We start from the raw sequence: 57671 nt of genomic DNA, 5'->3' as shown, positions 1-57671 counted from the left end.
CAAGCGCGGTGACCGGGGACTAGGCTGAAACCCATGACTTCGCCTACCGAGCCGGCACGATCCACCGAGAATTCCACGGGCGAGGGTGGCTCCGCCGCATCGGGGCTGGTACGAGCGGACGGGCGCGCCGTCGACGAACTGCGGCCCATCACCATCACCCGCGGTTGGTCCGAGCAGGCCGAGGGTTCCGCCCTGATCGAATTCGGCGGCACCCGTGTGCTGTGCACGGCGTCCCTCACGGAAGGCGTTCCCCGCTGGCTCAAGGGTGAGGGCCGGGGTTGGGTCACCGCGGAGTACGCCATGCTCCCGCGCGCCACCTCCACGCGTTCGGCCCGCGAATCGGTGAAGGGCAAGGTCGGTGGCCGCACCCATGAGATCTCGCGTCTGATCGGCCGCTCCCTGCGTTCGATCATCGACCTCAAGGCCCTCGGGGAGAACACCGTGGTCCTCGACTGCGACGTCCTGCAGGCCGACGGCGGTACGCGCACCGCGTCCATCACCGGCGCGTACGTCGCGCTCGCCGAGGCCATCCGCTGGGCCCACGACAACGGCATCCTCAAGCCGCGGGTCAACCCCCTCATCGACACGGTCTCGGCCGTATCCGTGGGGATCATCGACGGTGTTCCCATGCTGGACCTGCCGTACGTGGAGGACGTGCGCGCGGAAACCGACATGAACGTCGTCGTGACCGGCTCGGGGGACTTCGTGGAGGTCCAGGGCACGGCCGAGGGCGCACCGTTCAAGCGCGCCGAACTGGACGTGCTGCTCGGCCTCGCCGTGGCTGGGTGCGCCCAGCTGGCCGAGATCCAGCGGGAGACCCTGGAGGCCACCCGTGGCCGATGACGCACGCGGTGCCCGCGTGGTGCTCGCGACACAGAACGCGGGCAAGGTGCGCGAGCTGCAGGCCATGCTCCGCGACGCGGGGCTGACCGATCCAGGGATTGTGGTGGACGCGCGCACGGCCGGGCTGAGCGACGTCGTCGAGACGGGCGTCACGTTCCAGGAAAACGCGCTGCTCAAGGCGCGTACTGCCGCCGCGGAGACGGGACTCATCGCGCTCGCGGACGACTCGGGACTCAGCGTGGACGTCATGGGCGGCGCCCCGGGCATCTTCTCCGCGCGGTGGAGCGGGGTCCACGGCGACGACGCCGCCAACCTCCAGCTGCTGCTCGCCCAGCTCGGGGACATCGCCCCCGAAAACCGCCGCGGCTCCTTCCTGTGCGCCGCCGCGGTCGTCGCACCGGACGGCGCCGAGCACGTGGTCACGGGTGAGCTGCCCGGGAACATTCTGCGCGAACCCGCGGGGGAGAACGGGTTCGGCTACGACCCGATCTTCGCCCCGGACGGCCAGGACGGCCTCAGCTGCGCGCAGTTGAGCCCAGAGCACAAAAACAGGATCAGCCATCGTGCGCAGGCCATGGCCGCCGTGTTGCCGCACTTGTTGCAGCTGCTCACGGGTTCGAGTGGGACCGCGCGGCAGGACGGGCCGGAAGCCACAGTGGCGTCCCCCCTGGAACCGGAGCCAGAGGACTGACCCATGACTTTCGCGTGCGGACACCTACCTTTTGCTCCGGCTGTCGAGGCTGTGTTGGCGGAGGCCAGGGTGCGCGTGGATCGCTCCGAGTGGGAGCTGCACGCCGGCGGGTCCGCGCACATCGTGGTCAACGCGGGGCACGTGATGAGCGTGCGGATCGCCAAGAACCCGACCTCGGGGGAGAACGTGCGCAGGCGTACCCGTGCGCTGTCGCGGCTACCGGAGTTCGACTTCGCCGTGCCGCGCCCCCTGACCCCCGTGCTGCAGGACGGGCGGTACACCGCGGTGGGGATGACCTGGATCCCGGGCAGCCCCCGCCCGCCGGGGCACGCGGACCCGCGGGAGCTGCGCAGGGTCCTCGAGCAGGTACATAATGCGGACGCGCGCGCGGCGGAACCGTGGCTGGACCGGCCCGGTCAGCACTGGGGCGGTCACCGCCGTCGCCACGTCCTGCTGGACCAGGTGCTGCCGCTGCTGCTCCCGCGGAACCGGGACCGCGCCATGAATGCGATCGAGGACCTCGTGGCCCTGGACAACGTCCCGCCGCGGCTCGTGCACGGGGACCTCATGGGCTCCAACATGCTGTGGCAGGACGATCACCTGGTGGGCGTGATCGACTGGGACCACGCGAGCATGAGCGATCCCGCGTACGACGTCGCGTCCCTGGGACTCTGGTTCGGTTGGTCCAGCGTGCGCCAGGCCACGGACGAGGAGAACTATCTGCGCGCGCGGTTGCACTCCCGGATCTTCCCGCTGCAGGCCGTGGCATACGCGCTGCACCATGAGCTCGACACCGCCCAGATCCGCCAGGCCGTGGAGAAGGCCGACGCGTGGTACGAGACCCGCGCCATGGCCTCCGTGTGAGCGACATGCCATGTCGGAGGCGTTGCCTACCCTGATCGGGTGCCCGTCAGTTTCACCGCCATAGATTTCGAGACCGCCAATCGCAGCCCTGCGTCCGCGTGCGCCCTGGGGGTGGTACGGGTCCGGGACGGCCAGGTGGTGGACACCCGGTACTCACTCATCCGTCCGCCGCTCGGTCACGACGGGTTCGAGCCCGGCAACGTCCGGATCCACGGCATCCGGCCCGCGGACGTCGCCCACGCGCCCACGTTCGACCTGCTGTGGGACTGGATGTGCGAGAACATCAGCCCGGAGGATCCGGATTCGGTTCTGGTGGCACACAATGCCGTCTTCGACACCGGCGTGATCAAGGCGGCGAACCGGGCGTGCGGCGGAACCGCTCGGAACTGGGACTACGCGTGCACTCTCCGCTTGGCCCGTGCGGCCTACACGCTGCGTTCCTACGCTTTGCCGTCGGCGTCCCGCGCGGCGGGGGCGGAGGTCGTGGAGCACCACAATGCGCTCAGTGACTCCCTCGCGTGCGCCGGGATCGTGCTCGATCTCGCGCGCCGCAGTGGGGCGCGCAGCATGGCCGAACTCACGGCGCACTACGGGGTCAGGCTGCAGCGCGCGACCCTGTGACGCGACGCGCCTCCGATCGGGGTGATTCTCAGGCGTGCGGCCGCCACAGGGTGAGCCAGCGATCGGCCAGGGCGAGCAGTTCACGGCGGGTCGCCCCGCGGGTTCCGGAGGGATCCGTGCCGGATGTGTCCGTGCCGCTGTCCGTTTTTGTGGTGCGGCTGTTGTCGTCGGCCACGGCGTCCTGCCGGGCCATGCGGTTGTCGCCGGCGGCGCCGTTGCCGCTCTCCCCGATGTCCTCGCCGTGTGCGGCGTCGCCGAGCCCCCAGCGCGCGGCAGCAACACTGACCGCGACGGTACGTGCCGCGTCGTTCGCCGCCGGGTGACCGGACAGCAGCGAGAGAGCCCGCTGAGCGACGTCGTCCCCCGAGCTGTCCGCGTGCGGCGCATCCTCGGCGCACAGCACCGCCGCGAGCCCCAGCGCCAGGGCCGACGACGCCGCGGTTCCGTCCCCCACGGCCCGCGTGAACGCTCCCGCGGGTTCCGTCATCCCATCGAACAGGGAGTCCCGGGCGGATCGGTCCGCGCACAGGTCGAGCAGCTCCCGGGTGAGGGGCGCGGGCCGGGTCATGAGTGCGACCACTCGGCCGGTTTCCTCGACTACGTCCTGAAGTGAGGCCCCACTGCCCCGCGCACGGCCCGCCGCGTGAACGGTCAGGGCCGCACCAACAGCCGCGGTCTGTGCCTCGGCGCTGCCGTGGGTGATCGCGGCCGAGTCCACGGCGAGGGCCACGAGCGACTTCCACCCGATGTGGGGCACCAGTCCATAGGGCAGCGTGCGGGCCAGGATCTCGGCACTGTCCGCGAGTGGCAGGACCGGACGAGTGACCTCGCCCAGGCGGCCCATGGACAAGGCGGTGAAACCGTCCCCGGCGTGCTCACCCGGTGCGGTGAGGAGGGGGTAGTCGTGGTCCAGGTCGTCGTCGGGCGGGTGCGGTGCGTCGCCGGGGAGCTTCGCGCCGTTGCGCACGGCCCAGCGCAAGTACGCGAGCCACGCGCACGCCGTGGGATCCGCGGCCTGACCGTCATTCGCCCAGTGGGCCACCTCGTTCAGCGCCCCCGCGGTGCGCGCGAGGAGCTGGGTTCCCTCGCCGGGTCGTTCGGCCGCGGTCGCGCGCCACGGCGCGAGGAACACGCTCCTCACGAGCGACGGATACCACGAGGACGCCGCGTCCAGACCGCGGTCTTGTTCCAACAGTTCGGGCGTGCGCGGTGAGGTCATGGGATCAGTCTATGAGGGTGGCAATGGATCGTGCGGGGTGATGCAGCTCGGGCATGGGGCCGTTCAAGAGGTCCGGGCGGCATAGGAGCCTGCCCGGGCTGGGGGCGCCTCGGGTACGGGATGGATCAAGTCGGCCGGGTGTCTCAGGAGCGTGTGCGGTCGTACGGGCATGTCCGGCCTCGAGAGCGTGGGGGCGCGACCCTCCCTGGGCTCGGCTATTTGTCGGTGCCGGGGCAGCCGATGCCGGTGGGGTTGGTGTGGCAGTCATCGGCGACGTTGTGCACGGTGGCCCGCCACACACTCAACGCGACCGGGGGTGAGGTGACTTGGTTGTAGCCGGCGACCGGTTGCCACCCGGTGTCGGCGATGTTGTATTCCCCGTAGAACGAGGTTGTCAGGGTCACGGTGAAGTCCCCGGTGGTGGTGTACACATGGGAGGTGTCGGTGGGCTCATCCCACGCACCGTCCGGTAGCGGTGCACCGGTCAGGGGTGTGGGGCCCAGGGTGGTGCCGTCCCCGTAATACCAGGTGTATTGGACGGGGTAGGCCCTCACCTGGACAGTGTAGCCACCCAGGGTCGTGGTGAAGGTCTGGGGTTGGGCCTGCGCATAAACATTGGTGTGCATGTTCTTCAAGGTGTCCGGGGCGGGTTGGACGTGACTGGCGGCGGGGGCGACGGCCAGTTGTTGGAAGTCCTGGAGGGTGAACACCGGCAGCGGCACGTACCCGTCGTCGCTGGCTTGATCGGCTTGGGTGTTGCTGACGCACAGTTGGGTACCGCGCGCGGCGCGGGTCCTGTCATTGGCCCCGCCAATGACGATGTCCATGTTCACACCGGCGGCCCCGGTGTCGTCGGTGCATTCCTGGGTGGTACGGCACCGTGTGAGTGCTGCCCCACGTTGGTCGGTGCAGGGGTCTTGGAGGCCGTAGACGGTTTTGTTCTTAGCGGTGTCCATCAGGCGGGCGTTGAAGAAGATTGAATCCTCGTTGGACATGAGCCGATCACGCAGCGCCTTCTGGAACGTGGGATCGGTATCCGGATCCCACGCCGCAGCCTGGCGGGTCGCGTTCGAGGTAGTGCCTCCGTTGTGCTCATTGACCTGAGCCCTCGACATGGCAGATGAATTGCTTCGACTTTTCAGAATGACATCGATTGTTGCCCCGTGCGCATGGGCATTCGTTGACATCTGACTTTCCTTGGAAGAGATTCCGAAATCCGGAACGCCACCGTCATCGGCGGAAGCGGACTGAGGTAGTAAACCTGCGAATCCAAGAATCACCAGGGGCATGACAAACACCCTCAGGGACGATGACCATTTCACAGGGAGCCTCGTGGTGATCCGGTGAGGTACATCCAGCGATCCCCGTCGCGGTAGATGTAGCAATCGAACGCATCTTTTTCTGCGAACGGTAGTTGTCGTCTCGGGATGGCTTGGTCGACGAAGGCCACGGACCCCGAGCTCTTGACGTCGACGGGAAGGTTGTAGCCTCCGTCAGGCCGCTGACTGAAGGAGCCGGGTACGATCGTGGGCACTTCGAATCCACCCGCTGCCCAATTCCCCTTGGCGTACATGGCCTCATACGCGTCGTATTGCTCGGTGCACTTCTCGCAATCCGTCGAGGTGACTTCCCGAATCAGCGAGGTGTCCCCGGTCTGGATCGAGTACCACTGGGCATCGGCGCGGTAGTTCAGGAACGCCTGCGCGCCGGCCTCGGTTTCGTCCCTGGCCTCCGCGGGCATCACGGGCTTGGGAACATTGCGGGCCGGATGCTCCAGGGTGGCGGGTTCGTAGTCCTCCGGGACCTTCTGGCCCGTGGCCAGCACCGTGGGTTCCTCCGGACGCCAGTCATCGGGCAATGCGCTGTCGGACCCGCTCGGGGACCCGCTCTGCGGCGTCGTCGGGGATGCGGGGGAGGCGTCCGGCGCGGGGGACGTGGGCTGCGCCGTCGTCCCCGTGGAAGTGGCTCCCGTGGGCGCGGCGCTGTAACCCCCACCCGCTCCGGGCGAGCCGTTACCGCACCCGGTGAGTAGCAGCGCTGCGAGCAGGGCGAGGGTCGTTCCCCGGCCGGCCGTGGCGATCAGTCGTGGTGAATGCATCCCGGTGAACCCCCTCGTGCCACACCGTTGTGTGACGTACCAGACATCCCCCAGAGCATAGAGGCGCAAGACGGCGCGGGCCATGCCCGGGCCGTAGCTTGTGGACGACGAAGAACATGCGCATGCATGACCCCTGGTCACGGCGTGGAAGAGGGAACTAGCGAGTAGAAACAATCCGCCACGTGGCGCGCCGCCGGCCTAGCGAAGCGGTGGCGGCCGCGGTGGATCACACCGTCAGGGGGCCTGCGCCGTGTGACCTGCACATGTGCGGGAGGTCGCTGTGGGTGTCCGAGACCGCGGTTACATTGACCCCATGCTGATCTTGCACACCTCCGACTGGCACCTGGGGCGTACCTTCCACGGCGTCGACATCCTGGACATCCAGGCGCAGGCCATGGCCGAGATCGTCGAGTGGGTGCGGCACCACGGTGTCTCCGCGGTCCTGGTCTCGGGGGACGTGTACGACCGCGCCCAGCCCCGCACGGAGGTGGTGGAGCTGCTCAGCACCACCCTGGCGCAGATCCGCGAGGCGGGCGCGCACGTGATACTCACGAGCGGCAACCACGACTCCCCGGCGCGGTTGGGTTTCGGCTCCGGCATCATGTCCCACGGTGGCGTCCACCTGTTGACCCGCGTGGCGGAGGCCCACGTCCCGGTCCTGCTCTCGCAGTCGGAGGACTCCTCGGTCACGGTCGCCCGGGCGACGGCGCCGCCCGCCCCCGACCCGCGCGGTGCCACCCTGTCGGGGGCGTTCACGGTGGCCGTGTACGGCATCCCGTACATCGAACCGCGCGCGGCCGCGCCGTCGCTCGACTGTGCACCCACGCACCAGGCCGTGCTGGGCACCGTGATGGAGCGCATCGATGTGGACAGGAAAAAACGAGGCGACATCCCGTCCGTCGTCATGGCGCACGCGTTCGTGACGGGGGCGCAACCCACGGATTCGGAGCGCGTCGTCGATTCCGGGGGCCTCGGCACCGTCCCGGCGGAGGTCTTCGCCCGTCATGACTACACGGCGCTCGGCCACATCCACCGCCGGCAGCGAGTCGCGGACGCCGTGCGCTACAGCGGCTCGCCCGTGGCCTATTCCTTCTCCGAGGCCGGACACCCCAAGGGAGCGTGGCTCGTGGACGTCCAGGAGACCGGGGTCCATGAGGTCACCGGCTTGGACCACGCCGCGCGCATGGATCTGGCGTGCCTGCGGGGGACACTCGACGAGTTGCTACGGGATCCGGCGCACACCTCGGCGGAGGGTGCCTGGTGTCAGGTGGTCCTCACGGATCGTGACCGCCCGGCATCCGCGATGGATCGGATCAGGACGCGGTTCCCCCGCACGGTGGAACTGCGCTGGGAACCCGAGGGCGGCCGGACTCTGACCCAGCAGGCGTACAGCGCGCGGGTGGCGGAAGCCGCCGGTGCCGAGGAGCTGTGCGCCCAGTTCTACGACCACGTGCGGCACCGGGGGCTGTCCGGGCCGGAACAGGACGAGATCGCGGACGCGGTGGCCGCCGCGCGCAGCAGGGGAGTGGAGCAGTGAAGCTGCATCGGATGGAGATCACCGCCTTCGGGCCGTTCGCCAAGCGGGAGACGGTGGATTTCGACGTCCTGAACGAGGCAGGGGTCTTCCTGCTCAACGGCGAAACCGGGTCGGGTAAGACCAGCGTGTTGGATGCCATTTGCTTCGCGCTCTACGGATCCGGGCCCACGACTGCCGCCAAGGGCGGGCGCAAGGCCCAGCACAGTGATCACGCGGATCCCCGCACCGGGCCGCGCGTCGAGTTGGAGTTCACGGCGGGTGGCCGGCGGTGGCACGTGAGCAGGACGCCCGCGTGGCGCGAACCGTCCTCCCGGGCTGCGTCCGGGTGGAGCGACCGTCACGCCACGGTGTCATTGCGGGAACACGTGGCGGGGGAATGGGTGGACCGCGGTTACCGCCCGGACGACGTGGGGCAGACCATCCACCATGTCGTGGGCCTGGACCGTGAGCAGTTCACCCAGGTGATGATGCTTCCCCAGGGCCAGTTCGCCAGGTTCCTGCAAGCCGGTTCCAAGGAGCGGGAAGACCTCCTGGAAACGCTGTTCGGCACGGACGTCTACGCGGACATCCAGGATGAGCTGAAAACGCGCTCGGATCGAGCCAAGAGCGTCCTGTACGAGGCGGAACGCGAGGCGGAACGAGCGGACGAGGTCCTCGCCCGGCTCAGGGAACGCGTGGCCCACACGGTCGCCCGGTTACCGGAGGACGTCTTATCGGACCTCCCCGGGGCGCTCCGGACCCGATTGGATCTCCCGTCGGACGAGGGGTCGGTCGGCGACGTCGCCGTGGGCACCGCGGCGGACGCCAACGGTGGAAAAACTGACGCGGGTTCGTCTGACCAGGGCCGAGCCTCGAGCAGTGCTGCGTCGGCCGCTTCGGAGGAGGGGCCCGCGGACGGGATATCGGGGGACGCCGACTACGAAGGGGGCCCGGATCGATGGCGTGAGCTGGTCGACGACTGCGACACCCTCGTAGACACGGTGGGCCGGGCACGGGACGGCGCGGCGTCGTCGTACACAGGGGCCCAGCAGCGCTACGCACAATTGGAGACCCTGCATTCGCTGGTCAGGAGGCGCGGCGAACTCACGCGGCGCCGGGATGAACTCGCGGAGCACGCGGAGCAGTCGGAGGGTGCGGCCCGACAACTGCGCGAGCACGAGGCGGCACAGGAATTGCAAGCGCCGCTCGTGGAACTGCGTGACGCCCGACGGCGCGTCGCGACCCTTGACGCCGCCGTCACCGACCTGCGTGCCACTGTCACGGGGGACGCGCCGTCGGCCCGCGTGGCTCAGCACATTCTGGGTCCGGACGCGAGCCTCATGGACGCCGTGGACGAGTCCGGGCAGGTGCCCGCGGGTCTGCGCGATGCAGTCGTGACCGCGCGCGAATCCGCCAGGGGCGCCGTGGCCCAGGAGGAGTCGCTCACGAGGGACGAGGAGGAGGCGGCTCGCGAACGCAAGGCCCTTTCGGCGCTCGAAGAGCGGGCGACGCACCTCACCCGGGATCTCGCCTCAGCGCGGGACGCCTTGACCCGCAGCGAGGAATCGCATCGCGAACTCCTGGGGGAGGTCAAGGACGAGGCCCTCGTGCGCGAACGGGCCCGCACCGCGCGGGAGGCCGTGGCCGCGAGTCGGGAATACGCACGGGCCCGGGCGGAGGAGCAGGAACGGGCGCGCCGGTACCGGGAGGATGAAACCGCACGGCGGGCTGCCGCCCAGCACGTGGAAGCGCTCGAAGCGCAGCGCTACGCGAGCGCGGCCGCGACCCTCGCCACCGGGCTGGAGCCGGGGGATCCGTGCCCCGTGTGCGGAGCCACGGAGCACCCGCACCTCGCCGGCTCCGGAACCGAGGACGAGGTCACCGATGACGCACTCGATCGCGCACGCGCCGCCCGGGACACCGCACAGGACACCGTGGATGCATCCCACGCAGCGTGGCAGCGGGCGCAGACCGGTGCGGCCGAGGCGCTCGCGGGCGGCGCGGACATGGACGTCGACGCCGCCGTGGACCGGTGCCGCCACGCCGATGAGGAACTGGCCCGACTCGAGCAGAGCCTGACCCAGGTGCGCCGGGGTGAGGCCGAGATCGCGGCTGCTCGGCGGGAGGTCCAAGATCTCGAGGGGGAGGGGACGCGGATCAACGGTGACATCGCGGGGACCCGTGCGCGCCTCGAGGGACTCCTGACACGGTGCGACCGGGCGCGTGAGGAGTTGGCCCGGCGCATCAAGGGTTTCGATTCGGCCACCGAGTTCCTCGAACGGTCCGAGCACCTCGTGCGCACGGTGAGCGAGTGGGAATCGCAACAGCGGGCGCTGGAGGCCGCGCAACACGAGGTCCGCACCGCGCAGGGTGCCGTGGAACGTGCCCTTGACGCGTCCCCGTTCGAGACCGAGAGCGCCGCGGACGAGGCTCTCATGGACCCGGCGGACGCGGCCGAACTCTCCGAGCGGCTCACCGCCCTACAGGAGGAGCGGGACTCAGTCTCGGCGGAACTCGCGACCCAGGACATGCAACGCGCCGAGGGGCTCAGCGCCGAGGAACGCGCGGGCTTGTCCGAGGAAGCACTGGCTCGCACCGCCGCCGAACGGGACGGGTACGAACAGTTGCGGGATGCATTGAACCAGAAGCTGGGCGGACTGCAGACCCTCGCGGCCGACGCCGCATCCCACGCCGAGCACATGCCCGCCCGACACGCCGAACTCGAGCGTGCTCGAGAGGACGCCCAGCGCCTGAGCGGACTCGCGGACGTGGCCACGGCGAACTCCCCCGAGAACGCCCTGCGGATGACCCTGACCTCGTTCGTGCTCGCCGCGAAGCTCGAGCACGTGGCCGCGGTGGCCTCCGAACACCTGGCACGGATGTCCTCCGGCCGCTTCACACTGGTGCATACGGATCGCACCCGAGGGGGTGGCAAGTCCGGGCTCGGACTCGAGATCGACGACTCGTGGACCGGTGTCCGCCGCGGCACGGAGACACTGTCGGGCGGGGAATCCTTCTTCACCTCGCTCGCGCTCGCCCTGGCTCTTGCGGATGTCGTCCGGTCCGAGGCCGGGGGACAGGAGATCGACACGCTCTTCGTGGACGAGGGGTTCGGCTCCCTTGACGAACAAACTCTCGAGCAGGTCCTCGAGACCCTGGACGGGTTGCGCCGCACGGGGCGGGTCATCGGTGTGGTGTCCCACGTGAGCGAGATGAAACAACGCATCGACACCCAGCTCGTGGTCACCAAGACCCCCGGCGGCTCGCATCTGTCGGTCGTCGCGGGGCCGTGGGATGCCGCGTAGGCTGAGGTCGTGAGTACCGCGATCCGCCGCCCCGCGCCCGAGAAGCCCGGCAAGGTGCTCACCCCGCGTGAACGCACCGTGCGCAGTGATCGCAGGCTGGGCGCGATCACCATGTTGCTCCGCCTGCCCCAGGTCATGGCCCCGTTGGGCCTGCTCACGCTCGTGGCGGTCTCGTCCTCCTCGGCGTGGACGGCCGCGTTGAGCTCGGCGTCCCTATGTCTCGGCATAGCCGTGAGCGGCGTGGGTGTGGCCGCGCTGGCCAACGCCCGCTGGCGATTGTGGGCCCTGGTCGCGTTCTCCCTGATCCAGGGGATCATCCTCTGGGTGCTGTCACGAGCCCAGGTCACCGAGATCCCGGTCTCGTGGGATGCCGTGTCCGCGCTCGCGCCGTTCTTCGTGGCCGGCGTGGTCATGACACCCATGGGACTGGCCGCGCGGCTCCGCTGGGCCTCCGTGTTGCGAGCACAGGACCGGTCACAAGCGTTCCCGGCGGCCATGCGCCGCGAATCCGTGAACGAGGGGCTGGCCACGGTGCTGGGTGCCGCGCTCACGGGACTGCTCGCTGTGACCATGGGCCCGGCGGTGGTGCTGCGTTTCGCCGCCGTGTGGACCGTGCTGATCACGGCGGCATTCGTCCTGCATTCCTCCGCCCGCTGTCCCCGCGCGGATATGCCCCTCTGGTCCTGGCGACGCCCCCGCGGCGCGCCCGGGCGCAGCCGTGCCGTGTTCCGGCTGAGCCATGGATTGATCTACGGTGTGGCGGCGCTGAACGCCCTCATGGGCGCGGTACTCGGGTGCCTCGTGGTGTACTCAGTGTCCCTGGACAGCGTGGAGACCATGGGGGTCATCTATGCGTTGCTGGGGTTCGGGGCCGCCGTGGGGTCGAGCCTGGCCGTGCGTTTCCGCCGCCGGTTGAGCGCTGAGAACATGTGGATTCTCGCCGCCACGGGTGCACTGCTGGCATCCATGCTCATGTCCGGGCCGTCCGGTTTCGTGGGGTATTCCCTCGTGCTCCTCGCGCTCGGGTTGTTCTCAGGCCCGTGCCTGCTGTGCCTCCACAGCAGTGCCGGTTACGTCACTGCGGGCAGCGACTTCCTGGGACTCGTGGCACGCATGACTGTGACGTCGAGCATCGCCACGGCGCTGGGACTCACGCTCAGCGCGTACCTGGGCGTACACTTCGACGACATGACCGCGGCCATGGTCCCCATGGCGGCCGCTATGGTGCTGTTGGCCACCGCCCTCATCTTCAACTACACGCAACGCCGCAGCCCCGGGCCCAGGCCCCGCATCTGACGCTGCTCACACGACGACGCCGCCCGGGCCGGTTCGCAGGGGACCGGGCCGAGCGGCGTGGTACCGCGAGCGCGATCACTCAGTGGCCGCGGGCGATCCATTCGCTCAGGTGTGGCTTCTCCTGGCCGATGGTCGTGGAGTCGCCGTGACCCGTGAGCACGAGGGTGTCCTCGGGCAGCGTGAGCAGCCGTTTCTCGATGGAGTCGATGATCGTGGGGAAGTCCGAATAGGACCGCCCCGTGGCACCCGGGCCGCCCTGGAATAACGTGTCCCCGGTGAAGACCACCCCGTTCTCACCCAGGTGCGGGGCGTGGAACACCACGGACCCGGGAGAGTGGCCGGGCGTGGCCAACACGGTGAACATCACGGTGCCAGCGAGGATCTCCTGTCCGCCTCGCAGCGGCTCGGGCTCGGGCCCCTCCGGGTAGACGGCGCGCCACAGCATGAGGTCCTCGTGGTTCATCATGATCGGGGCGTCCGTGCCCGCGCGGTCGGTGAACTCGCGCACCGCCGCGATGTGGTCATCGTGACCGTGGGTCAGCAGCACGTGCGTGATGGTGCGGTCCGCGACGGCGGCGAGCACGGCGTCGGGGTCGTGCGCGGGATCGATCACCACGCACTCGGCCTGGTTACCTACGACCCACACGTTGTTCTCCACGTCGAAGGTCTCGCCGTCCAGGCTGAACGTACCCTCCGTGACGCAGTTCGTGACGGTGACGCCGCCGCGCGGGTCGGTCAGGACGGTCTGCGGTGTGCGCGTCATCGGGCCAGTTCCACGACGGAACGCAGGACCTTGCCGGACTTCATGGTCCCGAACGCGGCGTCCACGTCTTCGAGGGCGATGCGCTCGGAGACGAAGGCATCCAGGTCCAACCGGCCCAGGAGGTATTGGTCCACGAGCATCGGGAAGTCGCGCGAGGGCAGGGTGTCCCCGTACCACGCGGACTTGATGGACCCGCCGTGGGAGAACACCTGGTCCAGCGGGATCTCCGCCACGGTCCCGGGATTGGGAACGCCCACCAGGACCATGCGACCCGCGAGGTCACGCGCCTGGAAGGCCTGCATGAAGGTGTCGGCCACGCCCACGGCGTCGATCACGAGATCCGCGCCGTGACCGCCCGTGAGCTCGCGGATGGTCTCCACGGGATCCACGGAACGAGAATTGACCGTGTGGGTCGCGCCGAGCCGCTGCGCGGTGCTCAGCTTGTCGTCGTCCACGTCCACCGCGATGATCGTCGTCGCACCCGCGAGCGCCGCACCCGCGACCGCGGCGGTGCCCACGCCGCCGCAGCCGATGATCGCTACGGACTCTCCGCGCTTGACCGCACCGGTGTTGATCGCCGCGCCGATCCCGGCGGTGAGGCCGCAGCCCAGCAGACCCACCGCGGCGTACTGTTCGCCCTCGAGCGGGGATTCGATGAGGGTGCACTGCCCGGCCGCGACCAACGTCTTCTCCGCGAATGCACCGATCCCCAGGGCGGGCTCGAGTTCCGTGCCGTCCTCGAGGGTCATCTTCTGCTCGGCATTGTGGGTATTGAAGCAGTACCACGGTTCACCGCGGCGGCACGCCCGGCATTCGCCGCACACCGCGCGCCAGTTGAGGATCACGTGATCGCCCACGGCGACCTCCGTGACACCCTCGCCCACGGCGCTGACCACGCCTGCGGCCTCGTGCCCCAGGAGATAGGGGAAAGCGTCCCCCACGCCGCCCACCTTGTAGTGCAGGTCCGTCTGACACACCCCGCACGTGAGCACGTCCACGAGTGCCTCGCCCGGCCCCGGATCGGGGACCAGGATGGTTTCAACGGTGGCGGGCTCGTTCTTGGCCCGCACCACCACGCCTTTGACCTTGTGCATACGGTTGCCTCCGTCGTCTCGTAGCTTCCTAGCGTCCTTCCCAGTATGCATGGTGGCCGCCACGCATCGTACGACGACGCCGCGTCGTTCGCCCCGCGACGAAAACCGGGTGCGGATGACGAGCCGGGAGATGATCCGGGTTGACGAGAAACCGGATGACGAACCCGGTCGGCGACACCGGGTGCCAGGCCCTGAACATGAGAACGCGGGCCCGCATCATGGTGCGGGCCCGCGTTGCCAAGGATCGTCGTGGGGACTCAGGAGTCCTGGGAGTAGTCCACGTGCTCGGTGCGCAGCCGGATCTTGCGCCCCTCGGCCTCGAGCTTCTCCTCCTTCTCCTTCTGCTTCTTCACCTGGGCGGTGTCCCGGGGAGGCAGCTGGACGGCGTGCTCGGCACGGATCCCGCCCTGCAACTGGCGGCCACGCTCGAGTTCGGCGTCCACCTCGGCGCCGAAGAGGAGCACGTTGTTCATGATCCACAGGCCCAGGAGCAGGATGATCACGGAGCCGATGACGCCGTAGGTCGCGTTGTAGCTCGAGAAGTTCGCCACGTAGAAAGCGAACCCGAGCCCGGCGATGATCATGAACACGAGCGCGATGGCCGCGCCCGGGCTCAACCACTTGAACTTGGGCTGCTTCACGTTGGGCGTCGCATAGTACAGGATCGCAATGAGCAGCACGAGCAGGAACAGGATGACGGGCAGCTTGGCCCAGTTCCACACGGTCACGGTGGTGGAACCCAGACCCACCAGGTCACCCACTGTCTGCGCGAAGTCACCGGAGAGCAACACCATGAACATCACGGCGGCCACGATCAGCACGATGATCAGGGTGATCAGCAGCATGATGGGCTTGAGCTTCCAGAAGGGGCGGCCCTCGGAGATCTCGTAAATGCGGTTCATGGCGCGGGCGAACGCACCGGTGTAACCCGACGCGGTCCACAGGGCACCCACGACACCGACGACCAGGGCGAACCCGGCCCCGGACTGCGTGGTCAACTGGGAGATGGGCCCGGACAGCAGGTCCACGAGGGCCGCGGGAGCGTAGCGGTTCAGGAAGTCCAGGATGGCGTTCGTGGTGGCCTCACCCTGACCGAACACACCGAGCAGGGACACCAGCGCCAGCAGCGCCGGGAAGATCGAGAGCACCGCGAAGTACGTCAACGTGGCGGCCAGGTCGGTGCACCCGTCCTTGCTGAACTCGGACACGGCCCGCTTGAAGACGTAGCCCCACGACTGCCCCTTGAGTTCGGTGGGGGAGTCGGGTTTGGCGTCGTGGTCCGGGTCAGGGGCGGCGTTCTCACGACGTACCGTGGACTCCGGGTGCTGACTGGTCATGGGGGTCCTCTCCAGGAGCGGATGTGGTGGCTGCGCAAAGCAGGTACTCTCAGAAGTTTAGCGACCTCCCGACCCCTGCCCACGCACCGTGCGCCTCTACGGCGCCGGCCCCGGTACTGCCGACGACACCGCCGCACGGCGCAGCGCCGTCGGGCGCGGCACTGCATCATATGGTATCGGGGCATGCGGCACCGCCGGGGCGCGACTCTGCTGTACGCGACGTCGCCGGACACGACACCGCGCCCACGACGAATCGTGGGCGCGGTGTGGGCCGCCGTACGGGCGGGTCAGTGCGTGCAGCGGTGCGGATCGGTCACCGTGACAACGACAACGCGTACTGATGGATGCGTTCACTCAGTCGCGTGAGCACCCTGATCTCCTGGGCGTCCAGAGCGGTGCTCATGACGTCCGCGACCATCTGGTCGTTGTCCTGCGAGATCTGCTCGTAGAGCTGGGTCCCGGCATCGGTCAGGGCGACCCGCACACCGCGCAGGTCCTGGGAATCCTGGCGCCGGGTCACGAGCCCCTTGTTCTCGAGACGCTCGAGCATGCGTGAGAGACTCGATTGCGTCAACAGCACGTGGCTGTTGAGATCGCGTAACCGCAGGCCACCCCGGCCGGTGGTGCACAGCGCGGCCAGGACCTCGAACTCACGACGAGACAAGCCGCGTAAATCCACTCCGCGTTGGAGCTGACGTGTCACCGACACATGGCAGCGGCTTAGTGCATCCCACGCTTCGACACTCCCCCTTGATGTCATTCTTCCCCCTTTGGCAACGTCCACCCCCTATGGACGTTATCTACATGTTACGAGAGGGGATGAGCGCGCCCCCAGCGAGCGGTGTCCACACTTGTGGCCGGGAGGACAGAGCCTGTCCACGCATTGGGGCACAGCTGATCAGAGGTGGAGACGACGGAGGGTCTTTGTGCGCAGTGCACAAAGACCCTCCGTAACGTCCGCCGGAACGGGACTACTTGATGCCGAGCACCTGCGCGGTGTGACCCATGATCTCGTCCGCGAGCTGCGGGTTCTCATCGAGCTTCTTGCCGTAGGAGGGGATCAGCTCCTTGATCCTGGGCTCCCACTCGGACATCTTTGCCGGGAAGCAGCGGGAGAGCAGGTTGAGCATGATCGGCACGGCCGTTGACGCACCGGGGGAGGCGCCCAGCAGAGCACCGATCGAGCCATCCGCGCTGGTCACGAGTTCGGTGCCGAACTGCAGCACGCCACCCTTCTGCCGATCCGACTTCATGACCTGCACGCGCTGACCGGCCTCGATGAGCTCCCACTGGGACTCCTCGGCGGCGGGGTAGTACTCCCGTAGTGCGTCCATGCGTTGGGACCGGGTCTTGGTCAGTTCGCCCACGAGGTACTTGACTAAGTCCAGGTTGGCCAGACCCGCACGGGTCATGGGGTAGAGGTTGTGTGCGCGCACGCTCTTGGGCAGGTCCAGCAGGGAACCGTGCTTGAGGAAGTTGGGCTTGAACCCGCCGTAAGGCCCGAACATCAGGGTGCGCTCGCCGTGGACGTAGCGCGTGTCCAGGTGGGGCACGGACATGGGCGGGGCGCCCACGGAGGCCTGGCCGTAGACCTTGGCGTTGTGCTGGGACGTGACGGTGGGATCGGTGTTGCGCAGGAAGAGACCGGAGACGGGGAACCCGCCGAAGCCCTTGGCCTCCCGGATCCCCGACTTCTGCAGCAGGGACAGCGCGCCCCCGCCGGCACCCAGAAAAACGAAACGCGCGTGGATGACGCGGTTGTTGTCGCTGTTGAGCCTGTCCTCGACCGAGACGTTCCAGGAACCGTCGCTCTGGCGTTTCAGGGTGGTGACCTCCTGACCGTAGCGCACGGTCAGGTTGCGCCCGGTCAGGTGGGTGAGCAGCTGGTTGGTGAGGGCACCGAAGTCCACGTCCGTGCCCTCGGGGGCGAAGGTCGCCGCCACGCGACCGGCGCCGCGGCCGTGCATCGTGAGGGGCGCCCACTCGGCGATCTGGTCGCGGTTCTCGGTGAACTCCATGCGCTCGAACAGCTTGTGAGGCTTGAACGCGTCGTAGCGGGCGCGCAGGTAGTCCGCGTGGTCCTCACCGAACACCATGGAGATGTGGGGCACGGGGTTGATGAACGTGTCGGGGGACTCGAGCGTGCCGTTCTCTACGAGCGAGCTCCACAGCTGGCGCGTCACCTGGAACTGTTCGTTGATGTTCAGTGCCTTCGTGGCGCTCACAGTGCCGTCCGCGGCCTGGGGTGCGTAGTTCAGTTCGCACAGCGCAGAGTGTCCGGTGCCCGCGTTGTTCCAGGCATTGGAGCTCTCGAGACCCGCGGCGTTGAGGCGCTCCAGGACGGTCATGGACCAGTCCGGCTGCAGGTCGCTGAGCAGGGTCGCGAGCGTGGCGCTCATGATGCCGGCGCCCACCAGGACGACGTCGACGGATTCGGTGGGTTGAGATGAAGTCACATTGTCTCCCGTGCGTGCATGATCGACGCGGCACTGCGCCGAGGCTTTCCGTTGTCCAGGGTATCCCCAGCTCCAGCCAACTCCCAACGGAGCCGCCGGGCACACATGGTGCGGTTCAGGCCAGGCGCAGCTCGTTGAAGCGTTCGAACCCCGTGGAGGTCAACGGGAAGGACGCCACGCGCGAGTTCACAGCCACCGCCGAGACGGGGTGCGCGAGCGGCACGGCCGGGATCACCGCCGAGACGCGGTCATTGAGCGTGCGGTACGCGGCATTGCGGGCGTCGCCCTGGGGCATGGTGGCGGCGCGGTTGACCGCGGTGAGCAACCCGGCGTCGTCGTCCCCCAACTGTGCGTCAGGGGTGCCCAGCAACGGGCCCATGAAGCCGTCGGGGTCGCGGAAGCTCCCGCTCCAGCCCAGGAGGCTGAACGCGTGGCCCGCGGTGGGGTCGGTCACGGCGTCCACGTACCCGTCGTCCCAGTCCATGGGGACGGGGTCCAGACGGAAGCCCGCACGGGTGAGCTGCGCCGAGATCTGCGCGTACACGCGCTCCGGTTCCTGCAGGTACATCCGGGACGTATTGCGCGGGTAGTAGAAGCGCAGGGCCTGCCCCCGGTAGGAACTGGCCCGCAACTGGTCCCGGGCGCGCTGGGGGTCGTAGCCGGGGATCTGCAGGTTCTCGCCGTCCACGTTGAACCGGGCGGGGACGAACTGGTCCGCCACGTTGGTCCCGCTGGGGTACAGCTGGGACGCCAGGGCACCGCGGTCGATCGCGGAGGCGACGGCGCGGCGTACCGCGACGTCCCGCAGCACGGGGACGGAACGGTTGAACCCGAGGTAGGACACGGAGTAGGGGTCGCGGTAGAGCACCTGCACGCCGCGGCGCGCGAGGGGCGCGAAGGCGTCGAGCCCCACGAGGTCGTACGCGTCCACCTCACCCGTGAGCAGGGCCGCACAGCGCACATGTGCGTCACGGATGACCCGCATCTCGAGGGTGCCCACGTCCCCGAGCTCGCCCCAGTAGCCCTCGTGGGCGGAGAGCTTCACGGTGTCGGCGGTCGCCGAGTCGAAGCGGAAGGGGCCCGTGCCCACGGGGTGCTCGTTCTCCGTCCCCGCCTCGATGCTCGCGGGGGAGGCGATCCCGAACGCCGGCTGGGTCAGGGCGGCCAGCAGCGGCGTGTAGGGGCGGGTGAGCTTCACCACCACGGTGCGCTCGTCCGTGACCTCCGTGCCGGCGTAGGCCGAGGCCACGAGCGGGCTCGACGTGCCGTGGCGGAAGGCCGTGGCGAACGCACAGCGCGAGGCCCACGGTTCGGAGGACTCGGCCTGGGCCTGCCACTTGTCGAAGTTCGCCTTGACCGCGGCGGCGTCCAGCGCGGCACCGTCATGGAAGCGGACCCCCCGGCGCAGGGTGAACGTCACGGACCGACGATCATCCGCGAGCTCCCACGACTCCGCGAGGCCCGGCGCGGGCTCACCGGTCGAGCGGTCCGCCGTAACGAGCCCCTCCAGGATCTGCGTGGCGATCCGGGCCGTCTCTTGCGAGTTCCTCCGGGAGGGGTCCAGCCCCGTCGGTGCCGCGGCGTGCGCCAGAACAAACGTGTTGCGGGGTGCGGTGGCGCTCGCCGAGGGGCGGGCGGTCGTGGACCCGCAACCGGTGAGCATGAACCCCGCGCCCGCGAGGGAGAGGAAGGAACGCCGTCCGAGGCGGTTCTCAGCAACCACGGCGCATCCTTTCTCTGGTCGCCGCGTCGTCGCACGGCAGTACGCGGCATCATGGTGCGCAAGACGGGAATCGAACCCGCACGCCGTGAGGCACAGGAACCTAAATCCTGCGTGTCTACCAGTTCCACCACTCGCGCTGACATCGGGACCCGGACTCGGCCTGAACGCGGAGGGGGTGCCCGGAATCGTCCACCATACTAACCAGTGACTAACCAGTGCTTCCTCCGCGCTCGCCGAGAAGCGCGCGCGGTGCGGCCCCGGTTCCGGGTCCCAGGCCGGGCGGCGGCCGCCCGCTCAGGTGTCGAGGCCGAGGTCCCGGCGCAGCTTGGCCACGTGCCCCTTGGCGCGCACGTTGTACTGGACGAGGCTCACCGTCCCCTGTTCGTCGAGCACCACGGTCGAGCGGATGAGACCCTCATAGACCTTCCCGTAGTTCTTCTTCTCGCCCCACGCGCCGTACGCCTCCGCCACGGCGTGGTCCTCGTCCGAGAGCAGCGGGAAGCCCAGACCCTCGTTCTGTGCGAAGCGCTCCAGGGCAGCGGGAGCGTCCGGCGAGATCCCGAGCACACGGTAACCCTCGGCACCGAACGAGGCCATGTTGTCCCGGAAGTCGCACGCCTGCGTGGTGCAGCCGGGGGTCTCGGCGCGGGGGTAGAAGTACAGGATGACCTTGCTACCGCGCAGGCCCGCCAGGACGACGGGCTCCCCGTGGGCGTCGGGCAGGGTGAAATCGGGAGCGGCGTCCCCGGGGGACAGACGAACGGTCACGGCGTGATCCTTCCTGGTGAGTGACAGGTGTTCCCTAAGGACGCGTTCTCACGTACAGTTCAGGGATGCACCCGAGCATGCCATGCTTCGGGTTCGCGCACCGGCTCCGGTCTCGGTCCCGCCGTACGACGTCGCTGCGTCCGCCCCGCGCCCAGCGCGCACGATCCCGGGCGGTTCCCGCAGTCGCACGAGAGGGGTTCGCAAGACGATGTTCGGCGCGGGGATTTGACTGGCGGGGTGCCCCGTAGTATTGTTCAGCGATTTCGTCGAGCGGATACGATAGTCCTATGTCCTACAAGAACCAGTGGCCCACGAACCGTCTGCTGTCCACGGCGGCTCGCCTCGTGGAACACGCGTGGAACGAGAACCTCGCGTCTCTCGGTATCACCCACGCGGGCGTGATGGCCCTGGACGTCCTCCGCTCGGAGGGCAGCATGACGCAGGCGCAACTGGCCCACCAAGTGCGCGTCCAGGCCCAGACCATGGGCAAGACCCTGCACCGGTTGGAGGTGCATGGTCACATCACGCGTTCCCGCAACGCGCTCGACCGCCGTTCCCACATGGTGAGCATCTCCCCGGCGGGGGAGCGGGTCCTCGTGGACGCCGCGCGGTTGGAGAAGGGGTTGCTGGGTAGCGACCGTGACACGGACGAGCAGTTCCGCCGCAAGCTCATCGACCTGATCTCCACCCTGGGTGGTGCACGCTGGCGCATGGAGGTCGAGGATGGCGCCGAGACCCCGGCCGGTCCCACGGAGGGTGCCGACTCACCGACGGAGTCGGAACACAGCGCCACGTCGCGCTGACCCCGGCGGCGCAGCGGCGTCGTCGTGACCCGGAACGCGACGAGCGGCGGGGCGACCGCGCACGCTCGTTGAGTTCAGACAGCGAAAGGACCGGATCACATGTGATCCGGTCCTTTCGGTCGTTCCGTGCGCCCCCAGGGACTTGAACCCTGAACCCATTGATTAAGAGTCAATTGCTCTGCCAATTGAGCTAGAGGCGCGGGCGTTGGACGGGTCAGCGGGCGATGTTCGCCGTTGCTTTCTCCCTCGCAACGAGAGATTACTTTAGCACCACGGCGGGGGGAGTCAAATCGGGCTGCGGGGTGCCGAGGGCCACGTCCGTAGTACAGGTCCTACGGCGTGTACCGGACCGTAGAATCGGGGGCATGAGCCACTCCCAGGATGTTCCGCTGTCCGACCTGCGTGTGATCTCCTTGCCCGAGCAGCAGCTCTTCGACGAGATCAGCGCCGAAACCACCGATTTCACGTGCGTGCTGTGGGATCTGGAGAACGAGCCGGAGGGCTGCGCCCGGGAGGACGTGGACATCGCCGTGGCCCCCTACTACAGCGGGCGCTGGCTCAAGGACCCCTCCGTCGTGCGGGACGTGAGCCTGGTGCAGTTGCAGTCCACGGGCTTCGACGGCGTGCCCGAGAAGATTGGTGAGGACGTGGCCCTGGCCGCCGGCGGTTGGGTGCACGCGGCCGGGACCGCGGAGATCGCCCTGGGACTGATCATCGCCGCGCAACGCAACCTGGACCGGGCCGTGTTGCAACAGCACGAGGGTGTCTACAAGCGGTACTTCTCGCGCGCGGTGGCTGACTCTCGCGTCACCGTGGTGGGCGTCGGGAAGATCGGAGGCGCGGTCATCTCCCGACTCGCACCGTTCGAGGTGGAGCTCACTCGAGTGGCTTCCCACGCCCGCGAGGACGAGGCCGGCCGTATCCACGGCATCGACGAACTCGACGAGATCCTGCCGCGCACCGACATCCTGGTGCTCGCGCTACCCCTCGGCGATGCGACCCGCGACCTGGTGGGCGAGCGGACCCTGGCACTGCTGCCGGACGACGCCCTCGTGGTCAACGTGGGCCGGGGTCCCGTGGTGAACACGGACGCCCTGACCGCGGAGGTCGTCTCGGGCCGTCTTCGCTGCGCGCTGGACGTGGTGGACCCTGAACCGCTTCCCGGTGACCACTCCCTGATGAGCGCGGCGGGCTCGATCGTGCTGCCCCACGTGGGCGGCTCCAACGTCTCCTTCCGGCCCCGGGTGCGCAAGCTGATCCTGGAGCAGCTGGAACTGATCCGGCAGGGTCGCTCACCGCAGTTCCTCGTGCAGCCGGGCCGACTGGCCCTGCAGGACGAGTGAGCACGGACAACCACGGTCCCGCACGGTCGACCACGGACGGGCTCGCGCACGCGGACGGGGGTGCCACGGTGGGGGACACAATGTTTCACATTGTGAGAAGGGGTGTCCGTAGTTTGACACCCGCGTTCTGTGGGTCACACCATGGTCGGTATGACAACGGCACTGCGCATCGTGGTAGACCTCGTACCGGTCGTCCTCATTGGACACCGGGCCTGAGGAGTACTCGACGCGCGTACCCGCCAGGCCCTCAGCCCACGGAACCCGTGGCAAGGGCCTTTTTCCATGTATGACGACCTGTCACCGGCTCGCCCCGCGCCACCCCGCTCGGCATCTCGCACAACACAGCAGGTAAGGACACAGCACTATGAGTAAGGATCAGCCGATCTCACCGGCGGTGATGGCCCAGCGGCGGCCGCCCGCGGCTTCGGTGCCCCGGCCCGCGGAGACGGACCAGGCACGGCTGACGGGTACCGCGGCGGAGGTCGTGGCCCCGGAGGAGATGACCGGTTCCCAGGCGATCATCCGCTCCCTCGAGCAGCTCGGTGTCACGGACGTCTTCGGTCTGCCGGGTGGTGCCATCCTGCCGACCTACGACCCGTTGCTGGACGCCGAGAAGATCAACCACATCCTCGTACGCCACGAGCAGGGTGCGGGGCACGCCGCGGAGGGCTACGCCCTGGCCTCGGGTCGCGTGGGCGTGTGCATCGCCACGTCCGGTCCCGGTGCCACGAACCTCGTGACGGCGCTCGCGGACGCCAACATGGACTCGATCCCCATGCTCGCGATCACCGGTCAGGTGGCCAGCTCCGCGATCGGTTCGGACGCCTTCCAGGAGGCGGACATCGTGGGCATGACCATGCCGGTGACCAAGCACTCCTACCTGGTCACGGACGCCCAGGAGATCCCCCGGGTCATCGCGGAGGCTTTCCACCTCGCCTCGACCGGGCGTCCGGGACCCGTCCTGGTGGACGTGGCCAAGGACGCCCAGCAGGCGATGATGACCTTCAGCTGGCCCCCGCAGATGGAACTGCCGGGCTACCGTCCCGTGACGCGCGGGCACTCCAAGCAGATCAAGGAGGCCGCCCGCATGATCGCGGCGGCACAGCGTCCGGTGCTCTACACGGGTGGCGGCGCCATGCGGGCGGACGTGCCCGCGGAACTGCTCGAGCTCGCCGAACTCACCGGCGCGCCGGTGGTCACCACGCTCACGGCGCGCGGGATTTTCCCCGACTCGCACGACCAGAACCTGGGCATGCCCGGGATGCACGGGACCGTGCCGGCGGTGTACGCGCTGCAGCAGTCGGACCTGCTGATCACCCTGGGAGCGCGCTTCGACGACCGCGTGACCGGTCAGCTGAGCTCGTTCGCCCCGAACGCCAAGGTGATCCACGCGGACATCGACCCCGCGGAGATCTCCAAGAACCGCGTGGCGGACGTGCCCATCGTGGGGGATCTCAAGTACGTGATCCCGGACCTCACCCAGGCCGTGCGCCAGGAGTTCGAGGAAACCGGCACGCCGGATCTGGGTCTGTGGTGGGATACCCTGAACTCCCTGAGCGAGACCTATCCGCTGGGCTACACCAAGACCGATGACGGTCTGGGCAGCCCCCAGTACGTGATCGAGCGGATCTCCGAGCTGACCGGGCCGGATGCGGTCTACGTCTCCGGTGTGGGACAGCACCAGATGTGGTCCGCGCAGTTCGTGGACTACGAGCGGCCCCGGCAGTGGCTGAACTCCGCGGGCCTGGGCACCATGGGCTTCGCGGTCCCCGCGGCCATGGGTGCACAGGTGTCCCAGCCGGACCGCGTGGTGTGGGCGATCGACGGTGACGGGTGCTTCCAGATGACCAATCAGGAACTTGCCACGTGCGTGATCAACAATATCCCCATCAAGGTCGCGGTGATCAACAACTCGTCCCTGGGCATGGTGCGCCAGTGGCAGACCCTGTTCTACGACGGTCGCTACTCCCACACGGAGCTGAACACGGGTCACAACTCCCGTCGCATCCCCGACTTCGTCAAGCTTGCGGACGCCTACGGCTGTGCCGCCCTGCGCTGTGAGAAGGACGAGGACGTGGACGAGACCATCAAGAAGGCGCTCGAGATCAACGACCGCCCCGTGGTGATCGACTTCGTGGTCTCCGCGAACGCGATGGTGTGGCCCATGGTCCCCGCCGGGGTCTCCAACGACCAGATCCAGATCGCCCGCAACATGACGCCCGAGTGGAACACGGAGGACTGATCGATGAGCCGACACACTCTTTCCGTCCTGGTGGAGGACAAGCCGGGCGTGCTGACCCGCGTGGCGGGGTTGTTCGCGCGGCGCGCGTTCAACATCCACTCGCTCGCGGTGGGCCCCACGGAGCTGAACGGGATCTCCCGGATCACCGTGGTGGTCGATGCTGAGGGTGAGCTGCTCGAGCAGGTCACCAAGCAGCTGAACAAGCTGATCAACGTGATCAAGATCGTGGAGCTGTCGCCGGAGTCCTCCGTGCAGCGGGACCACATCCTGGTCAAGGTCCGCGCGGACGCGGCCACCCGGTTGCAGGTCACGCAGGCCGCGGACCTGTTCCGCGCCACGATCGTGGACGTCTCCACGGAATCCGTGGTCATCGAGTCCACCGGATCGCGCGACAAGATCCACGCCCTCATGGATGTCCTGGAGCCCTTCGGGATCCGGGAGATCGTGCGAGCCGGCACCGTGGCCCTGGGCCGCGGCCCCAAATCCATGTCCGATCGCGCCCTGCGTCACTGACCGCTCGGCCGCAGGACACCGCATCCCGCGCAACGCCCGTGCCGTTGCGCCCCGACGTGCAATGCCCATCCGCTATTCGAAGGAGATAGAGCAAGCCCATGGCAAAGATCTACTACAACGACGACGCCGACCTGTCGATCATCCAGAACCGCTCCGTGGCCATCATCGGCTACGGCTCACAGGGCCACGCCCACGCGCTGAACCTGCGTGACTCGGGCGTGGACGTCCGCATCGGCCTGTCTGAGAACTCCAAGTCCCGCGCCAAGGCGGAGGCACAGGGCCTGCGCGTGCTGACCGTGGCCGAGGCCGCCAAGGAAGCGGACGTCATCATGATCCTGACCCCGGACCAGGTCCAGGCGCAGGTGTTCGAGGAGTCCATCAAGGACAACTTGGACGAGGGTGACGCGATCTTCTTCGCGCACGGCTTCAACATCCGTTTCGGTTACATCACGGCCCCCGAGGGCGTGGACGTGGCCATGGTCGCCCCCAAGGGCCCGGGCCACACCGTGCGCCGCGAGTTCGAGGCCGGGCGCGGTGTCCCGGACCTCGTGGCCGTCGAGGTGGACGCGTCCGGTCAGGCGCTGCAGCTCGCGCTGTCCTACGCCAAGGGCATCGGTGGCACGCGCGCCGGCGTCATCGAGACCACCTTCACCGAGGAGACCGAGTCGGACCTGTTCGGTGAGCAGGCCGTGCTGTGCGGCGGCATGTCCCACCTGGTCCAGTACGGCTTCGAGACGCTGACCGAGGCCGGCTACCAGCCGGAGATCGCGTACTTCGAGGTGCTGCACGAGCTCAAGCTCATCGTGGACCTCATGGTCGAGGGCGGCATCGCCAAGCAGCGCTGGTCCATCTCCGACACCGCCGAGTACGGCGACTACGTCTCCGGCCCGCGCGTGATCGACCCCTCCGTCAAGGAGCGCATGCAGGACGTTCTCAAGGACATCCAGGAGGGCGTCTTCGCGGACCGCTTCATGAAGGACCAGGCCGCCGGCGGCAGCGAGTTCAAGGAGTTGCGCGCCAAGGAGGAGAAGCACCCCATCGAGACAACGGGCCGCCAGCTGCGCTCGCTGTTCGCGTGGGAGCAGACGGACGAGGACTACACCGAGGGCACCGCCGCTCGCTGATCCCTCCTTCCGTTGCTTCCTCGCCGACAGGGCGTGACATAACTGACGACGACGCCGCGGACACCCTGGCCCGGTTCAAGCGGCTGGACGGCTTCGACGTCCGCTTCCAGACGGGGACGGACGAGCACGGCCAGAAGATGCAGCAGACCGCCGAGAAGCTGGGCGTGAGCCCTCGTGACCTCGCGGACGCCAATTCCGCGCGCTTCCTGGCCATGGACGACAAACTGCAGATCGGTTACGACCGCTTCATCCGCACGACGGACGAGGACCACTACGCGGCGTCGCAGGAGCTGTGGCGGCGCATGGAGGCCAACGGGGACATCTACCTGGGCAAGTACGCCGGGTGGTACTCCGTGCGGGACGAGGCCTACTACGCCGAGGACGAGACCGAGGTGCGCTCGGACGGTCAGCGCTACTCGATCGGTACGGGCACGGAGCTCACGTGGACCGAGGAGGAGAGCTACTTCTTCCGGCTCTCCGCGTACCAGGACCGCTTGCTCGAGCTCTACCGCACCGGGTTCGTTCAGCCCGAGACGCGCTCGCACGAGATCGCGTCCTTCGTGAGCGGCGGACTGCAGGACCTGTCCATCTCCCGCGCCACGTTCGACTGGGGTGTGCCCGTGCCGGGCAACCCCCAGCACGTGATGTACGTGTGGGTGGACGCCCTGACCAACTACCTCACGGGTCTGGGCTACCCGGACACGGACGCCGAGCTGTTCCGGGCGTTCTGGCCCGCGGACGTGCACCTGATCGGCAAGGACATCGCGCGCTTCCACGCCGTGTACTGGCCGGCGTTCCTGATGTCCGCGGGGCTCGAGCTGCCCCGGAAGGTCTTCGCGCACGGGTTCCTGTTCAACCAGGGTGAGAAGATGTCAAAGTCCGTGGGCAACGTGATCGATCCCCACGCCCTGATCGGCGAGTACGGGCTGGACCAGTTGCGCTTCTTCCTATTGCGAGAGGTCCCGTTCGGCCAGGACGGCAACTACTCGCACGACGCGATCGCCGGACGCATCAACTCGGATCTTGCCAACGACCTCGGCAACCTGGCCCAGCGCAGCCTCTCGATGATCGCCAAGAACCTCGGGGGCGCGGTGCCGGAACCGCGGGACTTCACTGCCGAGGACCTCGAAATGCTCGAACAGGCGGAGTCGGCGGTGGGGGACTACCGAGCGGCGTTCGACGAGCTCGCGTTCCACCGCGGTCTGGAGACCGTGTGGCGGGTCATCGCATCGGCCAACCGCTACTTCACGGCGCAGCAGCCGTGGGTGCTGCGCAAGACCGATCCGGAACGGATGGCCACCGTGCTGTACGTGACGGCGGAGGTGCTGCGCATCGTCGCGATCCTCGTACAGCCGGTCATGCCGGATTCCATGGCCAGGCTGCTGGACCAGCTCGGTCAGCCCGAGGGGGAGGCGCGGCAGTTCTCGGCCCTGGGGACGCGGCTCGCCGCGGGGACCGAACTGCCCAAGCCCTCCGGCGTGTTCCCGCGCTACGAGGCCCCGGAGGCGCTCCAGGACTGAGGTACTGCGGTATCGAGGTGCGGTGGCCGGGTCGTCGTCGGGCGGCCCGGCCGTTGCTTGTCCGCACGACGCCGCAGCGACCGTTGCGGGCCGGCCGAGCGTCGTCGGTCCGGTCGGCTGTCAGCGGATCTCCCGCCCACTGTTTGTCTCGCTATATGAAACCCGGGTTCACCATGTGGAAGGCCGCGGCGGGCGCACCTAAGCTGGCCTCCATGAGTCCGACGTCACCTTCCGCACCCGCCCGCAGCCACTCGATCGCCGTCCTGCCCGGTGACGGTATCGGCCCGGAGGTCGTGGCCGAGGCCGTCAAGGTCCTCGACGCCGTGACCCGCCCCGCGGGGGTGACCCTCGAGAAGACGAGCTACCCGCTCGGCGCCGAGCACTGGCTCGAGACCGGTGAGGTGCTCAACGAGGACACCATGGAACGGTTGCGTTCTCACGACGCGATCCTGTTCGGTGCCGTGGGTGCCGCCCCCAACGACAAGCGCATCCCCTCCGGGATCCTCGAACGCGATCTGCTGCTCAAGCTGCGCTTCGGGTTCGACCACTACATCAACCTGCGCCCCGCGGTGCTGTACCCCGGTGCCACGAGCCCTCTGTCGGACCCGGGGGAGATCGACTTCGTGGTCGTGCGCGAGGGCACCGAGGGGCTCTATGCGGGTAACGGTGGCACGCTGCGCACGGGCACCCAGCACGAGATCGCGACCGAGGTGTCCGTGAACACCGCCCACGGTGTCCGTCGCCTGGTGCGCTACGCGTTCGACCTCGCGAACGGCCGCACGCGCAAGCGGCTGACCCTGGTCCACAAGCACAACGTCCTGGTCAACGCCGGGCGGCTCTACCAGCGAACCGTGGACGAGATCGGGGAGCAGTACCCGGACGTCACCGTGAACTACATGCACATCGACGCCGCCACGATCTTCATGACCACCGACCCCGCGCGCTTCGACGTGATCGTGACCGACAACCTGTTCGGGGACATCCTCACCGACCAGGCCGGCGCGGTCACCGGGGGTATCGGTCTGGCGCCCAGCGGCAATATCAACGCGGACCGCACCGCGCCGTCCATGTTCGAGCCCGTCCACGGCTCCGCCCCGGACATCGCCGGTACCGGCACCGCCCAGCCCACGGCCGCGATCCTCGCGGGCGCCATGATGCTCGAGCACCTGGGCCACCCCGATCTCGCGGAACAGGTCAACGCCGCCGTGCGCGCAGACCTGGAGGCGAACGGTTCCGCGCAGCGCAGCACGTCGCAGGTGGGCGACGACGTCGTGGCGCAGTTGGGTGCGCGCAGCGCCTAAGGTCCGCGTCCCGGCCACCGCGGGCGGGATACTGGGAGCACATCATCACGTGCCAGCGCACCGCCTCAGCAGGGATGCCCGGCAGCACGCCGTCGAAGGAGAACACCCGTGAGCACTGAATTCGTCAAGCAGCTCAACCCCCACCCCGCAACCGATGAGGTGCGCGAAGCCGTGTTGCAGAACCCCGGTTTCGGCAAACACTTCACGGACCACATGGTGTGCATCGACTGGCAGGGGGACGTGGAAGCGAACACCGGCCGCTGGGACAACGCACGGCTGCAGCCGTACGGCCCGCTGAGCCTGGACCCGTCCACCGCCGTGCTGCACTACGGCCAGGAGATCTTCGAGGGACTCAAGGCCTACCGGCACGCGGACGGATCCGTGTGGAGCTTCCGCCCCGAGGTCAACGCCGCGCGGCTGAATCGCTCGGCGCAGCGGCTGGCCCTGCCCACGCTGCCCGAGGAGACGTTTGTAGATGCCATCCGCGAGCTCGTGGCCCAGGACGAGAAGTGGGTTCCTTCCGGGGAGGGCGAGTCCCTCTACATCCGTCCGTTCATGATCGGTACGGAGCCGTTCCTGGGGGTGCGTCCGTCCAGGGAGGCGCTGTTCTCCGTGATCGCGTCCCCGGCGGGCAATTACTTCGGCACGGTCGAACCCGTGGACATCTGGCTCTCGCGCACGTACGCCCGCGCGGGCAAGGGCGGCACGGGCTCCGCGAAGTGTGGTGGCAACTACGCGGCGTCGTTGATCGCCCAGATGGAGGGGGACGCGCACGGGTGCAGCCAGGTGCTCTTCCTGGACCACGAGCGCGGGGACGCGGTCGAGGAACTCGGTGGCATGAACGTGTTCTTCGTCTTCGACGACGGCCGGCTCGTGACCCCCGAACTGACCGGGACCATCCTCGAGGGGATCACGCGCGACTCCGTGATCCAGCTGGCCAAGGAGCGCGGGCTGCAGGTCGAGGAACGCGCCTTCACCCTGGACGAGTGGCGCGAGGGCGTGAACTCGGGTCATCTCACGGAGGTCTTCGCGTGCGGCACGGCCGCGGTGATCGCACCCGTGCGGCGGCTCGTGAGCCACGACGAGACCATCGGCCCGGAGGACGCGGCTCCCGGCGAGGTGACCATGTCCATCCGCAAGCAGTTGCTGGACATCCAGACCGGTAAGGCGGAGGACACGCACGGTTGGTTGACCCGCTTGGCGTGATCCACGTGGCGTGAATCCCTCGGCACGCTTCGCGTGGCGGGGTCCGTGCCACCCGTTCGACCAGCCGCCCCCGGTCCGACCTCGGTTGCACGGGGGGCGGCTGTGTAGCCTGTGTGCATGCGCATCGCACGGTTCACACACGACAACGAAATCCACTTCGGCACGGTGCACGGGGAACCCGGCGCCGAGACGCTGCGGTACCTCACCGGCGACCCTCTGTACGTGGGGATCCAGGAGCTCGAACGCACCGTGACCGTGTCCGAGGCCCGCTTGCTCGCCCCGGTGATCCCGCGCTCCAAGATCGTGTGCGTGGGGCGCAATTACGCAGCGCACGCAAAGGAGCTCGGCAACGAGCTGCCGCCCGCTCCCATGCTGTTCTTCAAACCGAACACCGCGGTGTCCGGTCCCGGCGATCCCGTGACCCTGCCCAGCTGGACCGAGGAGGTCTCGTACGAGGCCGAGCTCGCCGTGGTGATCGGGCGCATGTGCAAGGACGTCCCCGTGGAACGCGTTCCCGAGGTCGTGTTCGGCTACACCGCCGCGAACGACCTCACGGCCCGCGACGCCCAGCGCACCGACGGCCAGTGGGCCCGGGCCAAGGGATTCGACGGCGCGTGCCCGATCGGCCCGTGGATCGAGACCGAGCTGGACACCTCCGCCCTGTCCGTGCGCTCCACCGTGAACGGGCAGCTCAAGCAGGACGGCAACACGCGGGACATGATCTTCGACGTGGCCACGCTCGTCTCCTACGCGTCCGAGGCCTTCACGCTGTTGCCCGGTGACGTCATCCTCACGGGGACCCCCGCGGGGGTCGGGATCGTGGACGAGGGCGATCAGCTCTCCGTGCAGGTCGAGGGGATCGGCGAGCTCACCACGGTGCTGCGGCGCTGACCCGGCGCGCCGCCGGGCCACCCCGGGGCGCGCCGTTACCGGGCCACCCCGGGGTGCGCCGTCGCCTGACGACCCGGGGCGCACGCGTTGCCGAGCCGTCCCTCGGCGCGCCGTCGTCGGAGCCGGCCGGGGCGGTGCGGCAGCGCTCGCCGACGCCCGTGCGGGCAGTCCCCGTGCCCGCCGCGGGGATGACTCCTACCCGTAGAATAAACGCATCATGACTGACGACGCAGCGACTTTGCACCCCACCGTTCCCGCCGACGCACCCGTGCGCGTGCGCTTCTGCCCGTCCCCCACGGGCACCCCGCACGTGGGTCTGATCCGCACGGCCCTGTTCAACTGGGCGTGGGCCCGCCACACGGGCGGCACGCTGGTGTTCCGGATCGAGGACACGGACGCCGCCCGCGATTCCGAGGAGAGTTTCCAGCAGATCCTGGACGCCCTGGGCTGGCTGGGCATCACGTGGGACGAGGGCGTCAACGTGGGCGGACCCCACGAGCCCTACCGGCAGTCCCAGCGCGGCGAGATCTACCAGGACGTCCTGACCCGGCTCGTGGCCGGCGGCTACGTCTACGAGGACTTCTCCACGCCCGAGGAGGTCGAGCAGCGTCACCGTTCCAAGGGTGAGGACCCCAAGCGCGGGTACGACAACTTCGATCGTGACCTCACAGAGGAGCAGAAGGATGCGTTCCGGGCCGAGGGCCGCAAGCCCGTGCTACGCCTGCGCATGCCTGACGAGGACATCACGTTCACGGACCTCGTGCGCGGTGAGATCACCTTCAAGGCGGGCTCGGTCCCGGACTTCGTGGTGGCCCGCGCGAACGGCCAGCCGCTCTACACACTCGTGAACCCCGTGGACGACGCCCTCATGGGGATCACCCACGTACTGCGCGGCGAGGACCTGCTGTCCTCCACGCCCCGGCAGATCGCGCTGTACCGCGCCCTCATGGGCATCGGGGTCGCCGAGTTCATCCCCGAGTTCGGGCACCTGCCCTACGTCATGGGGGAGGGCAACAAGAAGCTCTCCAAGCGGGACCCGGAGTCTAACCTCTTCCACCACCGCGACAACGGGTTCATCCCCGAGGGTTTGCTGAACTACCTGGCCCTGCTCGGGTGGTCGCTGTCCGCGGACGAGGACATCTTCACCGTGGACCAACTCGTGGCGAACTTCGACATCCACGACGTCCTGGCCAACCCTGCGCGCTTCGACCTCAAGAAGGCCACGGCGATCAACGGCACGCACGTGCGCATGCTGGACCCCCGGGACTTCCGGGACCGGCTGATCCCGTACCTGCGCTCCGCCGGCCTCGTGGGGCAGACCCTGACCGAGAAGGAGAACGACGTCCTGGATCGGGCCGCCCCGCTCGTGCAGGAGCGCATGAACCTGCTCGGTGAGACCCCCGGCCTGCTGGGCTTCCTCTTCCTGCCGGACGAGCAGATCGAGATCGCCCCGGACGCCGCCAAGCAGCTCAAGGACAGCGCACCCCAGGTGCTCGACGCCGCTCTCACGGCTCTCGAGTCGCTGGAGGAGTTCTCGGCCGAGAAGATTGAGATCGCCCTGCGCGAGGCAATCGTGGATGGCCTGGGGATCAAGCCGCGCCTGGCGTTCGGCCCGGTCCGCACGGCAGTGTCCGGCCAGCGGATCTCCCCGCCCCTGTTCGAATCCCTCGAAATCCTGGGGAAAGAATCGTCGCTCAAGCGCATTCGCGCGCTGCGCGAGCACCTCGCCGCGTCCTGACCCGATCCGTCCGCGACGGGTGGGTGTCACCCGGGAGGCGACCCCCACCCCGCGGACCGGTTTGGCAGCCGCGGGTTCCCCGGGTATAGTTATTGCTCGTTGCGCGGCCGATCCGGTGCGGACCGGGGGGCAACGAGACCATTGGGATATGGTGTAATTGGCAACACAACGGTTTCTGGTACCGTCATTCTAGGTTCGAGTCCTGGTATCCCAGCGCTTTCTGGCATCGGACGGACCACGGTTCGAACGGACCGAGCATCGCTGTTCCACGGTGGGTTTTCCCGAATTGGAGCATTACCGCGAAGATGTTACTGTTTGGTGCGTCAACGCGGGACCGCACAGGAACGAGTTTCCGACAGCGGTCCATGGAAAGTACACGGCCCCATCGTATAGCGGCCTAGTACGCCGCCCTCTCACGGCGGTAACGCGGGTTCGAATCCCGCTGGGGTCACTACGGAAGAGCCTCGGTTTCCACGGAAACCGGGGCTCTTCGCATGTCTGCCACCCACTGCTCCCGTCCGTTCCCGGCGCGCTGCCGCGACGCCCGCGTGACGGCTGGCACAATGATCGTGTGAACACCGAGAACGCACCGGCCGTGCCGCTCATCGAGTCCCTCGAGACCACGCGTGAGCTCTTGCGCTCCACGACCCTGCCGCTCGCCACGGCGAGCGCGGCGCAACAGCGCGAGAACGCGGCGCGTGCCGTGGCCCAGTTGGACGACTACGTCCTGCCGCGTGTCCGTTCGTTGGACGCCCCGCTGCTCGCCGTGGTGGGCGGTTCCACGGGCGCGGGAAAATCGACCCTGGTCAACGCCCTCGTGGGCCACCCGGTCACACGCTCCGGGGCCATTCGCCCCACCACGCGCAGACCCCTGCTGATCCATCACCCGAGCGACGCGGGGGCGTTCACCACTCAGCGTGTGCTGCCGCACCTGGCCCGGGTCCAGGGGACCCTCGTGGATCCCTCTCGCCCCGCGCCGGCGCCCGACGACGGTGGGACGGCCGTGGAGGACACCGGGTCCCTCGTGTTGTTCGCGGACCAGAACATCCCCAAGGGCCTCGCGATCCTGGACGCCCCGGACGTAGATTCCGTCTCGGACAATAACCGGGCCCTGGCCGCCCAGTTGCTCTCCGCCGCGGACCTGTGGCTGTTCGTCACGACCGCCAATCGCTACGCGGACGCCGTGCCGTGGCAGCTGCTGCGCAACGCTGCGGGGCGCGACATCACGGTGGCCGTGGTGCTGGACCGGGTGCAGGCGTCGTCGGCCGCGGAGATCGAGGAGGACCTGCGGCGGATGCTCAACGAGGAGGGACTGGGTGGCGCCCCGATCTTCGTGGTCGAGGAGTCCCCGCTCAACGAGCTGCGCATGCTGCCCCCGGCCGCCGTGGAACCGCTGCGTGAGTGGCTCGAGACGCTCGGCGCGGACGCGCAGGCCCGCTCGGAGATCGCCGCGCGCACCCTCGGGGGAGCGGTGCGGGAACTCGCGGACACGACCGACCGCACCGCGGAGGCCGTGGCGGGCCAGCAGCACACGGAGGAGCACCTGCGCCGCGAGGTGACCACGTCCTTCGACGAGGCGCTGCGCGCGATCATCGACTCCACTCGGGACGGGACCCTGTTGCGCGGTGAGGTGCTCGCACGCTGGCAGGACTTCGTGGGAACCGGCGAGTTCTTCCGCAGCCTCGAGGCGGGAATCGGGCGGGTCCGGGACCGGATGACCGCGTTCTTCAAGGGCCAACCCGCACCCGAGGTGCGCGTGGAGGAAGCCATCGAATCGGGTCTGCAGGCCGTGATCGTGGAGAACACGGCCCGTGCCGCGGAATCCGCCGAGCGGCGCTGGCGTGACGAGCCCGCCGGACAGGTGTTGCTTGCGGGCCGGGATGCGGCCGGCCTGCCACCGGACTTCCCCGACCAGGTCGCGGAGAGCATCCGGTCGTGGCAGTCGGACGTCATGCTCATGATCCAGCAGGAAGGCGCGGGCAAGCGCACGCGGGCCCGCGCAATGTCGCTGGGCGTGAACGCGCTCGCCGTGATCCTCATGATCGCCGTGTTCTCGACCACGGGCGGGCTGACCGGCCTGGAGGTCGGGATCGCGGGTGGTTCGGGTGTCGTGGGGACCAAACTGCTCGAGGCGGTCTTCGGTGAGGACGCCGTGCGCCGGATGAGCGACCAGGCGCGCAAGAACCTGGAGACCCGGATCCGGACGATGCTGGCCGGTCGGGCCAAGCAGTTCCTGGACACGATCGACGAACTCGGGGAGCACCCCTCGGCCGAGCAACTGCACGCAGCGGCCGCCCGCGTGCGCGCAGAGAGCGAGGCCCTGTGAGCCCGCGTTCCCGGGACCAGGACGTGTCCCTGCCCGATCGGATCTCAGGACTCGCGCAGGCCGTGGAGATCGCGGAGGGTCGCCTGGACGCCGAGGTGATCCGGGGTGCGCGGGAGACCCTCGAGCGCGCCGCGCAGCGCCGGGCCCTGTCCGCGGACCACACCGTGGTGGGCTTCTTCGGCGCCACGGGCTCCGGCAAGTCCTCCCTGTTCAACGCCGTGGTCGGTCAGGACCTCGCCCGTAGTGCGGCGCGCCGACCCACGACCTCCGCACCGCTCGCCGCGATCTGGGGGGATGAGGGCAGCCAGCCGCTGCTCGACTGGCTCGACGTCGCTGACCGCAGGGTCGTGGGTCCCGCGCTGAGCACGTCCACCGGGCGCGGGCGCAAGGCGAGCACCACGAGCGGTGGGCTCGTGCTGCTGGACCTGCCGGACTTCGACTCCGTGACGCGGGAACACCGGCAGATCGTCCAGCGCATGGTCGGTCTCGTGGACGTGGTCGTGTGGGTCGTGGACCCCCAGAAGTACGCGGACGCGGTGTTGCACCAGGACTTCGTGCAGCCGCTCGCGCGCCACGGCGCCGTGACCATGGTCGTGCTCAACCAGGCGGACCGGCTCGATGAGCGGGACGTCCCCTCGGTGCTCGCATCGCTCACGGAACTCGTGGCGCAGGACGGCCTCCCCGCGACCGGGCCGAGCGCGCCCGTGGCCGTCTCCGCTCTTACGGGTCAGGGTGTCCCGCAGCTGCGGGACCGGATCCACGCCGTGGCCGCCCAACGCGCCGCCGCCGGGCAGCGGCTCGAGGCGGACGTCATCCACAGCGCCGGGGAACTCGCGCGCGCCGCGGGGGAGGGCGATCCGCGCGGGATCACCAAGGACGCGAGTGAACGGCTCACCGCCGGGCTCGCGCGTGCCGCCGGCATCGACCTGGTCGCGGACGCCGCGGCCCGTTCGTACCGGTTGCGCGCGGGGCGGCACACCGGGTGGATCGCCACGCGCTGGCTCACCCGCCTGCGCAAGGACCCGCTCAAGCGCCTGCACATCGAGAGCCATGACAAGCACTCGGACCCCGGGGTGCACCGCACGTCCCTGCCGCCCATGAACGCGTCCCAGAAGGCCGCCGCGGACTCCGCCGTGCGCGGTTTCGCGGACGACGTCTCCCAGGGCGCTGGGGAGCCGTGGCGGCGCAGCATCCGTGGCGCCGCCCGCAGCAACGAACAGCGGTTGCCGGACGCGCTGGACCAAGCCGTCGCACGCACCAAGTTCTCCGCGCGCGGGGCGTCCTGGTGGTGGATCGTCTTCGACGTCCTGCAGTGGCTCGCCATGCTCGTCACGGTGCTCGGTCTGTTGTGGTTGCTGGGTCTGTTCCTGGCCGAGTACTTCCAGATCCCCCTGCCCCCGCCACCCACGGTCGAGGGCTTCCCACTACCCGTGCCCACGCTCATGGTGCTCGCGGGGGTCGTGCTCGCGCTCTTCCTCGCGCTCACGGGCGCGGTGATCGCGTCGCTCGCGTCCCGTGTCCGGGCCTCGCGGGTACGACGTCGCTTGCAGCGTTCCGTCCGCACGACCGCCGAGGAGACGGTCCAGGCCCCGGTGGAACACGAACTCGAGGCGCACCGCGAGTTCACCGGGGCCGTGGCACGGGCGGCGCTCACGCGGCGCTGACCTGCACGGCGTGCTCGGGGCTCACCCTTGCCGATGCGCCCGGCCCGGGTTGCGCCCACGGGCTCACGCGGCGCTGACGCGTACGGCCTCCGTGAGGTGCCGGGCCGCCTGGACCACGATGTCCGCGTGCTTCCGACCGGGCTGCTTGGACAGGCGTTCGATGGGTCCCGAGATGGACACCGCGGCGATCACCCTGCCCGAGGGTCCACGCACGGGCGCGGAGACCGAGGCGATCCCCGGTTCGCGTTCGCCGATCGACTGGGCCCAGCCGCGGCGTCGTACCCCGGCGAGGGTCGTGGCGGAGAACCGCGCGTGATGCAGCCCCTCGATCAGGCGCGCGTGGTCCTCCCACGCCACGAGCACCTGCGCGGCGGAGCCCGCCTTCATGGACAACTGGGTGCCCACGGGGATCGTGTCGCGCAAGCCGATGGGCCGTTCGGCCGAGGCCACGCACACGCGCCACTCGCCCTGGCGGCGGAACACCTGGGAGGACTCACCGGTACTGTCCCGCAACTGCAGGAGCACGGGGGCCGCGGCAGAGATCAGTCGGTCCTCACCCGCGGCCGAGGCGAGCTCCACGAGGCGGGACCCGAGGATGAAGCGCCCGTGCACGTCCCGGCCCACGAACCGGTGATGGGCGAGCGCCACTGCGAGCCGGTGGGCGGTGGGTCGCGCGAGCCCCGTGGTCTCCACAAGATCCGCGAGGGAGGCCGCACCGGCCTCGAGGGCGTCCAGGATGAGGGAGGCCTTGTCGATGACCCCCACGCCGGAGGGGGAGAACGAGGACTCCTCGGGCATGCCCGAGCCCGTCCCTCGGCCGCCCAGGGGAGAGCCCAGGGGGGCTCCGGAAGGATCCATCGCGTGCGTCGTGTCCATGCCTTGATATTGCCGTCTCACAATGCGAGAAGCAAGTCCGAGGAGTGGAACTGCTCGCCGCGAACGATGACCATGATGGCAACGGTCACGTGCGGGACGCGCGAACGCCGCCCACGCGGCGTCGCCCACCGCACGCCAGGACACGAGCAGGAGTGACGAGATGACGAGCACACAGACCACCGCGCCGCGGACGCTGGCGGAGAAGGTGTGGAACGACCACTTGGTGCGCCAGGGCGAGGCCGGACGCCCCGACCTGATCTACATCGACCTCCACCTGCTCCACGAGGTCACGAGCCCCCAGGCCTTCGAAGGCCTGCGGCTGGCCGGACGCGGACTGCGGCGCACCGATCTGACGATCGCGACCGAGGATCACAACACGCCCACCGAAAACATCTTCTCGACCATCGCGGACGAGACCTCCCGCAAGCAGATCGAGACGCTGCGCCGCAACTGCGAGAAATTCGGTGTGCGGCTGCACTCCCTGGGGGACGCCGAACAGGGGATCGTGCACGTGGTGGGTCCGCAGCTGGGGCTGACCCAGCCGGGGATGACCGTGGTGTGCGGTGACTCCCACACATCCACGCATGGAGCCTTCGGGGCGCTCGCGTTCGGGATCGGCACGTCCGAGGTGGAGCACGTCATGGCCACCCAGACCCTCTCGCTCGCACCGTTCAAGACCATGGCCATCAATGTGGAGGGCACGCTCAAGCCGGGGGTCAGTTCCAAGGACATCATCCTGGCCGTGATCGCCAAGATCGGCACGGGCGGCGGGCAGGGTCACGTGCTCGAGTACCGCGGGTCCGCGATCCGCTCCCTGTCCATGGAAGCGCGCATGACGATCTGCAACATGTCGATCGAGGCGGGTGCGCGGGCGGGGATGATCGCGCCGGACCGGACCACGTTCGACTACGTCGAGGGCCGCCCGCACGCGCCACAGGGTGAGGACTGGGACGCCGCCGTGGAGTACTGGAAGACCCTGCGCACGGACGAGGGCGCCACGTTCGACCGCGAAGTGTTCATCAACGCGGATGAACTGGAGCCGTTCGTCACGTGGGGCACCAACCCGGGTCAGGGCGTGCCGCTGTCCCAGGCGGTCCCGGATCCGGAGGACGCCGGGGACGACAACGCCAAGGACGCCGCGCGGCGCGCCCTCGAGTACATGGGCCTGGAAGCCGGAACACCCATGAAGCAGATCCCCGTGGACACCGTGTTCCTGGGCTCGTGCACCAACTCCCGCATCGAGGACCTGCGGGCCGCCGCGGCGATCGTCAAAGGCCGCAGCAAGGCCGAGAACGTGCGGGTCATGGTTGTCCCCGGTTCCGCCAAGGTGCGCTTGCAGGCCGAGGCCGAGGGGCTGGACAAGGTGTTCACGGACTTCGGCGCGGACTGGCGCTTCGCGGGATGCTCCATGTGCCTCGGGATGAATCCGGACCAGTTGGCGCCGGGGGAGCGCTGCGCCTCCACGTCCAACCGCAACTTCGAGGGGCGCCAGGGCAAGGGCGGGCGCACCCACCTGGTGTCGCCGGTGGTCGCGGCGGCCACGGCCGTGCGGGGGACCCTCAGCGCGCCGTCGGACCTCGAGCCGGTGGCCTGAGCCCCGCAACCCGCCGCGACGTACACCACCAGAAAAGGACACAGCCATGGAGAAGTTCACCACCCACCGGGGCGTGGGTGCCCCGCTCAAGCAGTCGAACGTGGACACCGACCAGATCATCCCCGCCGTCTACCTCAAGCGCATCACCAAGACCGGTTTCGACGACGCCCTGTTCGCCGGGTGGCGCAAGAACCCCGAGTTCGTGCTCAACCAGCCCGAGTACCGCAACGCTTCCGTGCTCGTGGCCGGCGCGGACTTCGGTACGGGGTCGTCGCGCGAGCACGCCGTGTGGGCGCTGCGCGACTACGGGTTCAAGGCCGTGATCTCCTCCCGTTTCGCGGACATCTTCCGCGGCAACTCGGGCAAACAGGGATTGCTTGCGGCGCAGGTGGACCAGTCGGACGTAGAGCTGCTGTGGAAGCTCATGGAGGAGCAGCCCGGCGTGGAGATCCAGGTGGACCTGGAGTCGCGCACCGTCACGTGCGGGCCCGTGACGGTGCCCTTCCAGATCGACGACTACACCCGCTGGCGGCTCATGGAGGGTCTCGACGACATCGGGTTGACCCTGCAGCATGAGGCGGAGATCGATGCGTACGAGCGCACCCGCCCCGCGTTCAAGCCCACCACGCTGCCCGCCCGAACCTGAGTGGCGGCTGGACCGATCAGCGGTTCGAGCCGGTAGAATGTCGAGGTCCCGTGCGTGTTCCGCGCCCGGGAGATCCCTTCCCGCAGATCGGTAGGTCATGACTTCTTTGCGCATCACCGGCGGCGTTCCGCTGTCGGGTCAGGTGACGGTACGCGGCGCCAAGAACCTGGTTCCCAAGGCCATGGTGGCCGCGCTGCTCGGCTCCACTCCTTCCACGCTGGGCAACGTGCCGGAGATCAAGGACGTCAAGGTCGTCACGGACCTGCTGAGCCTGCACGGTGTGGAGGTCACGCGCGACGACGCCCGGGGTGAGTTGACGCTCGACCCCACCAACGTGACTCGTGCCCGCCATGCGGACATCGACGCCCACGCCGGCGACTCGCGGATCCCGATTCTGCTGTGCGGCCCGCTGTTGCACGCCCTGGGAGAGGCGTTCATCCCGGACCTGGGCGGGTGCCGGATCGGTGACCGACCCATCAACTACCACCTCGAGGTGCTGCGCAATTTCGGCGCCAAGGTGGAGAAGCTCGATTCGGGGATCCGGATGAGTGCACCGCACGGGTTGCAGGGCGCCAAGATCGACTTGCCGTACCCGTCCGTGGGGGCCACGGAACAGGTGTTGCTCTCCGCCACGCGTGCCGAGGGCCATACCGAGCTGCGCGGTGCCGCGACCGAGCCCGAGATCATGGACCTGATCGCGATCCTGCAGAAGATGGGCGCGCTCATCACCGTGCAGACGGACCGTGTGATCCGCATCGAGGGCGTTCCTGAACTCACGGGGTACGTGCACAGCGCGCTGCCCGACCGCATGGAAGCGGCGTCGTGGGGTTCCGCGGCACTGGCCACCGGCGGTGACATCTTCGTGGCCGGCGCCAAGCAGGCGGACATGATGACCTTCCTCAACACCTTCCGCAAGGTGGGCGGTGGGCTGGACATCCGCGAGGACGGCATCCGCTTCTACCACCCGGGCGGGGACCTCAACCCCCTGATCGTGGAGACGGACGTGCACCCCGGATTCATGACCGACTGGCAGCAACCGCTCGTGGTCGTGTTGACCCAGGCCAAGGGCGTGTCGATCGTGCACGAGACCGTGTACGAGAACCGTTTCGGCTTCACGCGCGCGCTCAACCGCATGGGCGCCGTGATCCAGTTGCACCGCGAGTGCCTGGGCTCGGTGCCGTGCCGCTTCGGGCAGCGCAACTTCCTGCACTCCGCCGTGATCTCCGGCCCCACGCCGTTGCACGCCACCGACATCCACATCCCAGACCTGCGCGGCGGATTCTCCCACCTGATCGCGGCGCTGTCCGCGGAGGGCGTCTCGCACGTGACCGGTGTGGAACTGATCAAGCGCGGCTACGAGCACTTCACCGACAAACTGGGTGGGCTGGGCGCGAACTTCACCGTCGACGAGCGGTGAGCCCCCGCCCGCACCGCACGGCTCACCCGATCGAGGGAACTGCAATCCGTCCAGCAAGGAGTGACAGCCCGGATGAGTAGGACCTCGCAGCGTTCAACGTTCCGCGTCCTCGCGGGGATGGTGATCCCCGTCTACCGACTGTTCGCCAGATCCCACTGGCGTGGCCGGGAGAACTTCCCGGACTCCGGCGGTTTCGTGGTGGTGGCCAACCACCTCACGGAGCTCGATCCGATCACCGTGGCCTACCCGGTGTACGCGTCCGGGATCATGCCGCGGTTCCTGGCTAAGGAGTCGTTGTTCCGGGTCCCGGTGGTGGGCACCATCATCGCGAAGATCGGGCAGGTCCCCGTGTACCGCGGAACCTCGCGCGCCAAGGACTCCCTGGTGGCCGCCCTGGCCGAACTCGACAGCGGCGGCGCCGTAATCGTGTATCCGGAGGGCACCATCACGCTGGACACCGAGATGTGGCCCATGCGCGGGCGCACGGGAGCCGCTCGTCTCGCGCTCAAGGCCGGCGTCCCGGTGGTGCCCATGGCGCACTGGGGGGACCAGGAGATCCTGTACCGGGACCCCAGCGGTCACCGCACGGTGAGCCTGTGGCCCCGTAAGCGCGTGGACGTGCTCGTGGGAGAGCCGATGCACCCGGAGGACCTCGTCCCCGGCGGTCTCCAGCGCCCTGGTCATCCGTCCTCCGACGAGCTCATGAAGGCCACCGAATCCATCATGGGTGCGATCACCGATCTGCTGGGTGAGTTGCGGCAAGAAGAAGCGCCGCGCGAGCTCTTCGACCCGCGAGCCGGGAAGGTGGCCCCGTGACGCCGGATCCGAACGGTCCCCGCAAGGTCACCGTGCTGGGAGCGGGTTCGTGGGGCACCACGTTCGCCAAGGTCCTCGCGGACGCCGCCGCGGATGCCAGCGCCCAGCGCACCGTGTGTCTGTGGGGCCGCGATCCCGAGTCGATGCAGCGGATCGCCCGCGAGCACCGCAACGACCGCTACGTCCCGGAGATCGAGCTACCGGAAACCCTCGAGTACTCGAGCGACCTGCGCTCGGCGCTCGCGGGAGCGGACCTCGTGGTCGCCGCGATCCCCGCCCAATCGCTGCGCGCGCAACTGGGCGCGGCGGCGTCGTACGTGGAACCGGAGGCCGTGATCCTGTCCCTGGCCAAGGGACTCGAATCCGGGACGGGGCTGCGGATGACCCAGGTGATCGCTCAGGTGCTCGCCGAACACACGCAGCGCACCGCGGAGGAGTGGGCCCGGCGCACGTGCGTGCTCTCGGGGCCCAACCTGGCCATGGAGATCGCGCGGGAGGAACCCACGGCCTCCGTGGTCGCGGCCACCGATCACGACACCGCCGCGTGGGTTGCGCGCTGCTGCGCCGCACCCTATTTCCGGCCCTACACGAACACGGACGTGATCGGCACCGAGATCGGCGGTCTCGTGAAGAACGTGATCGCCCTGTGCGTGGGGATCTGCGACGGCCGCGGCTACGGGGACAACTCCAAAGCTTCGGTCATGACGCGCGGCCTGGCCGAGACCACACGGCTGGCCCTGGCGCTGGGCGGCGACCTGACCACCTTGTCGGGGTTGTCCGGGATGGGCGACCTCGTGGCCACGTGCTCGTCCTCCCTGTCCCGCAACCACACGGCCGGTAGGCTCCTGGGGGCCGGACTGAGCCTCGAGCAGGTGCAGGACGCCATGACCCAGACCGCGGAGGGGATCAAGTCCGCCCCCGCGGTCCTCGCCCTCGCGCGCCACCACGGCGTGGACATGCCCATCACGGAGGCCGTGGTGAGCGTACTGCGCAACGACGTTCCGGTCCACGAACTGGCGCCCAGGCTGTTGGGCCGCGATCTGAAATCCGAAGGGAACAGCGCATGAGCACCACCCACGAGAACCCCGAGTCCACCGCCGCGGGCAGTAAGCCGTGTGTCGCGGTCGTGTTCGGCGGGCGCTCGTCGGAACATTCCGTCTCCCTCATCACAGCGCGCTCGGTGCTGCGGGCCATCGACCGTGACACGTGGGACGTGGTGAGTGTGGGGATCTCCACGGACGGCGCATGGTTCCTGTACTCCCAGGAGGAACTCGAGGCGCTGCTGGACGAGCAGCCCATGGCGCAGCTGCCCGTGGGGCGGCGACGAGTGAGCCTGCCCCTGCAGACGGGGGACAGCCGGCTGCTGATCCACGATTCGGACGAGCACGGTGCCGCCCTGACCCGCGGCCGCCACGTGGACATCGTCTTCCCGTTGCTGCACGGTCCGTTCGGTGAGGACGGGACCCTGCAGGGGCTGCTCGAGCTCGCGGACCTGCCGTACGTGGGGTGCGGCGTGGCGGCCTCGGCGATCGGGATGGACAAGCACTTCATGAAGCTCGCGTTCCAGGCCGCCGGACTCGAGGTGGGTCCGTACACCGTGGTCCACGACCGCACGTGGCGCACCGACCCGCAGGGCGTGCACCGCGCCGTCGCCGAGCTGGGCTTCCCGGTCTTCGTCAAGCCCGCGCGCGCCGGGTCGTCCTTCGGGATCACCCGGGTGGACGACCCCTCCGGACTGGACGCGGCCATCGAGACCGCGCGCGAACACGACCGCAAGCTCGTGATCGAGGCGGGCATCGACGGCCGTGAGATCGAGTGCGCCGTCCTGGGTGGCCACGGCACCGACGAGGCCCGCGCGTCCCTGCCCGGGGAGATCGAGGTGCAGGGTCACGCGTTCTACGACTTCGAGGCCAAGTACCTTGAAGACGACGGCGCTGCACTCTCGTGCCCCGCGAAGCTCCCGGAGGACGTGATCGACACGCTGCGCCGCGAGGCGGTGCGCGCGTTCCACGCCGTGGACGGTGAGGGGCTCGCACGCTGCGACTTCTTCGTGACGCCCGATCACCGCGTGATCATCAACGAGATCAACACCATGCCCGGGTTCACCCCCATCTCCATGTATCCGCGCATGTGGGACGCGAGCGGGCTGCAGTACAGTGCACTCATCGACGAGTTGATCACCCTGGCGCTCGAACGGCCCGTGGGGCTGCGCTGAACCCGCCCACGCACGCCGCGTGAGGGTCGCGTGAACGCCGGGGTCGGAAGGGGCACCCGTGTGGCACAAACGCGATGACATGATCGTCCACGAGACCAACCCGTACAACGCGGAACCACCCCGGTCGGGACTCCACGATCCGATCACGACCCCCGATTCCTTCTACGTGCGCAATCACGGCCCGGTGCCCGAGAACGACCCCGGGGACTGGGCGGTCACGGTCGACGGGCTCGTCGACGAGTCCGCGAGCTTCACGCCGGAACGGTTGCGGGAGGAGTTCACGCACCACACGCTCACGGCCACGATGCAGTGCGCGGGCAATCGCCGTGCCGGTTTCCTGCCCGTGCGTGACATCCCGGGGGAGGACCCGTGGGGACCCGGGGCCACCTCCACCGCGCCGTGGACCGGGGCTCGATTGTGCGACGTCCTGCGGTCGGTCGGTGTCGCGGACGGCGCCCGGCACGTGGAGTTCACGGCCTCGGACGTTTCCGACCTCGCGGATCCCCCGCAGGCCTACGGCGGGTCGATCCCGCTCGCCAAGGCGTTGTCGTCCGAGGTGCTGCTCGCGTGGGCGATGAACGGCGAACCCCTGCCCTTGGTGCACGGGGCGCCCGTGCGCGTCGTCGTCCCCGGGTACGTGGGGGCGCGCAGCGTCAAGTGGTTGCGCGGGATCACGGTGCGCGCGGACCCGTCCGAGAACTACTTCCAGGCCACGGCCTATCGCGTCCTGCCGCCCGAGGCGGACCCGGATCACGCCGGGCCGGGGGACGGCATCAGTCTGGGATCCGTCGCGTTGAACTGCGACATCCTGAGCCCGGAGGAGCACGAGCACCTTCCGGGCGGTCCGGTGCGCGTCACCGGGTACGCGTACGCGGGGGACGATCGCACGGTGGCGCGCGTGGACGTCTCCGGGGACGACGGGCGCACGTGGCGCCAGGCCGAGCTGGATGCGGCGGCCTCCCCGTGGGCGTGGCAGCACTGGGAGGCACTCGTCCCGGTGACCGGGGCCGGGTCCCACGTCCTGATGGCCCGCGCGTGGGACAGCACCGGCGCGTGCCAGCCGGAGTCACCGCGAGCGCTGTGGAACCCCAAGGGTTACGTGAACAACTCGTGGGCCCGGGTGGAGGTCACGGTCGAGTGAGGCCGCCTTCTAGGGGCGGCCCTGCTGCTCCAGGGTGTCCTTGACGGACAGGCACTGCCGGGTCTGCTCGATGTTCTGCATGGCGGATCCCGTGTCCACGAGCGCGGTTGAGGACGGCACGCGGCTGCTGTCGAAGAGCACCTCCACCGCGGGGGAACGGCCGTAGGTCACCGCGCGCCACTGGTCCTTCTGATCCGGCACCTCGGAGATCAGCCAGTCCACGCCGTTGACGTTCGTGCACGGGTCCGTGGTGGGTCCCGGTTCCTCCGCGCCGCAGCGCACGATCATGGCCGACGGGTCCCCGTAGGCCGTGGTGCCCTGGCTCGAGGTCTCCCGCTGATCCATCCCGCTCACCGACTCGGGCATCGCGAGCATCACGGACGCGCAGTCGGGGTTGGCGTTGTCCGGGGCGCCGTCCACGGTTACGGTCGAACCGCACCCGGTGAGCACGAGCGCACCCACCACAGCCGCGCCGGCCACGCGGCGGCGGGACGACGACGTCGCTCGCGCCCTCCCGCGCCCCGCGGCGGCAGCGTGCCCTGCGCCCCGTACGACGCCGCGCAGCCGCGGCAGAGTCCCGGGGGCCTGCGCGGCGGACGTGGGCGTGGACGGGTGCTGCGAGGCCGGGGAAATCATGGCACCCAGGATAGGTGCTGCACCCGGGAGTTCGGTGACTGTGCCCGTCGGAGTGGCTCGCTAGTGTAAGGGACATGACGCACGAGCCCGCCGCCCCGCCCGGGACCACCGTGTCCCAGCTCAGCGAGACCGAGCTGCTGGACGCGTTCCTCCCGGGCGCCACCACGGACGGACCGCACGTCCTGGTGGGACCCGGGGACGACTGCGCCGTGATCGCGGCCCCCGGCGAGCGGGTCGTGGTCACCACGGACACGCTGACCGTGGGCCAGGACTTCGCGACCGTGTGGCCGTGCGGTTACCGCACCACCGGCGCGGACGTGGGGCACAAGTGCGCCGCGCAGAACCTCGCGGACATCGCCGCCATGGGGGCCGTGCCCACGGCCATGGTCGTGTCCCTCACCATGCCGGGGGACACCCAGGTCGCATGGGTTTCCGAGTTCGCGGCGGGACTCTCGCGGGCCTTCGGTGAACTGGGCGCGGCGGAGTGCGCGCTCGTGGGCGGGGACCTCGGGTGGGGGCGGGAACTGTCCGTCACGGCCACGGTCCTGGGCAGGCTCGAGAGTGAGCCCGTACTGCGCAGTGGGGCCGGACGGGGCGGGACCCTCGTGCACGTGGGCGTGCTCGGCCGCGCGGCGGCCGGACTGGACGCCCTGCAGACCCCCGTGCCGGGGCGCTGGGACGGCGTCCCCGAGCCCGAACGGACCGCGCTGCACCGCGCCCAACTGCGACCGGCCCCGCCCGTTTCCGTGGGGGCGGAACTCGCTCGGGCGGGGGCGATCGCCATGCTCGACATCTCGGACGGTCTGTTGCGCGATGTCCGCCGGATCGCACGAGCGAGCGGCGTGAGCATCGACCTGGACCCGCAGGCCCTGGAACCCGCGGTGCACACGCTCGCCCACGCGGGGGAGGCCGTTGGGGTGGACCCGTGGCAGTGGGTGCTCACGGGGGGTGAGGACCACGGTCTGCTCGCCGTGCTCCCTGTGGATTCCCCGTTGCCGTCCGGGGTCCGTGCGATAGGCTCGTGTGCACCCTTGCCTCGCGAGGACGGCCCCCGGGGCGGTGGCTCGTCAGCAGGGAACGGAGCACGGCAGCGGCGCCACGAGCGCGGCACCGTGACCATTGCGGGCCGGAGCCCACGGCAGTGGTTCGGTCGCGACGTCGTCGAAGGATGGGATCACTTTGAGCCATAGAGCCGGCTCGTCCACCACCGAGATACGCAACTGGCTCGACGCCGCGCACCGTCGGCTGCGCGAGCACGCGGACGTTCTAGACGATCTCAACGTCTTCCCCGTCGCGGACGCGGACACCGGTGCGAACCTCAGCGCCACGGTGGGATTCGCGGCGGAGGCCGCGCACCTGATCGAGGGCAGGGACGTGGGCGAACTGCTCGTCTACGCGGGCCAGGCCGCCCTCGAGCAGGCCCGCGGGAACTCCGGCGTACTGGCCGCGGTGGCGTTGACCGCCATGGGCCAGGCGGTGGAGGGCTGCGTGCGGCTGACCGCCGCGCAGCTCAAGGCGGCGCTCATGGCAGCCCAGGTCCGGTGCTGGTCCGCACTCACCGAGCCCGTTCCGGGGACCATGATCTCCGTCCTGCAGGCCGCCGGGGAGGTACCCGTCCCGGACACCGCCGCGGAAGGGTCCAATCAGCAGCTCGTCGAGTGGCTGGACCTCATGGTGCAGGCCGCCACGCAGGCCGTTATCGACACCGTGGACCAGATTCCGGTGCTCAGTGAACGCGGCACGGTGGATTCCGGCGCGCTCGGCATGCTCGTCATCCTCGCGGCGCTGCGCGCCGAACTCAGCGGGGAGGACTCGGCCGCGGACCCCGTGCAGGACATCGTCCGGGACCACGCGCTGCCGCTCACGAGTGACGAGCAGGAGCCCTCGGATGGGTACGAGGTCATGGGCACCATGGACCTCTCCGCCCTGGACGCCGCCGAACTGCGCCACGAGCTCGACGACGCCGGGGACAGTGTGATCGTCAGCGCGGTCAGTGAGAACGAGAACGGGTACACGTGGCGCGTCCACGTGCACGTCGCGGACCCGGACACCGCGCTGGACCTCATGCGCCGGCGCGGCACCGCGCGCAATGTGACAGTGACGTCCCTCGCGGCGGAGCCACGGTGACCAGCCACCAGCCGGACGGGGATGCGCCTGCCGCGCCGCAGGGGTTGCCCGCCTTCGCGGACCTGCTGGACCAGCCCCTGACCCGTTACGTCCCCGGGAAGTCCCCGCGCTCCACGGTGTCCCTGCTGGCCAAGGACCTGGGGATCACCACGGTGGGCCAACTGCTGGACCACGCGCCACGGCGTTACATCCGCCGGGGGAAGATCCAGGCGCTCACGGACCTGGTGGCGGGGGAGCGGACCTCGTTCGTCGCACGCGTCGAGAGCACAAGCACCCGGCGCATGCGCAGTGATCCTCGGCGCAGTCTCACGGACGTCACGGTCTCGGACGACTCCGGTGCCTACCTGAAGATCACGTTCTTCAACGCGTACTCCGCCCAGAAGGACCTCCCCGTGGGGGCGCTCGCCCTGTTCACGGGGAAGCCGGAGTTCTACCGGGGGAACCTGTCGATGGCGGGCGCGGACTACGCCCTCGTGGACACCCCCGAATCGGTGTCCCGTGCCGCCTCGGACTCCGGTGAGCTCATGCCCATCCCCGTGTACCCGGAGTCCGGCAAGCTCACCACGCCGCGGATCGGAAAGGTGGTCCAGCAAGTACTGCTCACCGCGGACCTGGACGCGATCCAGGACCCGCTGCCGCCCGACGTCGTCGCCGCGCAGGGACTGCCGGAACCGGGACAGGCCTACCGGGATCTGCACGTTCCCGAGACCGTGGCGGCCTACGAACGGGCGCGCAATCGGTTCCGGTTCCAGGAAGCGTTCGTCCTGCAGGCCGAGCTCGTGCGCCGTCGCGCGGAGCACGCCGCGCATCCCGTGGCCCCACGACCCCCGCGGGAGGACGGCCTGTTGGCCCGCTTCGACGCCTCCCTGCCCTTCGCCCTGACCCCTGGCCAGCGGGCGGTCGGGGAGGAGATCTCCCGGGAGATCGCGGGCACCGCACCCATGAACCGGTTGCTGCAGGGCGATGTGGGCTCCGGTAAGACCGTGGTCGCGCTGCGGGCCATGCTCCAGGTCGTGGACCACGGCGGCCAGGCGGCCATGCTCGCCCCCACCGAGGTGCTCGCCGCGCAGCACCACGAGAAGATCACGGCCGCGCTGGGCCCCCTCGCCATGGCCGGGCAGCTGGGTGGGGACCCGGAGGCCACACGGGTCACCCTGCTCACCGGCAGCATGTCCGCACCCGCCCGCCGCAAGGCCCTCCTGGACATCGCCAGCGGCGCCGCGGGCATCGTGGTGGGCACCCATGCCCTGATCCAGGACGCGGTGCAGTTCGCGGACCTCGGCTTGGCCGTCGTGGACGAGCAGCACCGCTTCGGCGTGGAACAACGCGACGCCCTCCGGGACAAGGCCGGCCAGGCCCCGCACACCCTCGTGATGACGGCCACGCCCATCCCGCGCACCGTGGCCATGACGGTCTTCGGCGACCTGGACGTGAGCACACTGCGGGAGTTGCCGGGCGGGCGCCAACCCATCGGCACGTTCGTCGTGGGCCTCGCCGAGCACGGCCCGGCCTGGGAACGCCGCGTGTGGGCGCTCGCCGCGGAGCACGTCGCGCGCGGCCGGCAGGTCTACGTCGTCGCGCCCAAGATCGGCGATGACGCCGCGGTGCCCCCCTTCGAGAGCCTGCGCGATTCCATCGAGACGCAAGAGGAAGATCTCGAGCCCGCGACCGTCACGTGGCTCACCGAGCTCGTGGCCGCACAGCCCGAACTTCGGGGCGCCCGCGTGGCCGTGCTGCACGGTCGCCAGGACACGCCACTCAAGGCTCGCACCATGGCGGACTTCGCGGCGGGGAACACCGACGTACTGGTTTCCACCACGGTGATCGAGGTCGGGGTGGACGTCCCCAACGCCACGCTCATGATCATCGCGGACCCGGAACGGTTCGGGATTTCCCAACTACACCAGCTGCGCGGGCGGATCGGGCGCGGTGAGCACCCGGGCACGTGCTTGCTCGTGACCCGCACGCCCCCCGATCATCCCGGGCGCGCGCGTCTCGACGCCGTGGCCGCGACCACGGACGGCTTCGATCTCGCGGAAGTCGATCTGAGCCTGCGCAAGGAGGGGGACATCCTGGGCGCGTCCCAGTCCGGGGGCCGCTCCGGCCTACGGTGGATCAGTGCACTGCGGGACGAGGCCCTCGTCGCACGGGCCAGGGCCGCCGCGGAGATCGTGGTCCACGACGACCCGCAGCTCACCGAACACCCCGCCCTGCGTGCGGCGATCACACGGGTCCTGGACGAGGACCGACAAGCATTCCTGGAGCGAGGATGACACGGATCATAGCCGGACGAGCCGGCGGCCAACGCCTGAAGTCGGTGCCCGGCTCGGCCACACGACCCACGACCGACCGGGTCAAGGAATCACTGTTCGCCCGGCTCGACGCCTGGGGCATGTGTGAGGGCGCACGCGTCCTCGACCTCTTCGCAGGCTCGGGCGCCCTGGGCCTCGAGGCGGCGAGCCGCGGAGCCGCGACCGTCACGCTCGTGGAACGAGCGGCCGTGGCGGCGGCGGTGTGCCGGGAGAACGCGACGCTCGTAGCGGCGTCGTGCCCGGACACCAAGATCACCACCGTGCAGTCCGCCGTGGCCGGGTACCTGGGCCGCGCCGCGCACCACCGCTGGGACCTCGTGCTCGCCGACCCGCCCTACCCTCTGGACAACGATGAGCTCGCCCGGACGCTCTCGCGGCTCGCGGGTCGGCTGGGGCCGGGCGGGGTGATCGCGGTCGAGCGTTCCACACGCACCGAGGAGCCCGCGTGGCCCCGCGGCCTGCGCCGTTTCGAGGACGGCGAGCATGGCGAGACCCGCTTGTGGTTCCTCGAAGCGGACGACGACGCGCCCGGTGCCTCGGACGCGGACTGACCTCGGCGGCACCCCGGTCCGGGCGTCGTCGACCCGGGCCCCTGCGCGGTCGACCTGGTCAGCTGCACCGGCTCAGGCACCTCGCGAGCCGGAGCTGCGCGAGGCCGAGCGCGCCGCCGTCGGCGCCCGGTAACGGCCTGTCAGACCGCGGCGGCGAGTCCCGCCATGGCCCCGCGCAGCACGTCCGTGCGCTTGCAGAACGCCAACCGCAGCCAGTCCGCGTACAGCCCCCGGTTCGCGGGACCCGCGAACGCCGAGACCGGGATGCCCACCAGACCCGCGTTCTCGGCCCAGTGCCGGCCGAGGTCCGTGGCGTTGTCCACCCCGGCGAGCGCGTAGTGATCGCTCACGTCCGCGACCGCGAAGAACGTGCCCTCGGGAACCGGCGGGGTCAGCCCGGCCTCCCGCAGCCCGGCCACGAGCACGTCTCGGCGCTCGCGGTAGTCCTCGAGCAGCGCATCGTAGAACGCGGGCGGGAAACTCAGTGCATGGGCCACGGCGTGCTGCAGCGGGGCGGCCGCGCTGTGCGAAAGATAGCTCTTCACGGCGATGACCCCGCGCATCAGCTCGGGCGGGCCGCTCACCCAGCCCACGCGCCAGCCCGTGGCGGAGAACGTCTTCCCCGCGGAGGACACGCTCAGGGTGCGCTCCGCAGCCCCGGGCAGGGAGGCGATGGGCTCATGGGGCCCGGCGAACCGGAGGTGCTCGTACACCTCGTCGGTCACGATCACGGCGTCGAACTCCGTGGCGAGCTCCACGAGCAGTTCCTTGAACTCGCGGGACGCCACCGTGCCCGTGGGGTTGTGCGGGTCGTTGAGTATCACGGCGCGGGTGCGGGGGGAGAACGCGGCGCGCACGTCGTCCGGGTCCGGCGTGAAGGTCGGGGGGAGCAGGGGGACGGGAACGGGCGTGGCGCCGGTGAATTCCACGGCCGCGCCGTAGAGGTCATAGCGCGGCTCGAACATGACCACTTCGTCCCCGGGCTGCAGCACGGACAACAGCGCCGCGGTCATGCCCTCGGTCGCGCCCGCGCTCACGGCGATCTGCGAATCGGGGTCGAGGTGCAGACCGTAGTGGTCGCGCTGGTGCTTAGCCACCGCCTGGCGCAGTGCGGGGACGCCGATAATGGGCGCGTACTGGTGGTGCCCGGTGTGCAGGGCGGCCACCGCGGCGTCGACCATGGGCTGCGGCGGCGCGAAATCCGGGAACCCCTGACCGAGGTTCACCGAGCCGGTGCGCGTGGCGAGCGCCGTCATCTCTTCGAAGACCGTGGAACGGAGGGCCCCGGAGGGATCCAGCAGCCCGCCGCCTGCGGCCATGCGCTGCCACGGCTGGGCGCGGGACAGCTCCCGGGCGGGATCGGCGCGGGGTGCGGCCGCGGGCGAGTGGTCGTGAGCGTCTGCGATCATGGGCCCAGTCTAGGAACCCCTGCCGCTAGGGTGGTGCCATGCGACGCGCCATCTGCCCGGGGTCCTTCGACCCGCTGCACCTGGGACACTGCGCGGTGATCCACCGCGCTGCCCGCCTGTTCGACGAGGTGATCGTGGCCGTGTCCACGAACCCCAACAAGACCCACCGCTTCAGCGAGGACACCCGGATCAAACTGGTGCGCGAGGTGTTCGCGGACGAACCGGCCGTGGTCGTGGAACCGCTCGCGTCGGGGCTGATCGCGGACTACGCGGAGCGCCGGGAGGCGGTGGCCCTGATCAAGGGGCTGCGCAACAGCGCGGACTACGACTACGAACTGCCCATGGCCACCATGAACCGTTCCCTCACGGGCGTGGAGACGGTGTTCTTGCCGGGGGAGCCGTCCCTGTTGCACGTGTCCTCGTCCCTCGTGATGGAGGTCGCGGCACTCGGGGGCGACGTCGCGTCGTTCGTTCCCGACCCCGTCCTGCGGGCCATCGAACGGCACTGAGGGGCCCGGCGGAATTGCCAGGTCGGGCATGGCCGCGGGGTGGTAGAGCTCGACCCCGTTGATCGAGTCCCTGACCAGCACCTCGGTGGAACGCACCGTGGAAGTGATCCTGTCCGTGTTGCTGTTCATGGACGCTTTGGACATCCGCGACGCCCCGCGTCGCAGCCGCACCCCGGTGCTGCGCGTGCTGTTCCTGGCCCTGCCCCTCAGTCTCATCGCGGTGTTCTTCGCCGCCATGTACCTGCTGCCGGACGTCCGGTTGTCCCTGTGCCTCGTGCTGGCCTGCGTCCTGGTCCCGAGCGACCTGGCCCGAACGCGCCACGATCGCGTGGCTGGATCCGCGCGGGATCGATACGCAGATCGGGATCATCCTGGAGAGTGTGGTCATGGTCGTGTTCTGCTCCGTGATGCTGCATGGTCTCACCGCGCCGCTGATCGGGCGGGCCGTCGCCCGGCGAGAGCCCGCGGATGCCACGGCCGTGCGTCCGGAGGACATCCGGACGGGGCCCGTGGGATGAACCGACGAGGGTCGGCATGCTAAGGTGGTCTGTCGGCCAGTGTCGTTAGCCAGGAGTTTCGTGAATCACCGCAACAGTTCAGCTCTCACGTTCAACGTCAGGGATCTCGAACACCGACCGGGGACCATGGAAACCCTGGATGTCGAGGCACCCGCACCGAAGGACTTCGGTACGGCGCTCATCGGCTCGCCGGAGGGCGCGCCCATGGATCTGCAGCTGCGCCTGGAATCCGTCCACGACGGTATTCTGGTGTCCGGAACCGTGATCGTGAGCGTTCACGGGGAATGCAGTAGATGCCTCGACCCCATCGACTACGAACTACCGGTCGACGTGCAAGAACTTTTCGTCTTCGATCCGTCCCCCCAGGGTGACGAGAACGTCGAGGACGAGCAAGTGTATGAAGTGCGGGACGAGGAGATCGACCTCGAACCGATGCTTCGGGACGCAGTGATCACACAACTGCCGTTCCAACCGGTGTGCCGGGCTGACTGCCCGGGCCTGTGCGCCCAGTGCGGCGCACGGCTCGAGAACGACCCGGACCACCACCACGACGTCCTGGATCCCCGCTGGTCCGCCCTGCAGGGGCTGATGACCGAATCGGGGGATCCGCAGGCGTCGGAGCCGACAACCGACACGAGAGAAGAGAGATAGCCGTGGCTGTTCCCAAGCGGAAAATGTCCCGCGCGAATACCCGGATGCGCCGCTCCCAGTGGAAGGCGCAAGCCCCCAAACTGGTGAAGACCGTGGAGAACGGCAAGGTCAGCTACAGCCTGCCGCACCAGGCCAAGTTGGTCTCCGATTCCGCCGGCACCCCCTTGTTCTACGAGTACAAGGGTCGCAAGGTCGCTGACGCGTAAGGTGACCATTTTGCCGGATCCCGGCGAACTGCTTGAGCGTCTCGGTGTCGACCTCGACACCGAGACGCTTCGCATTGCGCTCACACATCGTTCGTACGCGTACGAGCATCCCGGGGAAGTCCACAACGAACGCCTCGAGTTCCTGGGGGACGCGGTCCTGCAGCTCGCGGTCACGGACGAGATCTTCCACCGCTATCCCGAGTGGGACGAGGGGAGCCTCGCGAAACTGCGGGCATCCGTGGTCTCCGCCCGCGCGCTCGCCGGGGTCGCCAAGACCCTCGGCCTCGGCCCCCACATCCGCCTGGGCAAGGGCGAGATCCGCACGCACGGGGCCGAGAAGGCCTCCATCCTCGCGGACACCACCGAGGCCCTGATCGGCGCCGTCTACGAGGCGTGTGGGCCGTTGCCCGCGCGCGATCTCGTGCTGCGACTGATCGTCCCCCTGCTCGAGGACACCCGCGTGCTGCACGAGGGCCGCGACTGGAAGACCCGCGTGGTGGAACTCGCCTCCCAGTACGAGCTGGGGACCGTGCGCTACGAGGTCGAGGGCACCGGCCCGGACCACGCGCGTCGCTTCGCCGCGGACGTCGTCGTGCACGGTGATGTCCTGGGACACGGCGAGGGGACGTCCAAGAAGGCCGCCGAACGCGCGGCCGCCGCGGTCGCGTGCGAGGCGATCGTCGAACGTTTCGCCACCGAGAACTGAGCGCGCCGTGCCTGAGTTGCCCGAAGTGGAAGTGGTGCGCCGCGGCGTCGCCCGCTGGGTCGTGGGGCGCACCGTGGAGAGCGTGGAGGTCGTGGACCCCCGGTCCCTGCGGCGTCACACCGACGGCCCGGAGGATTTCCGTCGCGAACTGACCGGGCTGACAGTTGTCGACGCGTGCCGGCGCGGCAAGTTCCTGTGGTTGCCCGTGCGCGCTGCGGATGGGTCAGAACCTTCCCGCGCACTGCTCGTGCACCTGGGGATGAGCGGGCAACTGCTCGTGTCCTCCCCGGAACACCCCAGGCCGCGCCACGAGCGCATCCGGCTGGAGCTGTCCCCGGCGCTCGACGAGTCCGGGCAGCCGTTGCCAGAGCAACTGCGGTTCGTGGACCAGCGGATCTTCGGTGGAATGCTGCTGGATCGTCTGGTGCCCGCGTCGGACGGCCACGGCACGGTCCCGGAACACGCCGTGCATATTGCGCGCGATCCGCTGGATCCGCTCTTCGACGTCGCGGCCTTCCACGCGGCGCTGCGGCGTCGTCGGACCGGGCTCAAGCGCGCGCTGCTGGACCAGGGGCTGATTTCCGGGATCGGCAACATCTACGCGGACGAAGCGCTGTGGGCGGCGCGCCTGCACTGGGCCGCGCCCACCGAGACCATGACCGCGCCGCGCACATACACACTCGTGGCGGCGTGCCAGGAGGTCATGCGTCGCGCGATGGACGCGGGCGGCACGAGCTTCGACTCGCTGTACGTCAACGTCAACGGCGAGTCCGGGTACTTCTCCCGGTCACTCAACGCCTATGGCCGTGCGGGCCAGCCGTGCCCTCGCTGCGAGGCCGGCGGGGACGACGGCGTCATCGTGCGTGAGCGCTTCGCCAACCGTTCCTCGTATCGCTGCTCGCGGTGCCAGCGGCGGCCGAGACGTTTCCGGCCCTGACGAGAGACCCCGCAGGCGGCTCGCCCGTCGGGGGTCGAGACCGGCATCGATGTCCCCACGCCGCCCAGGCCATCCGGATCACCCGCTGGCCCCGGGGCGACCCCGAGAGCCAATGACGAGAATTGTGCCCATGAATGCTCCCAGTGAACCGGACGAGAACCCGGGGAAGGCGCCCGGCGCCTTCGATGCACCCCGGGTCCGTCGAGCTGTGCTCACGGTCGCCCTCCTGAACTTCGGGTACTTCTTCGTCGAGTTCTTCGTCGCGCTCGGTTCAGGGTCGGTGTCGCTGCTGGCCGACAGTGTCGACTTCCTCGAGGACACCTCGATCAACCTGTTGATCTTCGTGGCGCTCGGTTGGGCCCTGGCCAAGCGCGCCGTCATGGGCAAGGTCATGGCCGTCGTGATCCTCGCTCCGGCCGCGTTCGCGGCATGGGAAGCAGCTCAGCGGTTCGCCGAGCCTGTGGCACCGGACGTGCTGCCCGTCGTCCTCGCCTCGCTCGGCGCCATTGTCATCAACGGGACGAGTGCTCTCGTCATCGCCCGCGTCCGCAACCACGGCGGCTCCCTCGGCCGCGCCGCGTTCCTCTCGGCCCGCAACGACGTGCTAGTGAACGTGGCGATCATCGTCATGGCCTTGATCACCGCATGGACGGGCTCGGGAGGGCCGGACCTGGTCCTCGGATGTCTGATCATCCTGCTGGCGTTGCACGCCGCCTACGAGGTGTGGGAGGTCAGTGAGGAGGAGCGCCTGGCCGCCAAGGCCCTCGCCGGCGAAGAGATCGATTGATCCGGGCATCGGTCCCGGCCCTGTCCGGACGTCGTACCCGGCCACTCACGCCAGGATGCACCGGAGGCAGAGGCGCGTGGTCGAGGAGAATCACTGCCGAACACCGGCTGGTCTACATGGTCGTGGGTGACGATCTCATCATCCTGCAAGCGCGCTACCACTACTGAGCAACCGCACGCGGAGGCCGGGTAGCGGGGCCTGCACCCTGGTTCGCATCGTGCCCCCGGCGCCACCCCCCGGGCACCACAGCGCCTACTGTGCGCGCACGATCTGCAGGTCGTTGGCGGGGCCGCGCGCGTGTGGGGGGGGGGGGGGGGGTCCGGGGGGGCGGGGCGGGGGGGGGGGGGGCCCC

Annotated in this window: 51 protein-coding genes, 4 tRNA genes and 1 pseudogene (1 of these 56 running past the window's edge); 41 read left to right on the top strand and 15 right to left on the bottom strand. The window is 69.2% G+C overall.

Annotated features, from left to right (window positions below; all coding sequences use genetic code 11):
- The 5 genes in view from A5728_RS03410 to A5728_RS03390 are tightly spaced (at most 39 nt apart) and all read left to right on the top strand, a layout consistent with a single transcriptional unit that may run on beyond the window.
- Window positions 1-23 carry the final stretch of an MBL fold metallo-hydrolase gene (locus A5728_RS03410; RefSeq protein WP_064845704.1) on the top strand. Its footprint begins 817 nt before the window's first position, so 23 of the gene's 840 nt are visible here — the last part of the coding sequence; its start codon lies off the left edge, out of view; its stop codon occupies window positions 21-23.
- Window positions 24-33: 10 nt separating this feature from the next.
- A complete protein-coding gene (gene rph, locus A5728_RS03405) occupies window positions 34-843 on the top strand; it encodes a ribonuclease PH (RefSeq protein ID WP_064845703.1) in 810 nt (269 codons plus the stop codon).
- Window positions 833-1534: an RdgB/HAM1 family non-canonical purine NTP pyrophosphatase gene (rdgB, locus tag A5728_RS03400; RefSeq protein ID WP_064845702.1), complete on the top strand. Its 702-nt coding sequence runs from the start codon at window positions 833-835 to the stop codon at window positions 1532-1534. Before rph ends, rdgB begins: the two co-directional genes overlap by 11 nt.
- Window positions 1535-1537: 3 nt before the next feature.
- The gene (locus A5728_RS03395) at window positions 1538-2398 is read left to right on the top strand and encodes a phosphotransferase family protein (protein WP_064845701.1); all 861 of its coding nucleotides are present in this window, start codon (window positions 1538-1540) and stop codon (window positions 2396-2398) included.
- Between the two features lie 39 nt (window positions 2399-2437).
- A complete protein-coding gene (locus A5728_RS03390; RefSeq protein WP_064845700.1) occupies window positions 2438-3019 on the top strand; it encodes a 3'-5' exonuclease in 582 nt (193 codons plus the stop codon).
- A 28-nt stretch (window positions 3020-3047) separates the two neighbouring features.
- Here A5728_RS03390 and A5728_RS03385 read toward each other — a convergent pair whose 3' ends face one another.
- From A5728_RS03385 to A5728_RS03375, 3 genes are all read right to left on the bottom strand, one after another.
- Entirely contained in the window at window positions 3048-4238 is a 1191-nt protein-coding gene (locus A5728_RS03385) for an ADP-ribosylglycohydrolase family protein (RefSeq protein ID WP_064845699.1), read from the bottom strand.
- A 215-nt stretch (window positions 4239-4453) separates the two neighbouring features.
- Window positions 4454-5527 (bottom strand): hypothetical protein, encoded by a 1074-nt coding sequence (locus A5728_RS03380; RefSeq protein ID WP_231885491.1) that lies wholly within the window; start codon window positions 5525-5527, stop codon window positions 4454-4456.
- A 29-nt stretch (window positions 5528-5556) separates the two neighbouring features.
- A complete protein-coding gene (locus A5728_RS03375) occupies window positions 5557-6336 on the bottom strand; it encodes a DUF6318 family protein (RefSeq protein ID WP_156523366.1) in 780 nt (259 codons plus the stop codon).
- A 313-nt stretch (window positions 6337-6649) separates the two neighbouring features.
- Between A5728_RS03375 and A5728_RS03370 the strand changes: the two genes are divergently transcribed.
- The 3 genes from A5728_RS03370 to A5728_RS03360 are packed head-to-tail and all read left to right on the top strand — an operon-like array spanning window position 6650 to window position 12453.
- The gene (locus A5728_RS03370; protein ID WP_064845697.1) at window positions 6650-7873 is read left to right on the top strand and encodes an exonuclease SbcCD subunit D; all 1224 of its coding nucleotides are present in this window, start codon (window positions 6650-6652) and stop codon (window positions 7871-7873) included.
- A complete protein-coding gene (locus A5728_RS03365; RefSeq protein ID WP_231885490.1) occupies window positions 7870-11157 on the top strand; it encodes an AAA family ATPase in 3288 nt (1095 codons plus the stop codon). Before A5728_RS03370 ends, A5728_RS03365 begins: the two co-directional genes overlap by 4 nt.
- Window positions 11158-11166: 9 nt before the next feature.
- Window positions 11167-12453: a hypothetical protein gene (locus tag A5728_RS03360; protein ID WP_231885489.1), complete on the top strand. Its 1287-nt coding sequence runs from the start codon at window positions 11167-11169 to the stop codon at window positions 12451-12453.
- 79 nt (window positions 12454-12532) lie between these two features.
- Here A5728_RS03360 and A5728_RS03355 read toward each other — a convergent pair whose 3' ends face one another.
- The 8 genes from A5728_RS03355 to bcp all read right to left on the bottom strand — a co-directional run bounded on the left by A5728_RS03355 (window position 12533) and on the right by bcp (window position 20594).
- Window positions 12533-13216, bottom strand: a complete 684-nt coding sequence (locus A5728_RS03355; protein ID WP_064845696.1) for an MBL fold metallo-hydrolase — start codon at window positions 13214-13216, stop codon at window positions 12533-12535.
- The gene (locus tag A5728_RS03350; protein WP_064845695.1) at window positions 13213-14310 is read right to left on the bottom strand and encodes an S-(hydroxymethyl)mycothiol dehydrogenase; all 1098 of its coding nucleotides are present in this window, start codon (window positions 14308-14310) and stop codon (window positions 13213-13215) included. Before A5728_RS03350 ends, A5728_RS03355 begins: the two co-directional genes overlap by 4 nt.
- A 257-nt stretch (window positions 14311-14567) precedes the next feature.
- The gene (locus A5728_RS03345; protein ID WP_064845694.1) at window positions 14568-15647 is read right to left on the bottom strand and encodes a YihY/virulence factor BrkB family protein; all 1080 of its coding nucleotides are present in this window, start codon (window positions 15645-15647) and stop codon (window positions 14568-14570) included.
- A 313-nt stretch (window positions 15648-15960) separates the two neighbouring features.
- The gene (locus A5728_RS03340) at window positions 15961-16311 is read right to left on the bottom strand and encodes a MarR family winged helix-turn-helix transcriptional regulator (RefSeq protein ID WP_231885488.1); all 351 of its coding nucleotides are present in this window, start codon (window positions 16309-16311) and stop codon (window positions 15961-15963) included.
- A 307-nt stretch (window positions 16312-16618) separates the two neighbouring features.
- The gene (locus A5728_RS03335; protein ID WP_082943204.1) at window positions 16619-18103 is read right to left on the bottom strand and encodes a malate:quinone oxidoreductase; all 1485 of its coding nucleotides are present in this window, start codon (window positions 18101-18103) and stop codon (window positions 16619-16621) included.
- A 115-nt stretch (window positions 18104-18218) separates the two neighbouring features.
- On the bottom strand, window positions 18219-19826 hold the full coding sequence (locus A5728_RS03330; RefSeq protein WP_064845692.1) for an ABC transporter substrate-binding protein: 1608 nt from the start codon (window positions 19824-19826) through the stop codon (window positions 18219-18221).
- Between the two features lie 52 nt (window positions 19827-19878).
- Window positions 19879-19963: transfer RNA gene (locus A5728_RS03325), tRNA-Leu, on the bottom strand.
- A gap of 157 nt (window positions 19964-20120) precedes the next feature.
- The gene (bcp, locus tag A5728_RS03320) at window positions 20121-20594 is read right to left on the bottom strand and encodes a thioredoxin-dependent thiol peroxidase (RefSeq protein ID WP_064845691.1); all 474 of its coding nucleotides are present in this window, start codon (window positions 20592-20594) and stop codon (window positions 20121-20123) included.
- 287 nt (window positions 20595-20881) lie between these two features.
- Between bcp and A5728_RS03315 the strand changes: the two genes are divergently transcribed.
- Window positions 20882-21397 (top strand): MarR family winged helix-turn-helix transcriptional regulator, encoded by a 516-nt coding sequence (locus tag A5728_RS03315; RefSeq protein ID WP_064845690.1) that lies wholly within the window; start codon window positions 20882-20884, stop codon window positions 21395-21397.
- 127 nt (window positions 21398-21524) lie between these two features.
- On the opposite strand, the gene A5728_RS03310 is transcribed toward A5728_RS03315, so the two are convergent.
- Window positions 21525-21597, bottom strand: a tRNA-Lys gene (locus A5728_RS03310).
- A gap of 165 nt (window positions 21598-21762) precedes the next feature.
- Between A5728_RS03310 and A5728_RS03305 the strand changes: the two genes are divergently transcribed.
- The 13 genes from A5728_RS03305 to A5728_RS03245 all read left to right on the top strand — a co-directional run bounded on the left by A5728_RS03305 (window position 21763) and on the right by A5728_RS03245 (window position 37265).
- Entirely contained in the window at window positions 21763-22740 is a 978-nt protein-coding gene (locus A5728_RS03305; RefSeq protein WP_064845689.1) for an NAD(P)-dependent oxidoreductase, read from the top strand.
- 364 nt (window positions 22741-23104) lie between these two features.
- Window positions 23105-24982 carry an acetolactate synthase large subunit gene (locus A5728_RS03300; protein ID WP_064845688.1) on the top strand — a complete coding sequence of 626 codons (1878 nt, stop codon included), beginning with the start codon at window positions 23105-23107 and terminating at the stop codon, window positions 24980-24982.
- 3 nt (window positions 24983-24985) lie between these two features.
- A complete protein-coding gene (gene ilvN, locus A5728_RS03295; RefSeq protein WP_064845687.1) occupies window positions 24986-25495 on the top strand; it encodes an acetolactate synthase small subunit in 510 nt (169 codons plus the stop codon).
- A 98-nt stretch (window positions 25496-25593) separates the two neighbouring features.
- The gene (gene ilvC / locus A5728_RS03290; RefSeq protein WP_035964613.1) at window positions 25594-26619 is read left to right on the top strand and encodes a ketol-acid reductoisomerase; all 1026 of its coding nucleotides are present in this window, start codon (window positions 25594-25596) and stop codon (window positions 26617-26619) included.
- Window positions 26616-28139: a methionine--tRNA ligase gene (gene metG, locus A5728_RS03285; protein WP_064845723.1), complete on the top strand. Its 1524-nt coding sequence runs from the start codon at window positions 26616-26618 to the stop codon at window positions 28137-28139. The genes ilvC and metG overlap by 4 nt, the downstream gene beginning before the upstream one ends.
- A 212-nt stretch (window positions 28140-28351) precedes the next feature.
- Entirely contained in the window at window positions 28352-29440 is a 1089-nt protein-coding gene (locus A5728_RS03280) for a 3-isopropylmalate dehydrogenase (RefSeq protein ID WP_064845722.1), read from the top strand.
- A 108-nt stretch (window positions 29441-29548) separates the two neighbouring features.
- A complete protein-coding gene (locus A5728_RS03275; RefSeq protein ID WP_064845686.1) occupies window positions 29549-30646 on the top strand; it encodes a branched-chain amino acid aminotransferase in 1098 nt (365 codons plus the stop codon).
- Window positions 30647-30763: 117 nt separating this feature from the next.
- On the top strand, window positions 30764-31537 hold the full coding sequence (locus A5728_RS03270; protein WP_064845685.1) for a fumarylacetoacetate hydrolase family protein: 774 nt from the start codon (window positions 30764-30766) through the stop codon (window positions 31535-31537).
- 217 nt (window positions 31538-31754) lie between these two features.
- A complete protein-coding gene (gene gltX / locus A5728_RS03265) occupies window positions 31755-33275 on the top strand; it encodes a glutamate--tRNA ligase (RefSeq protein WP_064845684.1) in 1521 nt (506 codons plus the stop codon).
- 142 nt (window positions 33276-33417) lie between these two features.
- Window positions 33418-33489: transfer RNA gene (locus A5728_RS03260), tRNA-Gln, on the top strand.
- Window positions 33490-33653: 164 nt separating this feature from the next.
- A tRNA-Glu gene (locus A5728_RS03255) sits at window positions 33654-33726 on the top strand.
- 120 nt (window positions 33727-33846) lie between these two features.
- On the top strand, window positions 33847-35601 hold the full coding sequence (locus A5728_RS03250) for a dynamin family protein (RefSeq protein WP_064845683.1): 1755 nt from the start codon (window positions 33847-33849) through the stop codon (window positions 35599-35601).
- A complete protein-coding gene (locus A5728_RS03245) occupies window positions 35598-37265 on the top strand; it encodes a GTPase (protein ID WP_064845682.1) in 1668 nt (555 codons plus the stop codon). Before A5728_RS03250 ends, A5728_RS03245 begins: the two co-directional genes overlap by 4 nt.
- A 63-nt stretch (window positions 37266-37328) precedes the next feature.
- Here the strand turns inward: A5728_RS03245 and A5728_RS03240 are convergent, their stop codons facing one another.
- Complete coding sequence (locus tag A5728_RS03240; protein ID WP_082943203.1) at window positions 37329-38141, bottom strand: IclR family transcriptional regulator; 813 nt, start codon at window positions 38139-38141, stop codon at window positions 37329-37331.
- 160 nt (window positions 38142-38301) lie between these two features.
- Between A5728_RS03240 and leuC the strand changes: the two genes are divergently transcribed.
- The 7 genes from leuC (at window position 38302) to A5728_RS03205 (ending at window position 45970) form a co-directional block, all read left to right on the top strand.
- Complete coding sequence (leuC, locus tag A5728_RS03235; protein WP_064845680.1) at window positions 38302-39735, top strand: 3-isopropylmalate dehydratase large subunit; 1434 nt, start codon at window positions 38302-38304, stop codon at window positions 39733-39735.
- 46 nt (window positions 39736-39781) lie between these two features.
- On the top strand, window positions 39782-40381 hold the full coding sequence (gene leuD / locus A5728_RS03230) for a 3-isopropylmalate dehydratase small subunit (protein WP_064845679.1): 600 nt from the start codon (window positions 39782-39784) through the stop codon (window positions 40379-40381).
- Window positions 40382-40478: 97 nt separating this feature from the next.
- A complete protein-coding gene (gene murA, locus A5728_RS03225; RefSeq protein WP_064845678.1) occupies window positions 40479-41798 on the top strand; it encodes a UDP-N-acetylglucosamine 1-carboxyvinyltransferase in 1320 nt (439 codons plus the stop codon).
- 72 nt (window positions 41799-41870) lie between these two features.
- A complete protein-coding gene (locus tag A5728_RS03220; RefSeq protein WP_064845677.1) occupies window positions 41871-42614 on the top strand; it encodes a 1-acyl-sn-glycerol-3-phosphate acyltransferase in 744 nt (247 codons plus the stop codon).
- Window positions 42611-43681 carry an NAD(P)H-dependent glycerol-3-phosphate dehydrogenase gene (locus A5728_RS03215; protein ID WP_064845676.1) on the top strand — a complete coding sequence of 357 codons (1071 nt, stop codon included), beginning with the start codon at window positions 42611-42613 and terminating at the stop codon, window positions 43679-43681. Before A5728_RS03220 ends, A5728_RS03215 begins: the two co-directional genes overlap by 4 nt.
- Complete coding sequence (locus A5728_RS03210; RefSeq protein WP_064845675.1) at window positions 43678-44829, top strand: D-alanine--D-alanine ligase family protein; 1152 nt, start codon at window positions 43678-43680, stop codon at window positions 44827-44829. Before A5728_RS03215 ends, A5728_RS03210 begins: the two co-directional genes overlap by 4 nt.
- A 58-nt stretch (window positions 44830-44887) precedes the next feature.
- Window positions 44888-45970 carry a sulfite oxidase gene (locus tag A5728_RS03205; RefSeq protein ID WP_064845674.1) on the top strand — a complete coding sequence of 361 codons (1083 nt, stop codon included), beginning with the start codon at window positions 44888-44890 and terminating at the stop codon, window positions 45968-45970.
- Between the two features lie 9 nt (window positions 45971-45979).
- Here A5728_RS03205 and A5728_RS03200 read toward each other — a convergent pair whose 3' ends face one another.
- Window positions 45980-46606, bottom strand: coding sequence for a DUF3515 family protein (locus A5728_RS03200; RefSeq protein ID WP_082943202.1), 627 nt, complete (start codon window positions 46604-46606; stop codon window positions 45980-45982).
- 74 nt (window positions 46607-46680) lie between these two features.
- Between A5728_RS03200 and thiL the strand changes: the two genes are divergently transcribed.
- The 4 genes from thiL to rsmD are packed head-to-tail and all read left to right on the top strand — an operon-like array spanning window position 46681 to window position 51596.
- Window positions 46681-47796 (top strand): thiamine-phosphate kinase, encoded by a 1116-nt coding sequence (gene thiL, locus A5728_RS03195; RefSeq protein ID WP_064845672.1) that lies wholly within the window; start codon window positions 46681-46683, stop codon window positions 47794-47796.
- Complete coding sequence (locus A5728_RS03190; RefSeq protein ID WP_231885487.1) at window positions 47786-48733, top strand: DAK2 domain-containing protein; 948 nt, start codon at window positions 47786-47788, stop codon at window positions 48731-48733. The genes thiL and A5728_RS03190 overlap by 11 nt, the downstream gene beginning before the upstream one ends.
- A gap of 44 nt (window positions 48734-48777) precedes the next feature.
- Entirely contained in the window at window positions 48778-51006 is a 2229-nt protein-coding gene (locus A5728_RS03185) for an ATP-dependent DNA helicase RecG (RefSeq protein ID WP_082943207.1), read from the top strand.
- Window positions 51003-51596 (top strand): 16S rRNA (guanine(966)-N(2))-methyltransferase RsmD, encoded by a 594-nt coding sequence (rsmD, locus tag A5728_RS03180; protein WP_064845671.1) that lies wholly within the window; start codon window positions 51003-51005, stop codon window positions 51594-51596. The genes A5728_RS03185 and rsmD overlap by 4 nt, the downstream gene beginning before the upstream one ends.
- 140 nt (window positions 51597-51736) lie before the next feature.
- On the opposite strand, the gene A5728_RS03175 is transcribed toward rsmD, so the two are convergent.
- The gene (locus A5728_RS03175; protein WP_064845719.1) at window positions 51737-52915 is read right to left on the bottom strand and encodes an aminotransferase class I/II-fold pyridoxal phosphate-dependent enzyme; all 1179 of its coding nucleotides are present in this window, start codon (window positions 52913-52915) and stop codon (window positions 51737-51739) included.
- Between the two features lie 128 nt (window positions 52916-53043).
- Between A5728_RS03175 and coaD the strand changes: the two genes are divergently transcribed.
- The 8 genes and pseudogenes from coaD to A5728_RS14695 form a co-directional block, all read left to right on the top strand.
- Window positions 53044-53514 (top strand): pantetheine-phosphate adenylyltransferase, encoded by a 471-nt coding sequence (coaD, locus tag A5728_RS03170; protein WP_064845670.1) that lies wholly within the window; start codon window positions 53044-53046, stop codon window positions 53512-53514.
- 58 nt (window positions 53515-53572) lie between these two features.
- Window positions 53573-54055: a hypothetical protein gene (locus tag A5728_RS14010; protein ID WP_156523365.1), complete on the top strand. Its 483-nt coding sequence runs from the start codon at window positions 53573-53575 to the stop codon at window positions 54053-54055.
- Between the two features lie 37 nt (window positions 54056-54092).
- Window positions 54093-54683 carry a DUF177 domain-containing protein gene (locus tag A5728_RS03165; RefSeq protein ID WP_064845669.1) on the top strand — a complete coding sequence of 197 codons (591 nt, stop codon included), beginning with the start codon at window positions 54093-54095 and terminating at the stop codon, window positions 54681-54683.
- Window positions 54684-54685: 2 nt separating this feature from the next.
- Entirely contained in the window at window positions 54686-54889 is a 204-nt protein-coding gene (gene rpmF, locus A5728_RS03160; RefSeq protein ID WP_012398114.1) for a 50S ribosomal protein L32, read from the top strand.
- Window position 54890: 1 nt separating this feature from the next.
- The gene (gene rnc, locus A5728_RS03155) at window positions 54891-55595 is read left to right on the top strand and encodes a ribonuclease III (protein ID WP_064845668.1); all 705 of its coding nucleotides are present in this window, start codon (window positions 54891-54893) and stop codon (window positions 55593-55595) included.
- Between the two features lie 7 nt (window positions 55596-55602).
- Entirely contained in the window at window positions 55603-56532 is a 930-nt protein-coding gene (gene mutM / locus A5728_RS03150) for a bifunctional DNA-formamidopyrimidine glycosylase/DNA-(apurinic or apyrimidinic site) lyase (protein WP_064845667.1), read from the top strand.
- 130 nt (window positions 56533-56662) lie between these two features.
- Window positions 56663-57319, top strand: a complete 657-nt coding sequence (locus A5728_RS03145; protein ID WP_082943200.1) for a cation transporter — start codon at window positions 56663-56665, stop codon at window positions 57317-57319.
- A 62-nt stretch (window positions 57320-57381) separates the two neighbouring features.
- Window positions 57382-57486 (top strand): annotated as a pseudogene (locus tag A5728_RS14695) (type II toxin-antitoxin system YoeB family toxin); the annotation flags it as partial.
- Window positions 57487-57671 lie beyond the last annotated feature (185 nt).

The sequence above is a fragment of the Kocuria sp. ICS0012 genome (genome assembly GCF_001665945.1).
Classification (GTDB): Bacteria; Actinomycetota; Actinomycetes; order Actinomycetales; family Micrococcaceae; genus Kocuria; species Kocuria marina.
The sequence above is the reverse complement of the archived record's forward strand: the minus strand, read 5'-3'. Positions and strand labels throughout refer to the sequence as shown.

Bases quoted from the DNA above. Each gene is read 5' to 3' on its own strand.
- A5728_RS03145 (WP_082943200.1), top strand. From the start codon at position 56,663: ATGAATGCTCCCAGTGAACCGGACGAGAACCCGGGGAAGGCGCCCGGC.
- A5728_RS03355 (WP_064845696.1), bottom strand. From the start codon at position 13,216: ATGACGCGCACACCGCAGACCGTCCTGACCGACCCGCGCGGCGGCGTC.
- coaD (WP_064845670.1), top strand. From the start codon at position 53,044: ATGCGACGCGCCATCTGCCCGGGGTCCTTCGACCCGCTGCACCTGGGA.
- leuD (WP_064845679.1), top strand. From the start codon at position 39,782: ATGGAGAAGTTCACCACCCACCGGGGCGTGGGTGCCCCGCTCAAGCAG.
- A5728_RS03350 (WP_064845695.1), bottom strand. From the start codon at position 14,310: ATGCACAAGGTCAAAGGCGTGGTGGTGCGGGCCAAGAACGAGCCCGCC.
- A5728_RS03280 (WP_064845722.1), top strand. From the start codon at position 28,352: ATGAGTCCGACGTCACCTTCCGCACCCGCCCGCAGCCACTCGATCGCC.
- A5728_RS03375 (WP_156523366.1), bottom strand. From the start codon at position 6,336: ATGCATTCACCACGACTGATCGCCACGGCCGGCCGGGGAACGACCCTC.
- A5728_RS03270 (WP_064845685.1), top strand. From the start codon at position 30,764: ATGCGCATCGCACGGTTCACACACGACAACGAAATCCACTTCGGCACG.
- A5728_RS03370 (WP_064845697.1), top strand. From the start codon at position 6,650: ATGCTGATCTTGCACACCTCCGACTGGCACCTGGGGCGTACCTTCCAC.
- A5728_RS03315 (WP_064845690.1), top strand. From the start codon at position 20,882: ATGTCCTACAAGAACCAGTGGCCCACGAACCGTCTGCTGTCCACGGCG.
- thiL (WP_064845672.1), top strand. From the start codon at position 46,681: ATGACGCACGAGCCCGCCGCCCCGCCCGGGACCACCGTGTCCCAGCTC.
- rsmD (WP_064845671.1), top strand. From the start codon at position 51,003: ATGACACGGATCATAGCCGGACGAGCCGGCGGCCAACGCCTGAAGTCG.
- A5728_RS03210 (WP_064845675.1), top strand. From the start codon at position 43,678: ATGAGCACCACCCACGAGAACCCCGAGTCCACCGCCGCGGGCAGTAAG.
- murA (WP_064845678.1), top strand. From the start codon at position 40,479: ATGACTTCTTTGCGCATCACCGGCGGCGTTCCGCTGTCGGGTCAGGTG.
- A5728_RS03345 (WP_064845694.1), bottom strand. From the start codon at position 15,647: ATGACCAGTCAGCACCCGGAGTCCACGGTACGTCGTGAGAACGCCGCC.
- A5728_RS03220 (WP_064845677.1), top strand. From the start codon at position 41,871: ATGAGTAGGACCTCGCAGCGTTCAACGTTCCGCGTCCTCGCGGGGATG.
- A5728_RS03395 (WP_064845701.1), top strand. From the start codon at position 1,538: ATGACTTTCGCGTGCGGACACCTACCTTTTGCTCCGGCTGTCGAGGCT.
- ilvC (WP_035964613.1), top strand. From the start codon at position 25,594: ATGGCAAAGATCTACTACAACGACGACGCCGACCTGTCGATCATCCAG.
- leuC (WP_064845680.1), top strand. From the start codon at position 38,302: ATGACGAGCACACAGACCACCGCGCCGCGGACGCTGGCGGAGAAGGTG.
- A5728_RS03305 (WP_064845689.1), top strand. From the start codon at position 21,763: ATGAGCCACTCCCAGGATGTTCCGCTGTCCGACCTGCGTGTGATCTCC.
- A5728_RS03200 (WP_082943202.1), bottom strand. From the start codon at position 46,606: ATGATTTCCCCGGCCTCGCAGCACCCGTCCACGCCCACGTCCGCCGCG.
- gltX (WP_064845684.1), top strand. From the start codon at position 31,755: ATGACTGACGACGCAGCGACTTTGCACCCCACCGTTCCCGCCGACGCA.
- A5728_RS03240 (WP_082943203.1), bottom strand. From the start codon at position 38,141: ATGGACACGACGCACGCGATGGATCCTTCCGGAGCCCCCCTGGGCTCT.
- ilvN (WP_064845687.1), top strand. From the start codon at position 24,986: ATGAGCCGACACACTCTTTCCGTCCTGGTGGAGGACAAGCCGGGCGTG.
- A5728_RS03300 (WP_064845688.1), top strand. From the start codon at position 23,105: ATGAGTAAGGATCAGCCGATCTCACCGGCGGTGATGGCCCAGCGGCGG.
- rph (WP_064845703.1), top strand. From the start codon at position 34: ATGACTTCGCCTACCGAGCCGGCACGATCCACCGAGAATTCCACGGGC.
- A5728_RS03380 (WP_231885491.1), bottom strand. From the start codon at position 5,527: ATGCCCCTGGTGATTCTTGGATTCGCAGGTTTACTACCTCAGTCCGCT.
- A5728_RS03385 (WP_064845699.1), bottom strand. From the start codon at position 4,238: ATGACCTCACCGCGCACGCCCGAACTGTTGGAACAAGACCGCGGTCTG.
- A5728_RS03175 (WP_064845719.1), bottom strand. From the start codon at position 52,915: ATGGCCGCAGGCGGCGGGCTGCTGGATCCCTCCGGGGCCCTCCGTTCC.